This is a genomic window from Desulfoluna butyratoxydans (assembly GCF_900699765.1).
Taxonomy (GTDB): domain Bacteria; phylum Desulfobacterota; class Desulfobacteria; order Desulfobacterales; family Desulfolunaceae; genus Desulfoluna; species Desulfoluna butyratoxydans.
In genome coordinates this window covers 1-57,671 of the sequence record NZ_CAADHO010000010.1, presented here as the reverse complement: position 1 = coordinate 57,671, position 57,671 = coordinate 1, and the positions used below count along the sequence as shown (strand labels likewise).

46 protein-coding genes and 1 tRNA gene (1 of these 47 running past the window's edge) are annotated in these 57,671 nt (G+C 50.9%); 12 read left to right on the top strand and 35 right to left on the bottom strand.

Going from position 1 to position 57,671, the window contains the following annotated elements; translation table 11 throughout:
- The 3 genes from MSL71_RS21405 to MSL71_RS21395 all read right to left on the bottom strand — a co-directional run.
- Positions 1–324, bottom strand: partial view of an MATE family efflux transporter gene (locus MSL71_RS21405; protein ID WP_180144657.1) — the beginning only. Its footprint begins 1,116 nt before the window's first position; the window shows 324 of its 1,440 coding nt (coding positions 1–324); the start codon lies at positions 322–324; its stop codon lies beyond the left edge, outside the window.
- A 119-nt stretch (positions 325–443) separates the two neighbouring features.
- Positions 444–635: a hypothetical protein gene (locus MSL71_RS21400; protein ID WP_180144655.1), complete on the bottom strand. Its 192-nt coding sequence runs from the start codon at positions 633–635 to the stop codon at positions 444–446.
- Positions 636–727: 92 nt separating this feature from the next.
- Positions 728–1,144 (bottom strand): DUF2721 domain-containing protein, encoded by a 417-nt coding sequence (locus MSL71_RS21395; protein ID WP_180144653.1) that lies wholly within the window; start codon positions 1,142–1,144, stop codon positions 728–730.
- Positions 1,145–1,664: 520 nt separating this feature from the next.
- Here MSL71_RS21395 and MSL71_RS21390 point away from each other — a divergent pair.
- From MSL71_RS21390 to MSL71_RS21375, 4 genes are all read left to right on the top strand, one after another.
- Entirely contained in the window at positions 1,665–1,865 is a 201-nt protein-coding gene (locus MSL71_RS21390; RefSeq protein ID WP_180144650.1) for a cold-shock protein, read from the top strand.
- A gap of 254 nt (positions 1,866–2,119) precedes the next feature.
- On the top strand, positions 2,120–2,872 hold the full coding sequence (locus tag MSL71_RS21385) for a (Fe-S)-binding protein (protein WP_180144646.1): 753 nt from the start codon (positions 2,120–2,122) through the stop codon (positions 2,870–2,872).
- On the top strand, positions 2,865–4,295 hold the full coding sequence (locus tag MSL71_RS21380) for a LutB/LldF family L-lactate oxidation iron-sulfur protein (RefSeq protein ID WP_180144643.1): 1,431 nt from the start codon (positions 2,865–2,867) through the stop codon (positions 4,293–4,295). The genes MSL71_RS21385 and MSL71_RS21380 overlap by 8 nt, the downstream gene beginning before the upstream one ends.
- A complete protein-coding gene (locus MSL71_RS21375; RefSeq protein WP_180144640.1) occupies positions 4,288–4,947 on the top strand; it encodes a LutC/YkgG family protein in 660 nt (219 codons plus the stop codon). The genes MSL71_RS21380 and MSL71_RS21375 overlap by 8 nt, the downstream gene beginning before the upstream one ends.
- 145 nt (positions 4,948–5,092) lie before the next feature.
- Here MSL71_RS21375 and MSL71_RS21370 read toward each other — a convergent pair whose 3' ends face one another.
- Positions 5,093–5,653: an outer membrane beta-barrel protein gene (locus tag MSL71_RS21370; RefSeq protein WP_180144638.1), complete on the bottom strand. Its 561-nt coding sequence runs from the start codon at positions 5,651–5,653 to the stop codon at positions 5,093–5,095.
- A gap of 388 nt (positions 5,654–6,041) precedes the next feature.
- On the bottom strand, positions 6,042–7,040 hold the full coding sequence (locus MSL71_RS21365; RefSeq protein WP_180144635.1) for a 4Fe-4S dicluster domain-containing protein: 999 nt from the start codon (positions 7,038–7,040) through the stop codon (positions 6,042–6,044).
- Positions 7,041–7,360: 320 nt separating this feature from the next.
- Between MSL71_RS21365 and MSL71_RS21360 the strand changes: the two genes are divergently transcribed.
- Complete coding sequence (locus MSL71_RS21360; protein WP_180144633.1) at positions 7,361–7,762, top strand: Rieske (2Fe-2S) protein; 402 nt, start codon at positions 7,361–7,363, stop codon at positions 7,760–7,762.
- 388 nt (positions 7,763–8,150) lie between these two features.
- On the opposite strand, the gene MSL71_RS21355 is transcribed toward MSL71_RS21360, so the two are convergent.
- The 7 genes from MSL71_RS21355 to MSL71_RS21325 form a co-directional block, all read right to left on the bottom strand.
- A complete protein-coding gene (locus MSL71_RS21355) occupies positions 8,151–8,432 on the bottom strand; it encodes a PilZ domain-containing protein (RefSeq protein ID WP_180144630.1) in 282 nt (93 codons plus the stop codon).
- A 123-nt stretch (positions 8,433–8,555) separates the two neighbouring features.
- Positions 8,556–9,443, bottom strand: coding sequence for a methylenetetrahydrofolate reductase (locus MSL71_RS21350; RefSeq protein ID WP_180144626.1), 888 nt, complete (start codon positions 9,441–9,443; stop codon positions 8,556–8,558).
- A 135-nt stretch (positions 9,444–9,578) separates the two neighbouring features.
- Positions 9,579–10,232 carry a methylenetetrahydrofolate reductase C-terminal domain-containing protein gene (locus tag MSL71_RS21345; RefSeq protein WP_180144623.1) on the bottom strand — a complete coding sequence of 218 codons (654 nt, stop codon included), beginning with the start codon at positions 10,230–10,232 and terminating at the stop codon, positions 9,579–9,581.
- Between the two features lies 1 nt (position 10,233).
- Positions 10,234–13,359: an FAD-dependent oxidoreductase gene (locus tag MSL71_RS21340; RefSeq protein WP_180144620.1), complete on the bottom strand. Its 3,126-nt coding sequence runs from the start codon at positions 13,357–13,359 to the stop codon at positions 10,234–10,236.
- Positions 13,360–13,537: 178 nt separating this feature from the next.
- On the bottom strand, positions 13,538–14,026 hold the full coding sequence (locus MSL71_RS21335; RefSeq protein WP_180144617.1) for an NADH-quinone oxidoreductase subunit NuoE family protein: 489 nt from the start codon (positions 14,024–14,026) through the stop codon (positions 13,538–13,540).
- Positions 14,027–14,152: 126 nt separating this feature from the next.
- Positions 14,153–16,675: a molybdopterin-dependent oxidoreductase gene (locus MSL71_RS21330; protein WP_180144614.1), complete on the bottom strand. Its 2,523-nt coding sequence runs from the start codon at positions 16,673–16,675 to the stop codon at positions 14,153–14,155.
- Positions 16,676–16,911: 236 nt separating this feature from the next.
- A complete protein-coding gene (locus MSL71_RS21325; protein WP_180144611.1) occupies positions 16,912–17,151 on the bottom strand; it encodes a hypothetical protein in 240 nt (79 codons plus the stop codon).
- A gap of 838 nt (positions 17,152–17,989) precedes the next feature.
- Between MSL71_RS21325 and speA the strand changes: the two genes are divergently transcribed.
- The 7 genes from speA (at position 17,990) to MSL71_RS21290 (ending at position 27,978) form a co-directional block, all read left to right on the top strand.
- Positions 17,990–19,924, top strand: coding sequence for a biosynthetic arginine decarboxylase (gene speA / locus MSL71_RS21320; protein ID WP_180144608.1), 1,935 nt, complete (start codon positions 17,990–17,992; stop codon positions 19,922–19,924).
- Between the two features lie 50 nt (positions 19,925–19,974).
- On the top strand, positions 19,975–21,153 hold the full coding sequence (locus tag MSL71_RS21315; protein WP_180144604.1) for a saccharopine dehydrogenase family protein: 1,179 nt from the start codon (positions 19,975–19,977) through the stop codon (positions 21,151–21,153).
- Entirely contained in the window at positions 21,150–22,295 is a 1,146-nt protein-coding gene (gene nspC, locus MSL71_RS21310; RefSeq protein ID WP_246317862.1) for a carboxynorspermidine decarboxylase, read from the top strand. Before MSL71_RS21315 ends, nspC begins: the two co-directional genes overlap by 4 nt.
- An 11-nt stretch (positions 22,296–22,306) precedes the next feature.
- On the top strand, positions 22,307–23,185 hold the full coding sequence (gene speB, locus MSL71_RS21305) for an agmatinase (protein ID WP_180144599.1): 879 nt from the start codon (positions 22,307–22,309) through the stop codon (positions 23,183–23,185).
- Between the two features lie 184 nt (positions 23,186–23,369).
- Entirely contained in the window at positions 23,370–25,526 is a 2,157-nt protein-coding gene (locus tag MSL71_RS21300) for an ATP-grasp domain-containing protein (RefSeq protein WP_180144596.1), read from the top strand.
- A complete protein-coding gene (locus MSL71_RS21295) occupies positions 25,523–27,145 on the top strand; it encodes a gamma-glutamyltransferase family protein (RefSeq protein WP_180144593.1) in 1,623 nt (540 codons plus the stop codon). The genes MSL71_RS21300 and MSL71_RS21295 overlap by 4 nt, the downstream gene beginning before the upstream one ends.
- A 128-nt stretch (positions 27,146–27,273) precedes the next feature.
- Positions 27,274–27,978, top strand: a complete 705-nt coding sequence (locus MSL71_RS21290; RefSeq protein WP_180144590.1) for an N-formylglutamate amidohydrolase — start codon at positions 27,274–27,276, stop codon at positions 27,976–27,978.
- Between the two features lie 215 nt (positions 27,979–28,193).
- On the opposite strand, the gene MSL71_RS21285 is transcribed toward MSL71_RS21290, so the two are convergent.
- From MSL71_RS21285 to MSL71_RS21175, 23 genes are all read right to left on the bottom strand, one after another.
- Positions 28,194–28,278, bottom strand: a tRNA-Leu gene (locus tag MSL71_RS21285).
- A 403-nt stretch (positions 28,279–28,681) separates the two neighbouring features.
- Entirely contained in the window at positions 28,682–30,874 is a 2,193-nt protein-coding gene (locus MSL71_RS21280; RefSeq protein ID WP_180144587.1) for a GumC family protein, read from the bottom strand.
- Position 30,875: 1 nt separating this feature from the next.
- Positions 30,876–31,412, bottom strand: a complete 537-nt coding sequence (locus MSL71_RS21275; protein WP_281374540.1) for a polysaccharide biosynthesis/export family protein — start codon at positions 31,410–31,412, stop codon at positions 30,876–30,878.
- Positions 31,413–31,556: 144 nt separating this feature from the next.
- Positions 31,557–32,741: an outer membrane beta-barrel protein gene (locus tag MSL71_RS21270; RefSeq protein WP_180144582.1), complete on the bottom strand. Its 1,185-nt coding sequence runs from the start codon at positions 32,739–32,741 to the stop codon at positions 31,557–31,559.
- 256 nt (positions 32,742–32,997) lie between these two features.
- Positions 32,998–33,939: a hypothetical protein gene (locus tag MSL71_RS21265; RefSeq protein ID WP_180144579.1), complete on the bottom strand. Its 942-nt coding sequence runs from the start codon at positions 33,937–33,939 to the stop codon at positions 32,998–33,000.
- Positions 33,940–34,722: 783 nt separating this feature from the next.
- Positions 34,723–35,109: a hypothetical protein gene (locus MSL71_RS21260; protein WP_180144576.1), complete on the bottom strand. Its 387-nt coding sequence runs from the start codon at positions 35,107–35,109 to the stop codon at positions 34,723–34,725.
- Positions 35,110–35,257: 148 nt separating this feature from the next.
- Entirely contained in the window at positions 35,258–36,700 is a 1,443-nt protein-coding gene (locus MSL71_RS21255; RefSeq protein ID WP_180144573.1) for a sugar transferase, read from the bottom strand.
- A 114-nt stretch (positions 36,701–36,814) separates the two neighbouring features.
- Entirely contained in the window at positions 36,815–39,160 is a 2,346-nt protein-coding gene (locus MSL71_RS21250; protein ID WP_180144570.1) for an O-antigen ligase family protein, read from the bottom strand.
- Positions 39,161–39,187: 27 nt separating this feature from the next.
- The gene (wecB, locus tag MSL71_RS21245; RefSeq protein ID WP_180144567.1) at positions 39,188–40,294 is read right to left on the bottom strand and encodes a non-hydrolyzing UDP-N-acetylglucosamine 2-epimerase; all 1,107 of its coding nucleotides are present in this window, start codon (positions 40,292–40,294) and stop codon (positions 39,188–39,190) included.
- A gap of 137 nt (positions 40,295–40,431) precedes the next feature.
- On the bottom strand, positions 40,432–41,538 hold the full coding sequence (locus MSL71_RS21240) for a glycosyltransferase family 4 protein (RefSeq protein ID WP_180144564.1): 1,107 nt from the start codon (positions 41,536–41,538) through the stop codon (positions 40,432–40,434).
- 14 nt (positions 41,539–41,552) lie between these two features.
- Positions 41,553–42,563, bottom strand: coding sequence for a radical SAM protein (locus MSL71_RS21235; RefSeq protein WP_180144561.1), 1,011 nt, complete (start codon positions 42,561–42,563; stop codon positions 41,553–41,555).
- 127 nt (positions 42,564–42,690) lie between these two features.
- Positions 42,691–43,905, bottom strand: a complete 1,215-nt coding sequence (locus MSL71_RS21230) for a glycosyltransferase family 4 protein (RefSeq protein ID WP_180144558.1) — start codon at positions 43,903–43,905, stop codon at positions 42,691–42,693.
- Positions 43,906–44,031: 126 nt separating this feature from the next.
- Entirely contained in the window at positions 44,032–45,306 is a 1,275-nt protein-coding gene (locus tag MSL71_RS21225; protein WP_180144555.1) for a hypothetical protein, read from the bottom strand.
- 375 nt (positions 45,307–45,681) lie between these two features.
- Positions 45,682–46,812: a polysaccharide pyruvyl transferase family protein gene (locus MSL71_RS21220; protein WP_180144552.1), complete on the bottom strand. Its 1,131-nt coding sequence runs from the start codon at positions 46,810–46,812 to the stop codon at positions 45,682–45,684.
- Positions 46,809–47,999, bottom strand: coding sequence for a Coenzyme F420 hydrogenase/dehydrogenase, beta subunit C-terminal domain (locus MSL71_RS21215; RefSeq protein ID WP_180144549.1), 1,191 nt, complete (start codon positions 47,997–47,999; stop codon positions 46,809–46,811). The genes MSL71_RS21220 and MSL71_RS21215 overlap by 4 nt, the downstream gene beginning before the upstream one ends.
- 9 nt (positions 48,000–48,008) lie before the next feature.
- Positions 48,009–48,440, bottom strand: a complete 432-nt coding sequence (locus tag MSL71_RS21210; protein ID WP_180144546.1) for a serine O-acetyltransferase — start codon at positions 48,438–48,440, stop codon at positions 48,009–48,011.
- Between the two features lie 212 nt (positions 48,441–48,652).
- Positions 48,653–49,111, bottom strand: a complete 459-nt coding sequence (gene tnpA, locus MSL71_RS21205; protein WP_180144543.1) for an IS200/IS605 family transposase — start codon at positions 49,109–49,111, stop codon at positions 48,653–48,655.
- Positions 49,112–49,231: 120 nt separating this feature from the next.
- On the bottom strand, positions 49,232–50,770 hold the full coding sequence (locus MSL71_RS21200; protein WP_180144540.1) for an MATE family efflux transporter: 1,539 nt from the start codon (positions 50,768–50,770) through the stop codon (positions 49,232–49,234).
- Positions 50,771–50,776: 6 nt separating this feature from the next.
- Positions 50,777–51,955, bottom strand: coding sequence for a glycosyltransferase (locus MSL71_RS21195; protein ID WP_180144537.1), 1,179 nt, complete (start codon positions 51,953–51,955; stop codon positions 50,777–50,779).
- Positions 51,943–53,160 carry a Coenzyme F420 hydrogenase/dehydrogenase, beta subunit C-terminal domain gene (locus MSL71_RS21190; protein WP_180144534.1) on the bottom strand — a complete coding sequence of 406 codons (1,218 nt, stop codon included), beginning with the start codon at positions 53,158–53,160 and terminating at the stop codon, positions 51,943–51,945. Before MSL71_RS21190 ends, MSL71_RS21195 begins: the two co-directional genes overlap by 13 nt.
- Positions 53,157–54,344: a polysaccharide pyruvyl transferase family protein gene (locus tag MSL71_RS21185; protein ID WP_180144531.1), complete on the bottom strand. Its 1,188-nt coding sequence runs from the start codon at positions 54,342–54,344 to the stop codon at positions 53,157–53,159. Before MSL71_RS21185 ends, MSL71_RS21190 begins: the two co-directional genes overlap by 4 nt.
- Before the next feature lie 204 nt (positions 54,345–54,548).
- Positions 54,549–55,838 carry a nucleotide sugar dehydrogenase gene (locus MSL71_RS21180; protein ID WP_180144528.1) on the bottom strand — a complete coding sequence of 430 codons (1,290 nt, stop codon included), beginning with the start codon at positions 55,836–55,838 and terminating at the stop codon, positions 54,549–54,551.
- Positions 55,839–56,172: 334 nt separating this feature from the next.
- Entirely contained in the window at positions 56,173–57,522 is a 1,350-nt protein-coding gene (locus MSL71_RS21175) for an MBL fold metallo-hydrolase RNA specificity domain-containing protein (protein WP_180144517.1), read from the bottom strand.
- Positions 57,523–57,671 lie beyond the last annotated feature (149 nt).

Below are 57,671 nucleotides of genomic sequence, written 5' to 3'. Positions count from 1 at the left end.
AGCCAGCCACAGCGCCTGGCGAACCACCCGGCCGGACTCCCCTTTCCGGCCCGCGCCGGTCAGCTGAGCCGTGATGGGGGTTACAGCCATCATCAACCCGTTCATGGCGATGATAAAGGGAAAGCACAGGCTGCCGCCCACCGCAGCCCCTGCAAGGGCATTGCTGCTGTAATGCCCTGCCATCATGGTATCAATAAAACCCGCTGCCGCTACGGAAAGCTGGGAGAGGATAATGGGGAGGGCGAGCCTTGCAATGGAGAAGGCTTCCGCCTTCCGGCTTCTTGGGGCTCCATGGGAGTTTGAGGTACGTGCGGGGAGTGTCATAAACATCACAACTAAAATAATGAAGGTTACAGCATGCAACATGCAAAAGGACAAAAACAAAAACACCTTCCGATGCGGAAGGTGCTTTTCATCTGAAACCGGCGGACAAGGCCGACGGGTTATTCAAAGGCAACCAGCGTGACAGCCAATTTCTCCTCAAGGGCTTTGATCTTCATGAGTTCGGCATCGCTGAGGGTGGTTGGCTCGGGATTGGAGCAGGAGTATGCCACCAGGGTTTTGCCGAGATCCCTTTCCAGCGCCTTGATGGCGTCAAGTTTTTTGTCATCCAGTTTTGATGCGCTACAAAACATAACCCCTCCCTATGGATAAAATGTTGGTGTATACCAAAGAATACATAACGGTTAGGCGGATGTAAACCGCCAAAATCCGTCACCCGCTGCCCTTACCTTTTATCAGCCGCCTCGTCTTTGGGGTGGTGCATGGCCAGGTCTTCGAGTTCGATCTGTATGGCCCGTGTGCTGATGGCTATCTCATAAAGAGACACCACAAGTGAAAAAACAAGAAGCAGCAAACTGAGGCCGAAGCTCACCTCCGCCACCAGATCCATCTTAACAAACAGGCAAAACATGGCCACGGCGCAGAGAATAAAGGCAAACACGCCAAGCCCCTGCATCCAGCGAATCAAGGCAATGCGTTTCTTGAGGTTGTTGATCTGCCGGTACACCATCTCCCTCACCTGATCCCCTTCCCGGTCGTGGAGCTGGCGGATCAGCTGCGCAAGGACAAGGAACCTGTTGGTATAGGCGAGAAACAGAAGGGAAATAGCGGGAAACAGCAAAGCTGGCGTGGTCAGGTTCATTGGCACTCCGTGGTATAAGGGGGCATGGCTGTGTCGATGAAACACAACGGCGTTGAGGCAGCATCCCGAAGGGAGATCCACCGACCCTGCCCCTGGAGCCCTCTCCCGGAGCGGCCGGATCATCCGTCCCTCCATATCCCTTTGTGCCAATGGAATCAAGAAGAATCCCCCTTTTCGGGCTCCGCCGTGCGCCGCCCCGGCCTGTGAGGCCCCTGTCTGCCGGGCGTTTTTTACCCCAACGCGTATTTGGTTTAATATCAGACGGGTTACCCTGAAAAGAACCAGATCGGCAAAGCAGGCCAGGGCCACAACAGACAACGCCACCCACCCCTAATGGACCCAATATTTTGAATAATCGTAAAAAAATCATTGACCTTTTCTTTGAGATCGATAAAAATGTCCGCCAGTGTCTCAAAAGGGACGAAGGGTTTCGTTATTTAGGAAGATCCATGTAATGCTTGGCGATACCTGAACATCGAACCAACTTTAAATCATCAAAGTTAAGTAAGGAAAAGTCACTATGGCTAATGGAATCGTAAAATGGTTTAATGACTCAAAAGGTTTTGGTTTCATTGAGCAGGAAGACGGACCCGATGTTTTCGTACATCACTCAGGTATCAACGGCACCGGCTTCAAATCCCTTGAAGAAGGTGCGCGAGTTACATTTGACATCGAGCAGGGCCAGAAAGGTCCCGCCGCAGTTAACGTAACTGTCGTATAGATTTAGCTTATCCAGGGGCGCCCGGCTTTCGAGCCGAGGCGCCCTTTTTTTTTGCTCAAATTTCTCTTCTCCGTCTCCCCCCTGCTCAATTCCCCTGGTTACACGCCACCCAACGGCACCGCATTGACACCCACCCCTCAATTCGGCATAATAAGCCATTGATTTTTCTTTGATCCTGACCGACACCCCCTGTCATCTCACCCTCACAGGATCCTTCCAACTTTCCCCATCCATCCCGGATACAGGACGATACCATGACCGAATTTCCACAAAACCCCTCCACGGTGTTTTACTTTGGAACCTGCCTGTCGGACATGATCTACCCAAAGGCCGGCCTGGCGGGCATCCGCCTTCTTCAACGCGAAGGGGTGGAAGTCATCTACCCCAAAAAACAATCCTGCTGCGGACAGCCTGCCTACAACTCCGGTTTTCCGGATGAGGCACGGGCCGTGGCCCTGGCACAGGTAAAGGCCTTCTCCGGAAGCAACGCCCCCATTGTGGTCCCCTCGGGATCCTGCGCAGGCATGATGCACATCCACTATCCCCTTCTTTTTGAGAACGAACCCGAGTACTTCGAGGTCAAACGTTTTTCCGAACGTATTTTCGAACTCACCTCCTTTTTACGCCACAGCCTCAAGGTCGTCTACACGGACAAGGGCCCTCCCGTCACCCTCACCTGGCACGGCTCCTGCCACGCCAGGAGTGAAATGGCCTGCACCGAAGACAGCAAAGCCCTCATCCGGCAACTGACCAACGTCACCCTGGTGGAGCTGACCAATGAACACGAGTGCTGCGGATTCGGCGGAACGTTTTCCGTAAAACGACCGGAAATCTCGGCTGCCATGGTCAAAGACAAGGTCCGCGACATCCAGGACACAGGCGCCACCGCCTACCTTACCGGAGACTGCGGCTGCATGATGAACATCAGCGGCCACATGGGGACTGTGAAAAAACCGGTCTCCGGGTATCACATTGCAGAATTCATACTGGAGCGAATCCATGGATAAAACCAGAAAATCCACCTTTGCCCAGAAAGCGGCCGGAGCCCTTGCCGATACCCAGTTGCGGGACAACCTGCGGTTTGCCACCCAGAGCCTGAGGCAAAAGCGCATGGCCGTTTTTGACGACCCGGAGGCCACCGAAGCCCTCCGGGATACGGGAAGCCTCCTCAAGGCGGGGACCCTTACCCGGCTGCCCGAGCTCCTGGAACAACTGGAGGCTCGCTGCACGGAAAACGGCATGACCGTGCACTGGGCGGAGACCACGGACGAAGCCAACCGCATCGTCTTGTCCATCATGGAAAAACACGGTGCCCGAAAGGTGGTGAAGGGCAAATCCATGGTCTCCGAAGAGATGCACTTCAACGCTTTTATGAAAGCCCACGGCAAAGAGGCCCTTGAGACCGATCTGGGGGAGTTCATCATCCAGCTGAACAACGAGCCCCCCTCCCACATCATTGTGCCGGCCATCCACAAAAACAGGAAACAGATCGGAAAAATCTTTGCCGACAACATCCCCGGCACCACCTACACCGAAGACACGGACATCCTTTTGGCCACGGCCAGAAGGGTGCTTCGGGAACACTACCGCACGGCGGACATGGGCCTTTCCGGGGTGAACTTTGCCGTGGCCGAAACAGGCACCCTCTGCCTGGTGGAAAACGAAGGCAACGGGCGCATGTGCACCACGGTGCCCCCTGTGCATGTGGCCCTCATGGGTCTTGAAAAGGTGGTGGAGAAACTGGAAGATGTCCCGCCCCTGTACCGCCTCCTCTGTGGTTCGGCCACCGGCCAGCGCATCACCACTTACTTCAACATGATCAAGGGCCCGCGCCGGAAAGGGGAAAAAGACGGCCCCACAGAAGTGCACCTGGTGATCCTGGACAACGGCCGCTCCCGGATGCTTGGGGATCCACAGCTCCGCCGGACCCTGCAGTGCATCCGCTGCGGCACCTGCCTCAACCACTGCCCGGTGTACACACGCATCGGGGGCCATGCCTACGACGCCACCTACCCCGGCCCCATCGGGTCCATCCTCATGCCGCAACTGGCAGGGCTCAAGGCCAAGGGGGATCTGGCCTTTGCCTCTTCCCTCTGCAACGCCTGCAGCGACGTCTGCCCTGTCAAAATCCCCATCCCCGAGCTTTTGCGGCGCATGCGAAACGAGAGCTACCTGAAAAAAGGCACCGGAGTGGTCCCAGGGCATGGAACAAAACGCAACTACCTGGAGTGGGCAGTCTGGAAGGGGTGGCGGTATGCCCACACCGTTCCCCTGCTTCACTGGGCCATGCTGAAAACCCTGGCGATCACCGGGCGCATCCTCCCGAAGGTGGGCCCCCTGAAAACCTGGTCCCGTGTCCGGACAAAGCCCGTCTTTGCCAAAGAGAGCCTCAAAGAGCTGATTCGACAGGAGGGAATACGCCATGAGTAGATCGTCTGCCAGATCCCGGATCCTCTCACGCCTCTACAAAAATGCCGAAGCGGCAGCTTACACCCCCGAGGCGCCGACCTGGAGCCCCCCTGCCCTCAGCCCGGCCAAGCGTATCAACCGCTTTGTGGAGCTCATGGAAGCTGTGCGATCGGAAGTCTACCGCGTCAAAGGGGACGAGTGGGCTCCTGCCCTGCGGAAAATACTGCGCACCCGGGAGATTGCCACCCTGGCCTACGGTCAGGGAACATGGTGCGGGGATATCCTTGAAAAAAGCTGGGAAGAGAAAGCCCACCCCACGGATCTCATCCCCTGGACCCAGGACGTGGAAGAATTTCGCGACGAGCTGTTCGATATCAACGCCGGAATCACCACGACCATGGGGGGCATCGCCGAGGCCGCCGCCCTGATCCTCTGGCCCACGCCCCAGGAACCACGCCTTCTCTCCCTGGTTCCTCCGGTTCATATCGCCCTGGTCAAGGCCAAAGAGATTTTCACCTCGTTTCCCGAGGCCATCAAAAAACTGAACTGGTCCAAAAAGGCCCCCACCAACAGCCTGCTTATCTCCGGACCTTCCAAGACGGCGGACATCGAGCTCATCCTCCAGTTCGGTGTGCACGGGCCCACGGACCTCATTGTCTTTGTCATTGATTAGCCCTCTAAGAACCCGGTATTCCAAAAACAAAAGGCCGCAGCATCCACGGATGCTGCGGCCCGTTTTTTATCCATAACCCCTGTTTAAAAAATCGCGTGGTGACATGACAACCCTGCTGCCATTCACCGTCCCTCAATGGGTTTTCTTAAAAGGTATACACAAGACCGGTGGATATCATGGTCGCACCGTCCATCCTGCCGCTGACATCAAAATACTCCACCTCAGCCCGTATACCGAAGCTGCCAAGGTTAATGGCCGCTCCAATCCCACCGGCCGCATCAAACCCATCGTCACCGCCGTGGAGGAGATCGCCGCCGGAAAAATCGGCATCCCAGACAAAACCACCCAGCTTGGCGAAGACGTCAACGGGCCCCAGCCCAAAAATCAGCATCCCGAACAGGTCAAAGCCATCCAGCTCGACATCGCCATTCCTGCCCTGGGTATCGCCATCGGGGTTGCCGAAGTTGACATACCCCCCTTCAACACCCAGGAGGCCCCACTTCAGCCCACCAAAAATCTTGTACCCCAGATCGCTCTCTTCAAACTCGCCCTTTGTGGCATCATCAAAATCAAAATCCGCCCCCACCTCGGCGTAGGCGAGACTTGCGCCGATGAAAAAGCCGTCGTCTCCGGCGACAGCGGCCTGGGGCAAGGCAAAAAGAGCAAGACATACCATAACCACGAGTGCACTGATTCGCTGTTTCATCGTTCTTTTCTCCTTTGATATTTTCTGTTTAAGATCTGATATGGTGACGCATGACGATGCACATCGGCCCTTCCCCCGGTTAGAAACCAAAGAACCACCTTGCCGCCCTTTCAGAGCCATATGACCCCACATATCGCACAACGATTCGACGTCGCGTTGCACGCTCTCTGTTTCACGTTCGTAATCGGTAAGGTAAGAATGATATGGAGAGAGGCGAGATCACCCCGTGTGGCGACGGTACCCCATGCACCACAGGAAATCCCGGGAATTGACCCGAACAGAATATTATCACCATCAACCTGTCATTTAAAGCACTTATCTTATTTTCGCAGATAATTCGCCACCACATCCACAGGATGAACGCCCTTCATGCTATGGGAACCCGCGGTTAACCGGGGATAAATGACGGTTCCTTGACCTCTTTCATGCAGACAGCCCCTTCCGGGCACCCCATGGCGCACTGCCCGCACCCCATGCATTTTTCCTGATCTACCATGGCATGCTCCCCTTCTGTAATAACGATCGCATTGAAGCAGCATCGGTCCACGCAGGTTCCGCAGGCCGTGCACAGCGCCCCATCAACCTGGGCCTGATACCGGCTGGGATCACAAAGGGAGACATCGTCTGAGATCATCATGGAAAAGGACTGACAGCAGCAACCACAGCAATTGCAGATAAAATGTCCCACATCCGAGGTGTTCATTGCCACATGGACCAGTCCTGCCCGGGCACACTCATCGATGATCCGGCGGGCTTCTTCTTTATCGATTTCACGGCCCGATCCCCTCTCCAACGCATACGCCGCACTCCGGCCAATCTGGAGGCAGACCTCAATGGGGGCGTCACACTTCTGCATGGTCAGGCGACAGGTGCATTTGGTGACGGCAATCTGTTCTGCGCTGTCCACGATTTCCAACAGATTTTCCGATGTCAACACGGTGCTTTCAACCGGAGAAAGGGCTTCATTGACGGGAATCACCCGGGTATACGGCTTGGGCAGAAACCCTGCGAGCTGGGGCGCAAGGACGGGCCACTCGGTTTCCATATAGGCTTGCCAGCATCGGAGAAAGGCCTCTGTGGCTTCGGGCCAGACAATGCTCGCATCATGGAACTGGGCAATGTGCATGGGGGCACGCCAGCGTGTCGGCTGCCCCGGCTTCTCCCTCTTAAAGGCAAGCCCTTTGCGGAACATGTCTTTCAAATCGTCTTCAATGTCTGCTTCCGGACGCCCCGTTTCCGCAGACAGCTCCGCCGTCGTGCCCGGAAGGGCCACCAGGAGGTCGGCCTGCAGATCAGTAATCATGCTTTTTAAAATCTGTGGAATATAGACAGAGTCCGGGTGCAGCATGTTGGCGGCAAAGCGTTGATACGATGTGGTTTCGGTCATGTGCTATGCTCCTTTTGGGATTTTTCCTGCCCACCTTCAGGGATTTTTCGCATCATATCACCGAACAGAAGCATTTGAAACATCATGTAAATTTGGAGATATGCCGTTACTCTCCGGGCCATCAATGCGGATCCGAGCCAACCTGGGATTTCGTGCCCGAAGCCAGCCCCTTCAGTATTAAAATTGACGTCCGCGCACCGCAGAGGATAAGCTGAGGCTTCACGGAGGCAGGCACGCAGCACCATGTGACGAATCATGAGATAAAGCAGAAAACCCGAGCAACACACATGAAACCCCTTACACAGCAAAGGATGGACACAGTGGGCTTGATCAAAAAAATACTGGGCATTTGCGAAACAGGCTTACCGGCAGACCCCGAAGCATGGACACAAAGCGGCTCCCTGCTGACCCTGGACCTGTTGAAGCTTCCTGAACTGCAGGAACACGGAGGGGCAATTCGGCTGGAGGGAAAGGGCCTTGATAAACGGGTCTTTGTGATCCGCGGAGAAGGAGATGCCTACCACGCCATGGAGAACAAATGCACCCACATGGGACGACGGCTCGACCCTGGAAGCAGTCCGGGAACCGTGACGTGTTGCAGTGTTTCAGGCTCGACCTTCGACTGCTCCGGCAGCCCGGTGGCAGGGGCCGCCAAACGCCCGGTTCATCATTTTGCCGTCGAAACCAGGGACCATTTCCTGGTGATAGACATGGCCTCTTAGCCCCGATATTTCATAAACGTAACTATTCAGATCAATAAAGCCTCCGGCGGCCCTGCCGGGGGCCAAACTTTTAAAACGTTTGATAAACAGGTCTCAAGGAATCATTCACAGGCTCCGCCGAAACAATTCCGACATTTTCGCACCCGTGCTTCGTTTTGATCGCCCTTCGGGAGAGCCGAGTTGGGTCGCCGTCCCCCTTTCCGGCCAGGCCAGGCCGTACCACGCAAAAAAACCACAGCATCCCCCATGCTGTGGTTTTTGCATTTTCCGAGACAGAAGCGGCAGCCTGGTCTCCTGATCAGACCGGAACTTACCCTTCCGACAGAACAAAACCACCGCCTGTTTTCTCAACCCCGCACGAACGATATCACGGTTCCCTGATGGTCAATCAGATCTCACATTTGAGACCGATATCGTACTTTTCGTCATCCCCGGATCCGATTTTATGGCACCATGCCACCGTGCATTTGTTGGTGGAAGGAAAGTTCACCGTTTTGATGAACACTTCGGTTCCGGGCTCCATGGGCGTGTCGGACTCAAAGCACATGCCGTCTTCACTGAAGTTGCACATCATGGCATCATGGTAGTGATCGGCAGCCCCATCGGTGAACACAACCTGGGTATCAAACTCATTGCGTTCTTCGTGTCGTTTCTCCTTTGATTCGTTCATGGTCTCCCCCTTTCCCCTAACGAGGGTAAAGCATTCATGCCCTTTTAAATGGACGGTACCCTGTGTCCCCGTCCCAGGGCCCGGAAGCGTCACGGGCCGGAAAAGGGCCTGCCCTGCCGGTGATCATCGGATATCTGCCGCCGCCATGATCTCCGGCACAAGCTCTTCCTTACCGATCGCCATGATATGCACACCGTCACACACCTTCTCGTCACGGACCTGCCTGATCATGCGACCGGCAATCTCTATCCCCTTTTTCAGCGCCCCGCCCTTGGGGGCTGAGGCCATCTCGTCAACCAGCTCCGGCGGAACGTACACCCCTGCAATGTTGGCGTTCATAAACCGGGCCATGGGAGCCGATGTCAGCAGGATGATCCCTGCCAGCACCTTGACCGGAAACTGCCTTGCGTAACCCATAAACGAGGCGAACTTCTCCATGTCGAACACGGCCTGGGTCTGGATGAATTCCGCCCCGGCCTCAATCTTCTTCTCAAACTTAATCAGCTGTGGTTCAAGGGGATTTGCCTCAGGAGTCACGATTGCACCGGCACAAAAGGAGATGCCGCCTTCCAGTTCGCTTCCCCCTAAATCTTTCCCGCTTTCCAGCATCCTCACCGCCATGACAAGCTGGCTCGAATCAAGATCAAACACCCCCTTTGCCTCCTTGTGATCGCCCAGCATCACCGAATCGCCGGTGAGGCAGAGGACGTTGTTGATGCCCCTGCTGTGGGCGAACAACAGATCGGCCTGGAGCGCAAGACGGTTGCGGTCCCGGCACGTCATCTGCAGGATCGGCTCCCCCCCCATCTCCTTGACGAGCAGGGCCGCCCCCAGGGACGGAAAGCGCATCACCGAGCTTTGATGATCGGTGAGGTTCATGGCATCCACCTTATCCTTCAAGAGCTCCACATGGTGAGCCATCGCCTCCAGGTTTGTCCCCTTGGGCGGTGCCACCTCGCAGGTAACGACAAATTTTCCCGAATCGAGTGCTTGTTTGAATAAGGAAGCCATAATGCGTCTTTCCCCATTGAAATGTTACGGGTTCGCGAATGTTCCATGGGCTCGTTCCTCGCCCATTGCGCATTCGCAATAGGATTTCCAGGTGCCCCCACCTGGCTTTTTGACTTTTTCTCTGAGCCCTCAACCTTACTCAAAAGGCAGCCTGGATTTGCCGGGGGACGGCTCCCCGAGGCAGTTCCTGGGTTGCTGCAGCTTTCTCATCAGATCAAGCCTTCCAAGCTCTTTCAGCCGGTTGTAGATAAGTGTCCAGGCGCATGCCTTCTCCTTGTCGATCTCGCATTTACCGTTATCGGTCCCGCCACACGGTCCGTTGACCAGCCCCTTGTGACAGGCCGTCACCGGGCAGATCCCACCGGTCTCGCCGATGATGCAGGTCCCGCACTGGGTGCAGATTTCGTTGTATTCTCCGGGGGTCGTCTCTTTCCCCATAAAGAGGGTATCCAGCGCCGGGACCACCATGGCCTTGAGCTGCCTTGCGATGGTTTGGACCCCGAAGGCACAGGACATGACAAGGAGGGCATCGGCCTGAGAAATGCTTTTGCCATGGTCGGCAAGGATCTCCCCTGTCAGGTGGTCACAGGCCACGGGCACCACCGTATGGCCGGTGATCAGTTTGCCTGCTCCGGACAACCGCTCCTCCATGGCACGAACCTCGGGCTCGCCGCCGGTGCGGGTAAGGGTGGTGCAGGTGCCGCAGCCGATGATAAAGACCCTGGCACACCCCTCCAGAAGCCGGTCAATCTCCTCTTCGGTTTTTTGTCGTGTAATGGCCCGGATCATATTATTTCTTCTCCTTTTCAAGGTCGCACCGGAGGCATCTCACGGCCTCTCGAACGGCCTCCTCTTCCGTAAACCCCTTCTCCACTTCACGAAAATCCCGGATGCGATCGCACGGATCCTCATGCCTTGTGCACACCCTCGGGGTGTCCCCCTCTTTGTCACTTTCCAAGGCCAGACCGGCCTCCACCGCCATGTCCGTCTTTTCGTCTTCTATCTCGATGCGGCCTTCCTGCCCTTTCAGGTACCTGTCCATGGCGATGGCAGCCCTGCGCCCCGATGCCACGGCCCGGATCACAAAGGTGGGGCCTGAGGTAAAATCCCCCCCGGCAAACACCCCGGGGATATTGGTGGAAAGACTGTTCTCGTCCACCACAAGGCTTCCCCAGAGCTCCCTTTCAAGTTGACTGTCCTCTGAAATAAAGGAGGTGTCCGGGGCCTGGCCGATGGAAATGACCACATGGTCCGCATCGATGACCTGCCGATCCGACTCATCGCTTTTCGGGTTAAAGCGCCCCTCTTGATCAAAGACCGAAACACACCGGACAAATTCGATCCCGGTCACCTTTTCGTTGTCGTGGATGATCCGTTTGGGCACCCACCTCGAGTTGATCACAACCCCCTCCTCCAGGGCCTCGGCCACCTCCTTTTCCCAGGCGGGCATCATGTCCCGGTCTTCCATGCAGAAGAGATGAACATGGGCGGCGCCTGTCCGCAGGGCCGTCCTGGCAACATCCACGGCAACATTCCCGCCGCCGATGACCACGGTCTTGCCGTCAAAACCCCTCACCTTTCCCTGCCGCACATCACACAGATACCCGAGGCCGTAATGGAGCCCAGCCAGATCCTTCTCCTCGCCCGGAATTCCCATGCGCTTGCTGGTCTGGGCTCCGGCGGCGATAAAAACGGCGTCGTACCCCTCAGCCATTAAATCATCCACGGTGTGCCGCGAGTCCACCGGCGTGTTGTACCGGATCTCAACGCCACAGGCTTCGATATACCGGACTTCCGCGTCGATGACTTCAGGCGGCAGCCTGAACTCCGGAAGGGCAATGCTGAGCATTCCCCCGGCCTTTGGCTGGGCTTCAAAGACCGTGACCCCGTATCCGGCCTTTCGGAGAAAATAGGCGCAGGAGAGGCCGGACGGGCCAGCCCCCACCACGGCGACCTTTTGGGTCTGGGTAAGGGGAAAGGGGCTTGCCGGAAGCCCGATGTTCTTAAAATACCAGTCTGAGGCAAACCGCTTGAGGGAGCGGATCGCCACCGGATCGTCGAGCTCTCCCCGCCTGCACTTGGTCTCGCAGGGGTGGATGCACACCCTGCCGCACACCGCCGGGAAGGGGTTTCGCTCCCGAATAATGTCCACGGCCTTCTGGTACTCCCCTTTGGCGATGGCAGCCACGTAGTTCGGAACGTCGATACCCGCCGGGCAGGCGTGCTGGCACGGAGAGATCACGATCTCATCGCAGGTGGCACCGGCGCACCGGTGCTCCAGAATATGGTCCCTGTACTCCGCCTCGAAATACTTCAGGGTGGAGAGCGCCGGTTTTGCACAGGCCTGCCCCAGGCCGCACAGGGAGGTCTCCGTCACGGTGGCGCCGATCTCCCGGATGGTGTCCAGGTCTCGAAGCTGCCCCTTTTTCCGGGTGATCCGCGTCAGTATGTTAAGAAGCTGGGTGGTCCCCAGGCGGCAGGGCGCACACTTCCCGCACGACTCGGACTGGGTGAACCCAAGGAAAAACCGGGCGATTTCCACCATGCAGTTGTTCTCGTCCATCACCACCATGCCGCCGGATCCCATGATGGCGCCCAGCCGTGAAATCGTCTCGTAATCGACGGGTGTGTTGATGAGCTGCGCGGGGATGCACCCCCCTGCCGGACCGCCCATCTGGACCGCCTTGAAAGACCTCCCCTTGGGAATCCCGCCGCCGATACCGAAAACGATGTCATGGATGCTGGTGCCGAAGGGGACCTCTACCAGCCCGGTGTTGTTGACCTTCCCTGCCAGGGAGAAGATTTTGGTGCCCCCGCTTTCTTCCGTCCCCACCTCGGTGTACCAGGCCGCCCCGTTGTTGATGATCAACGGGACGTTGGCCAGGGTCTCCACGTTGTTGATATTGGACGGTTTCCTGTCCAGCCCCTCCTGGGCCGGGAACGGAGGCCTGGGGTTGGGCATGCCCCGCCTCCCCTCGATGGAGGCCATGAGGGCGGTCTCTTCCCCGCACACAAAGGCGCCGGCCCCCTTCTTCAGTGAGAGGTCAAAACAAAAACCTGTTCCGAGAATGTTTTCCCCGACAAGCCCCAAAGCCTCCAACTGACGGATGGCAATGGAGAGGTGCTCCACGGCAATGGGGTACTCTTCCCGTACATAGATCACCCCGTGCTCGGCTCCCATGGAATAGGCACCGATCATGAGACCTTCAATGACAGAGTGCGGATCCCCCTCAAGCATGGCCCTGTCCATAAAGGCCCCGGGGTCGCCCTCGTCCGCATTGCAGATGACGTACTTGGGCGATCCCGCGGCTTTTCTTGTATACGCCCACTTAAGGCCCGTGGAGTAACCGGCCCCGCCACGCCCCTTAAGCCTGGCTGCCGTCACCTCGTCGATGACCTCGTCCGGGGACATGGTGCCGAGCACCTTGGCCAGGGCACGATACCCGCCGGAGGCGATATAGTGCTCCACCTTTGTGGGGTCGATCTTCCCGCAGTTTGCCAGGACGCGCCGCACCTGCTTTTTGTAAAAAGGAATCCTGTCCTTATAGAATATCGGCTGATTGGTTGTGATGTCCCGGTAGGCGAGCCTGTCCACCAGCCTGTTTGACTTGATCGTCTCCGATACGATATCTGACGCGTCTTCGGGTGTGACCTCCTGGTACTGAATCCCCATGGGTTCGATGGCAACCACAGGCGCCTTGGCGCAAAAGCCGTGGCAGCCTGTGGAGCGAACCTCCACACGCCCCGAAAGGCCCTGCCTCTCCACCTCGTCACCGATGGACGCGAGAACCTCCTTTGCCCCGTAAGCCCTGCACCCTGTCATGCAGACCAACACCGTGGTTTTCTCATCACCACTGCCCACACGGAGCGTGTTCCTGAGCCATTCAAGCTGCCCTATAGAAAAGAGTTTTTTCATATGACGTCCACTCCAAGGCTCGCACATGCTCTGAGCCCTCGTTCCTCGGGCACTTCACATGTGCTAACGGGCTGGGCCCGTGGTTCAACAGCACGACAGGTTATCCCAGCCTAACGGTGTCGGTTCTCGATCGGTGGCTTCACCACCGGTATCGAAACCCATTCTTTTCACCGAACAATCACGGTTTCTCTTCCTTGCTTTCGGTAAAGTGCGCCAAAACAGATTCGATCTTCCTGGGGGACAGCCTGCCCATGTACTCCTTGTTCACCATCATGGTCGGGGCGAGGAAACAGGCCCCGAGACAGGCGACGGTTTCAAGGGAATATTTGTAGTCAGGGCTTGTCTCCCCTTCATCGATGCCGAGTTCCTTTTTCATGATGGCCAGGATGCTCCGGCTCCCCTTGACGTGGCATGCGGTGCCGCGACAGACCTTGAAGACATGTTTTCCCTTGGGTTTCAGGCTCAGACCGGCATAAAATTCGATCACCCCCTGCACCTCACTGGGATAGAGCTTCAACGCCGACGCGATGGGTGCAATGGCCTCCGGTGGAATGTAACCCAGGGATTCCTGAACCTCCTGCAGAAGCGGGATAAGCCCCCACTTTTCCCCCCGGTGCTTCCCGATAATCGCCGAAAGCATGTCCCAGTCTATCTTCCTTGGTTCCATCGGCACCTCCGCCCCTCATTTCTTGATCAAATCGCCTAATTCTCTACAACGTCCCCCACGTCCATACTCCCCCTGACCTATTCACCACTACCTACTCACCATTCACTACTCACCATTTACCACTCACTATTCACTATTCACCCTTTCAATTCTCACCCCGCACGACATCCCCCACATGTCCCCCGCTTGCGAAAGGGGAAAAAGATTCATGACGTCGTTGCCCAAAAAACCCCTGGGGATAAGCACCGCGCCCTTTGCCATGTCCGACGTGATAGTGACGCATCTTTCTATGGCCCCATGGCGGGATTCAATCCGTACCGGGTCTCCCTCCCGAAGGCCGAGCATCCCGGCATCCGCTTCGGAGATCTCCATGGCCCCGCCCTCTCCTGCCGCCCTGGTCCGTTCCGAGTGAGACGTCCGTGTACCGCTGCCTGCGTGAAGCCTTCGGGACCCTGCAATCATCATGAAGGGATAAGCCGGATCGTCCGTGCCTTCCGCACATGCGATGGGCTGAAAAGAGATCCTGGCATCGTCTCCATGGTTCTCTGCGGGACTCTCGTCACGTGTCCACGATGGGACAAGACGTTTGATCTCGGCCCGAACCGCCTCCAACCCCAGGTCATCTCCACGGTATCCCAGCCCTTTTGCAACCAGGCCCAGGATATCGAGATCGGCCTTGGCCTCCCCCGGAGGAGGCACCGCAGGGGTAAAGGACTGCACCCTTCCCTCCATGTTCGTGAACGATCCGGCTTTTTCAGCCGGGGCCGCTCCGGGAAGCACCACATCCGCGATGTTCACGGTTTCGGTTTCAAGGATATCCTGCACCACCACAAGCTCGAGGTTTTCAAGGGCCGCCTTCACCCTCTGCTGCTGGGGCATGGCCCGAAGGGGGTTCTCCCCCATGATGTAGAGCACCTTTAAGTCGCCCTTTTCTGCGGCCTCAATCATGCCGACCATGCTCAGCCCCGCGTCAGGAGAAAAATCCGTGCCCATCGCCCATGCACCCAACAGGTTGTTCTCCCGTATTGAGAACCATACCCCGGCAGGTGAGCGTCCCGGGTCTCCTGAGACAAGGGCAAGATTGATCAGGGCATTCAGCGCCGAGCCCCCGTCATCGGCCTCCAACACCTCGCACCCGGCAACCAACACAACCCGGCGGCCTGCGATGATTCCTGCGGCCTCCTTGAGCATTTCAACGTCCAGGCCTGCTGTGCGGCACATCGTTTCCATGTCAAGGCGGCTAACATCCCGTTCGAAATCACCCAAATTATCGGTCGACCCGGCGATGCCGTCTCGATGGGTGTTGCTGTGGCTGAGCACCAGGCCAGAAAGGGCATGCATCACCTGCCCCAGATGCCCGCTACCGGGTAATGGCCTCAACCAGAGTGTCGAAAGGGATGTAAAATCTGAGGCCAGGCTGTCCACCACGATGAGCGGGACCCCGTTTCGTGCGGCCCTTTTCACGTGGTAACTCGCCACCGGAATCGTTTCCCCCTGATCGGCCCCGGCCATAACGATAACGTCAGCCGTTTCCATGTCGAAAAACCGGGCAGGCCCAATGATGCCACGGGTTTTCCTGAAAAAATCATCCAACCGGTTTCGCCCGCAGAAAACGCCCCCGTTGTCGATGTTGTGTGTTCCGAGTATCCCCCTTGCCATTTTCTGGAAAAGGTAATTCTCCTCATTCGTGCATGTTGAAGACCCCAAAAAACCAATGGCCGAAGCACCGTGCTTATCCCTGATCTCAAGGAGCTTTTCAGATACTGCCGACACAGCCTCATCCCATGGGACGGAAGCCTGTTCTCCGCCCTTCCGCAACCTCGGGCGAAGGAGCCGGTGCGTTGAGTTCAGGTAGTCATGGGCAAAATGCCCCCTGACGCACAGGGTAACGCCGTTGACGCTCTCCCTTGAACGGGCAGGGCTCACCTCCACAACCCTGCTGCCGAAAACGCCCAGGGAAAGGGAACACCCCACACCGCAAAACCCGCAGATCGTGTCATGCTCGCGCTCCGGAGTTCCGGAAAACGCGCTCTTTTTCTGAGACAGGGCCCCGGTGGGGCACAGGGAAACGCAGGTCCCGCAGAATGTGCAGGACGACTCGGTTAACGGGTGATCATGGAGCGTGGCCGGACGTGAATCAACCCCCCGCAAGCTGTAGTCGATGGTGCCCTGGGCAACGAGCTCCTTGCAGCCCCTGATGCACCGTCCGCACAGGATGCACTTGGAAAGGTCCCGAACGATAAAGGGGTTCGACTGATCCAGCGCATTGACATGGGGCATGGGGTACAACTCCGGCTCTCCCACGCCGAGTTCAGCCGCAACACGTCGGAGCTGGCACCTGTTGCCTTTGCTGCAGACCACACAGGACTCGGGGTGCTCGGAGATCATCAGCCGCACGATATTGCGCCTGTGCCGCAAAACCGCCTTTGAGTCCGTCTGCACGCTCATCCCGCCCGAGACCGGGGTGACGCACGAGGCCAGAAGCCTTCCGCTTTTCTCATCCTCAACAAGACACATGCGGCAGGCCCCATGGGGTTTCAATTCCGGGTGATAACAAAGCCTCGGAATATGGATCCCCGCCGAGTCCGCAGCTTCAAGGACAGATGTCCCGACCGGGCAACCGATTTTCTTTCCGTTTATTGAGATCACCGTTGATTCCAAAAGCCACCCACCTTTGTTTCCTGCTTATCGCGGCAGTCTCTTGGCCTGCGAACAGGTAAACAGACAAAAAGGTTGAGCCCTTATGGGGACCGATCTCAGGGGCTGCGGGGTCATTGAAGGCCTGTATCAGGACGTCAAAGCTGACATGGGAGAGTATGGATGAAGAGAATGGGTCATACGAAAGAGATAAAACAGAGAAGATCAATCCAAACCGATCGGCAGCGTCATGGCCGGTTTTTGGGCACCGTCGCTACCGCACGTGTGTCCGCAGACAGGTTACCTGCCGTTGTTTCAATGGCGTGGGTGCCTGGCCCAACCGGGTCTCTGGATTCGAAGTAGAGTCCGTCTTCACTGAAATTGTGCATCATGGCGATGTGGTGCGTTGTGGCGTGGCCTGACGTGCGGGTAGCAGGAATAGTCAATGCATCCCACGACGTATATCTCATGTCATTAAACGTTGCCATGAGCGCCTCCTCCCCCTTGCGAGGCATAACCGGTCCGGCAATGGGTCGGGGTGGGGCCGGACGGTCAAACAGCTTACACGGTAAAAAACTAATTTCTAAACCATCAATACTATTTTTATGCCCATTATATCATCAGGCACAAAAGATTCCATACCTATTGCATCGATTTATTGTGAAATTAATGTATTTTGGTTTCAACAAACCTAATATCAGCAATATCGCCACAGATCACAATATTTGTTTCAACGCCAATACCAAGTGGCCGTCAGTCCCGTATCGAAGCTTTGACGTCACGCACCATGCCGGGCCGGTATGTTATGTGAAGAAACAATCCGGCCCCACGACGTCAACGACACGCCTGCCAAAGCGATCCATTTCCCTCGAAATATCAAACCACTACAGACATCAATCATAGAGTTTTCTCCCTGGCCGCCCCTTCCCTTCACATCCACCAAAACAGCCCCAGGCTTTTTTTGCTTGTGTTTTGCATATGCAAAATGGTATTTGCGCTTGCCTTTTCGATGAAACCAGGCCCACGCCATGCCAGAAGGTGATGGAGGGATCAACGTCGTTCCGGTGCTGCCGGCGCCGGAAACCGGGGATCTTGCAAAACCCAAGCATGTGATAAATAAGCCGGTTTCTTCGCCTATTTGTTCTATACAGTTTTGGTCCCCTGAATTATATTTAAAGCCTCACATTCCATCATGTTGGGCGGGTAGTACGATTTAAGAAATATAATATATCAGCGGCCCCGCTTACCGCCCATCTTCCGGCGTGTTGATGCGGGCCGAATGCTTTGTGTGTGCCGCCCTTACGGGCCCTTGAGAAAACCGACAGCATGAAGGATTCGACATTGTTCGGTAAAGACAAACTTGAACGCTGGACCATTGAGGATTCAGCCGATGTGTACGGCATCCGAAACTGGGGAAGCGGGTACTTCGATATTTCCGAAGACGGTCAGGTGGAGGTGATCCCCGATCCCAATGCCCCTGACAAAAAAATCCGGGTTCTGGACGTCATCTCCGGCATCCGTGCCCGGGGCCGGGAAATGCCGGTTCTCCTGCGCATCGAAAACATACTTGATTCCCAGATCGCCCATCTTCACACAAGCTTCCAGAAAGCCATTGACGATTTCCGGTACCAGGGGGCATTCCGGGGCGTTTACCCCATCAAGGTGAACCAGCAGATGGAAGTGGTGGAGGAGGTGACCCAATTCGGCCGCCAGTACCATCACGGTCTGGAGGCAGGCTCCAAGGCCGAGCTCATTGCGGCCCTCTCCTTTCTCACCGATCCCGAGGCCTGCCTGATCTGCAACGGCTACAAGGACGAAGAGTTTGTGGACCTGGCCCTCTGGGCCACCAAAATGGGCCTGAACTGTTTCCTTGTGGTGGAGATGCCCGAAGAACTGGAGCTTATCATGCGCCGCGCCGAGGCCCTGGACACCCGGCCCAATCTCGGGGTGCGCATCAAGCTGGCCAGCCGCGCAGGGGGGCACTGGACCGAATCCGGTGGAGACCGAAGCATCTTCGGCCTCAACACCACCCAGGTGGTGGCGCTGGTGGACCGCCTCAAAGAGACGGAGATGCTCGATTGCCTGAAACTCCTCCACTACCACCTGGGCTCCCAGATTCCCAACATCCGGGACATCCGGAGCGCCGTGCTGGAGGCGTGCCGTATCTACGCCGGTCTCTCCGAAGAGGGCGCGGCCATGGGGTACCTCGACTTGGGGGGCGGTCTGGCCGTGGATTACGACGGGTCCCATACCAATTTTGCGAGCTCGCGTAACTACAGCATCGACGAATACTGCGCCGACATCATCGAAACCGTCATGGGGGTGATGGACGACCAGGAGCTGGCTCACCCCACCATCGTCACCGAGTCCGGGCGCGCCACCGTGGCCTACTACTCCATGCTGCTCTTCAACATCCTCGATGTGGGGCGCCTGGAACCGCAGCCCTTCCTCGACGAAGTGAGTGAAGAGACCCCCGATGTGATTATAAGCCTCATGGAGGTGCTCCAGGGGCTGACCCTCAAAAACATCCAGGAGTGCTTCAACGACGCCATCTACTATCGCGATGAGGTGCGCCAGCGGTTCAAGCACGGAGAGCTCAACCTGCGGGAACGTTCCATGGCCGAGAATATCTTCTGGCATATCATCCATACCATTGCCCGGAAGGTCAAACACCTGAAGCGCGTGCCCAAGGAGCTTGAAGGCATCGAAGAAGCCCTTGCCGACATCTACTACGCCAACTTCAGCGTGTTTCAGAGCCTGCCGGATGCCTGGGCCATCGGTCATTTGTTCCCCACCATGCCCATGCACCGGCTCAACGAAATGCCCACACGGCACGGCGTCATTGCGGACATCACCTGTGACTGCGACGGCAAACTCGACCGGTTCATCGATCCCCACGGCGTAAGGAACACCCTGCCCCTGCATGAGCTGAGGGAAAACGAAGAGTACTACCTCGGCGTCTTTCTGGTGGGGGCCTATCAAGAGACCCTGGGCGATCTCCACAACCTCTTCGGAGACACCAACGTGGTGAGCATCAGAATGCAGCCCGACGGCACCGTGGATTACGTCAAGGAGGTTTCCGGGGACTCCGTGGCTGATGTCCTTGAATACGTGGAGTACAACCCCCGCGGCATGCTCAACCGCTTTCGCAGAACCGCGGAAGCGGCCATCCGCAACGGACAGATCACCGTCGAAGAGCGATACCGGATTATGCAGGCCTACGAAAACGGCCTGCAAGGGTACACATACTTCGAACGGTAAGAAACAACGCGTTACCCGTTTTACCCCTTACAAAATAAAGGAGAAACACCATGAGCCGTGTACTGATTGTCGGAGCCGGCGGCGTCGGCCAGGTGGTTGCCCACAAATGCGCCCAGGTTCCCGAAGTATTTTCTGAGATCATGCTGGCAAGCCGCACCAAAGAAAAGTGCGACAGGATTGCCGCCCAGCTTCCCCGTGCCATCCAAACCGCAAAACTCGATGCGGACAATGTGGCCGAAACCGTGGCCCTGATCAAAGAGTTCAAGCCCGACCTCCTGCTCAACGTGGCCCTGCCCTACCAGGACCTGCACCTCATGGATGCCTGCCTGGAGACCGGGGTACACTACATGGACACCGCCAACTACGAGCCCCTTGATGAGGCAAAATTCGAGTACAAGTGGCAGTGGGCCTATCAGGACCGGTTCAAGGAGAAGGGGCTCATGGCCCTTATGGGAAGCGGGTTCGACCCCGGCGTGACCAACGTCTTCTGCGCCTATGCCGCCAAGCACCACTTCGATGAAATTCACGAGCTGGACATCATCGACTGCAACGCCGGCGACCACGGCCAGGCCTTTGCAACCAACTTCAACCCGGAGATCAATATCCGGGAGATTACCCAGCGCGGACGGTACTGGGAGCGCGGCGAATGGGTGGAGACCGATCCCCTCTCCTGGTCCATGACCTACGACTTTCCCGAAGGCATCGGGCCGAAGAAGTGCTACCTCCTCTACCACGAAGAGCTGGAGTCTTTGGTGCTGCACCTGAAGGGACTCAAGCGCGCCCGGTTCTGGATGACCTTCTCCGACCAGTACCTCACCCACCTGAAGGTGCTGGAAAACATCGGCATGACCCGCATCGACGAAATCGATTACAACGGCCAGAAGATCGCCCCCATCCAGTTCCTCAAGGCGGTGCTGCCCGACCCGGGAAGCCTGGGCCCCCTGACCAAGGGCCGCACCTGCATCGGCTGCCTCATGAAGGGCGTCAAAGACGGCAAGGAGAAGACTGTCTACGTCTACAACATCTGCGACCATGAAGCCTGCTACAAAGAGGTGGGCTCCCAGGCTGTGAGCTACACCACCGGCGTGCCCGCCATGATCGGTGCCATGATGATGCTCACCGGCAAATGGATGGAAGCCGGCGTCAAGCACATGGAGCAGTTCGATCCCGATCCCTTCATGGACGCCCTGAACCGTCACGGACTCCCCTGGAAGGAAGTGGTGAAGTGATCGATTTCGATGCTGCGGCCGTCACCACCCCGTGTTTTGTGGTGGACGAACGGTTGATCGCCGAAAATCTTAAGGTCCTTGCCCGGGTGAAGCAGGAGACCGGCTGCCGGATCCTGCTCGCCCTGAAGGGGTACGCCATGTCCAGCACCTTTCCCCTGATCCGGAAGGAGCTGGACGGCACCTGTGCCAGCTCCGTCCACGAGGCGATTCTGGGCCACGAGCGGTTCGGGGGCGAGGTGCATGCCTTTGCAGCTGCCTTTAGCGCAAAGGACGTTGAGACACTCATGCCGATCTGCGATCACCTTGTCTTCAACTCCTTTTCCCAGTGGGAACGGTTCCGAAAGACAGTGGCTGCCCATCCGAAACCGGTGAGCTGCGGCATGCGGGTCAACCCGGAAAAAAGCATGGGGGCCACCCCCATCTATGACCCCTGCGCGCCGGGTTCGCGCTTAGGGGTCCGGCGGGAAGCCTTTCGAGAGGATCTGCTTCACGGCATCGAGGGCCTTCATTTCCACGCCCTGTGCGAGCAGGACAGCACCGACCTGAAAGAGGTCCTCGAAGCCTTTGAAACAACATTCGGTAAGTTCCTCCCGCAGATGACATGGGTAAACTTCGGCGGCGGGCACCATATCACCCGAAAAGACTACGATGTGGGCCTGCTCATTCGCCTGATCAACGACTTTCAGGCCCGGCACCCCCACCTCACCGTCTACCTGGAACCGGGGGAAGCCATTGCCTTGAACGCCGGCTTCCTCGTTTCCGAGGTGCTGGACATTACCCGGGCGTCGGACATGGCAATCGCCATCCTGGACACCTCCGCGTCCTGCCACATGCCCGATGTCCTGGAGATGCCCTACCGCCCCTTTATCATCGGCAGCGGGAAAAAAGATGAAAAGGCACACACCTACCGCCTGGGTGGCCTCACCTGCCTGGCAGGCGACATCATCGGGGAATACAGCTTTGATGAGCCCCTCAAGGTGGGAGACCGCCTTGTCTTCACCGACATGGCCATCTACTCCATGGTGAAAACCAACACCTTCAACGGCATCGGGTTGCCTTCCATCTACCGCATCGATGGCACGGGCACCCTTCACCTGGAGCGTACCTTCGGCTATGACGATTTTGTCAACAGGCTGGCTTAGGGAGTCAATCCATGCACGACACCTACCCCCGGTTCCTTGAAGAGGAGCTGGACGAAATAACCCCGGAAGAGGCCCTGTTTCATGTCATCCCGGTGCCGTTGGAGCAGACAGTGAGCTACGGCGGAGGAACGGGAAAAGGGCCTTCGGCCATTTTGCGGGCCTCAAGCCAACTGGAACTGTATGACGGGGTATCCAACCCCAGTGAACATGGGATCTGGACGGCACCTCCCGTGGAGACGGAAGGCCCCCTCAGTGACGTGGTTGGACGCATCAAAGGAGTGGTGGAACGCTCTTTTGCGTTGGGGAAACTCCCCGTCCTGCTGGGAGGAGAGCATACCGTAACCGTGGGGGCCCTTGAGGCGTGCCGGGCGGCATTCGGAGAGATCGGCATTGTCCAGATAGACGCCCATGCCGACCTTCGGGACACCTACGAGGGGACGCCTTACAGCCACGCCTGCGTCATGCGGCGGGCCTGCGACATGGGGCATACCGTGTTCCAGGCGGGCATCCGAAGCCTCTCCCTACCCGAGGTGGCTTTCAGGAAAAGCCATCCCGTCCATTACCTGGACGCACGGGACATCGCCAAACACGGCATCCCCGAGCAGATGCTCCCCGACGGGTTCCCGGAGCGAATCTGGCTCACCATCGACGTGGACGGGCTCGACGCCTCCGTCATGCCGGCCACAGGCACCCCGGAACCCGGGGGGATCACCTGGTACCAGTGCCACGAGATCATCGAAAAGGCCGTATCAGGCCGCAGGGTGGCTGGCTTTGATGTGGTGGAACTGGCCCCGGTCAAGGGGCTTCATTTCCCCGATTTTACGGCCGCGAGACTCGTTTACGACACCATGGGATTCGTCAGCCGAAGTGCAATAAAAGAATCGCTTTAACAAGAAAAAAACAGCCTTGCATTAACCGGGCCAACGATTGATAATTCCATTGAATCTTCAATTTATTAGCTCGGCTCATTTTTTTATTGCCAGCGTCAAAAAGGTAGTGTAATTCAGCTCAGCTTTTCACATCTTCATCACAGAGCCATCGTCAACTTTACCTAAAACATGTGGAGACCTGCCGGTGAAAATCGCCGTCATTTACAACAGGGAGTCCCAGAAGGTCATCAACCTTTTTGGCGTCTCCAACCGGGAGAAGTACGGCCTCGCGGCCATTCAACGTATTGTCAACGCCCTGAAGCGTAACGGCCATCAGGTCGTCGCCCTCGAAGGGGACAAAGACCTAATCGACAATCTGGAAGAGTTTATGCCCCGGGCCCTCAAAGGGGAGCGACCGGGCATGGCCTTTAACCTCTCCTACGGAATCCAGGGACAGGCCCGCTACACCCATGTACCCGGTATTCTGGAGATGGTGGGCGTACCCTATGTGGGCTCCGGGCCCCTTGCACACTCCCTGGCGCTGGACAAGGTGGTGGCCAAAATGATCTTTGTGCAAAACGGCCTTCCCACCCCGAAATTTGCCGTGCTCAAAGGGCCGGGGTTTGCCATGCCCGACCTCGATTTTCCCATCATCGTCAAGCCCAAAAACGAGGCGGTCTCCTTCGGTATCAAAATCGTCAATACCGAAGAGGAACTCAGGGACGCGGCCCAGGCCATCTTTGATGAATTCGGCCAGGATGTCCTTGCCGAAAGCTATATCGAAGGGCGGGAGATAAACGTTGGACTGCTCGGAAACGGTGCCCAGGTGGAAGCATTCCGACCGGCTGAGCTGGTCTTTCCCTCCCAGGGCCCCAAAATCTACACCATGGAGGACAAAAAGCAGCAGTCCGGCCGAAAAATCGACGTGGTGTGCCCTGCCCCCATTGATGACGCCACGGAACAGAAAGCCATTGCCATCGCCAAAGGCGCTTTTGAGGCCCTGGGGTGTTACGACTGCGCCCGTGTGGACATGCGCATGGACGCTGAGGGGAACCTGTATATCCTGGAAATAAACTCGTTGCCGAGCCTTGGAGAACACGGTTCTTACGTGGCGGCAGCAGAAGCCATGGGCATGAGCTTTCCCGTCCTGACCAATCGGTTGGTGGAAGTGGCGTCGGCCCGTTACTTCGGTACGCCCCACCCTCCCCAGTTGACCAAGCGTATCAAAGACCCTGCCGAAGGCATCTTCGCTTACCTTACCGAGCGACGGGACCAGCTTGAAAAACGTGTGGAAAGCTGGACGGATGTGTCCTCACGCAGTGATGACGCGGTGGGCATCCGCGTGGCTGCCGACCGGCTTGATGAAACCCTGACCGATATCGGCCTGCGCCAGGTCCGTGAATTCACAGACCACCGCGATGTCTGGACCTGGGAGGGTTCTCGGGGTACCCATGGGGGCACCGTGCTCATTACGCACCTTGATGTCCCGGTCAACCCGGGCCTTGGGGCAGAACGCTTTCGCAGGGACCCGGAATGGCTGTACGGTGAAGGGATCGGGACATCACGGGCACCCCTTGCTCAGCTTGAGTTCTCCTTACGGGCCCTCAAACACGTCCGGAAACTTGCCAGGTCCCGCATCGGCGTCATCTGTTACACCGATGAAGGCAGAGACTGCGAAGAGAGCGCCGAGATCATCTCCAAGGCCTGTGCAGGAGCTTCCCGTGCCATCCTTCTCAATCCCGGGATTTCGGGGGACTGCGTCATCCACTCCAGGCGCGGGCAGAGACGATACCGCCTTGTGGTGGAAGGAAAATCCCTTCGCCTTGGGGAGGCAACACGATCTCCCGAGGTTATGCGCGTCCTTTACAAAAAGCTTGATGCGGCCACTGCTTTGTCCAACCGCAGAAACCGCATCGGGATCTCGGCAGTGGACATCAAGACAGAGGCATTTCCCCGGCGCCTGCCCCACCGGGTCCAGGTCGTGCTCCAGGTCTCCTACCCCACCATCGGGGATGCTGAAGAGACGGAGCGAAAATTAAAGGCCCTTTTTAAAGGCAGCGGCGTGAAGTGGAATCTGCTGCGGCTCTCAGACCGACCGCCCATGGTCTCGGACCAGCTCAACACAGCCCTGTACAACGACGTAAAAATGACGGCCGATGCCTGGGATATCCCGCTGTCCACAGATTCCTCTCTGTGGCCATCGGCTGCAGGCCTCGTTTTACCCCCCACGCCGGTACTCTGCGGCATGGGACCCGTGGCGCGGAGTCTTCACACCAGCCAGGAATCGGTCTCCCGAATCAGCCTGGTTCAGCGTTCACTGCTTTTGGCCCAGTTTCTACTCAACATCACGGAGACCTCATGATTCAGCAGCACACACGCCGATTTCTGGATACAGACCTGGTGGACCCCAGCGACAAGCGAATTCACTATCCACAGCGTGTCGGGGTTTCGGCAAAAGGAATGGTGGCATCCCAGCACCACCTGGCCACCGAAGCCGGCCGTACCATGCTTGCGGCCGGGGGCAATGCCGTGGATGCTGCCGTGGCTGTCGCCTTTGCATTGGGGGTGGTAGAGCCCGCCGCCTCAGGTCTGGGTGGACAGACCATGCTCACCCTGCATCTCACGGAGACCGAACGCACCTTTTGCCTGGACGGAGGCAGCCGAGCTCCTAACCGAACACCTCCGGGGGAGCTCGAGCGAGCCGAGCAGCTTCGCGGACATCGTGCCACCACGGTACCCAGCACCCCGGCCGTGCTTTTTCACGCGCTGAAGCATTACGGAACCAAAAGCCTTGACGAGGTGCTGGCCCCATCCATTGAACTGGCAGAAAAAGGGTACCGAATCTCTCCGCTCCAGCACCATCTGACACGCCGAGAGCTCAAACACCTGAAATCCCACAGTGGAGCCCCCTTTTTCCTGAAAGGGGGCAAAACCCCGTACCCCATCGGGGCCATCTTTCAACAACCCGTCTTGGCCGGAACCCTGAAACATTTAGCCAAAGAGGGTATCGAAGACTTCTACCAGGGAGAGATCGCCCAGCTCATTCACGATGACATGGAATCGAACAACGGGCTGTTGAGAGACGACGACCTGGCCCAGATCCCCTGGCCCGTGGAACGTCAGCCCCTGATTACCCCGTTCGGAGATGCCGAGGTCTTCACCTTCGGCCCCCCGGGAGCAGGACGCACCCTCATCGAGGCCATCAATCTTCTGGAGCACTTTCCCGAGCTTCCTGAAATCATCGACACACCAAGGGGGGTGCTCCTGCTGGCTCATATCATCCGAAAGGCCAACATAGACCGATCGGACCGCCCTGCAGACCCCACTCTTTTCGCCCAGGAGCTGGAACTCGACGAAGATATCACCCACAAGGACTATGCGGCTCGAGCGGCCAAACGCATCCACCGACGCATCAAATCCTCGGGGGAGACCACCCATCTTTCCACCATCGATGCCCATGGCAACATGGTGGCACTTACCCAATCCATCGAACGGGTTTACGGCTCCTTTTCCGCCTCGCCAAAGTTAGGCTTTCTCTACAACAACTACATGAGCGCCTTTGAATACCGAGACATCACCCACCCCTACTACCTGAGGCCCAACGCCGTGCCATGGGCTTCTGTTGCTCCCACCATCCTGTTGAAAACCGGGGAACCCTGGCTTTCCATCGGTTCACCGGGTTCGGAGCGCATCGTCTCGGCCGTACTCCAGGTCCTTCTTCGCCTTTTCCGGGGAGACACGCCTTACACGGCCGTGGAAGCACCCCGCATGCACGTATCCATCAAAGGTAAAGTCTCACTGGAAGGCACCCGCATGCGAAGCGATATCGGGCCGATGCTTTCCCGACATGGATTCGATCTTCAAGTCCGGGACCCCTACTCTTTTTTCCTGGGAAGTATTCAGCTGGTGATGTCTGAAGGGGGGACATACCTTGGTGTTGCAGACCCACGGCGTGACGGTTCCGCCCAAGGCCCTGATTAGAAACGATTCTGTGCGCTTTTCAACTCATTACCTGAGATATCGCTGGGGATATCACGCTTATTGGCTCGATACCGCATACATGATCACGAAATGGACTGCGGTGTTCAGAAAAAATCAGGAGCGTTACCATGAAACGCCTTCCCATCGCTCTTTCGCTGCCCCATGGAGGCCTTGACGTCCCTGCGGAGGTCCGTCACCTGTGCCAGCTCTCCCCAAAGGAGATTCAGCAGGACGGAGATGAAGGGGCCCGGGATATTGCCATGCCCCTCCGGCCCTTTATGGCATCATATACGGAGACGCACATCGCTCGGGCCTTTGTGGACCTGAACAGAAAAGAAAAGGATATCTCGCGCGACGGCGTTGTCAAAACCCATACCTGCTGGGATATCCCCATTTATTCGGAGCCGCTTCCTCCACGCCTTATCAAGGAGCTCATTCGGAGGTACCACAGGCCCTATCACGCATCTCTCAGTGAACTTGCCAATACACCGGCCATCGCCCTGGGTCTCGATCTCCACACCATGGCAGAACACGCGCCACCCATTGCATCGGATCCCGGCTCCAGACGCCCGCGCATCTGCCTCGGGAACAACAACCACTCGGCCGCTCCACGCCCTTGGGTTGAATCCATGGCTGAAATCGCAGCGCGCCATATTGACCCCGACGTTACCATCAACACGCCATTTTCCGGTGGCTGGATTACCCAATGCCACGGCCGGGAAATGCCCTGGATTCAGCTTGAAATATCACGGGAGCCGTGGATACCCCACACGGAAAAAGGAGAAGCTGTCTTAGAGATGTTGCAACGATTTATTGAAATCACTCGCTTTTAATCACAAATATTGTCCCGCTCGCTCTCGCACCATCCACGGTCGCCCGTTCCCATCTTTGACAAGGCAGCCTCAATTTTGAGGTAATCGAAACTACACACCAAGGTTAAAGGACCATGTAGACCGACTGTGCGGGTGCCGCAAACATGTCTCACGCGGCCTTAAAAACAAAAAAAGGGGTTACGACCGAATAGTCGTAACCCCTTCTTTTTATTATTTGGTACCGAAGAGGAGACTTGAACTCCTACGCCTTGCGGCACTAGATCCTAAATCTAGCGTGTCTACCAATTCCACCACTTCGGCATGCTGTTCATGTTGTTACTTTATACAGGACCTCATTTCCATTTGCAACGACCAATGAGGGTCTGAAAAACCACGTTTTTATACAGTCCCGGCAGCATGCTGTCAACCCGTTTTTTACCCTTTCACGTCATTCCGTACCAGGGTGGGCCAATCCCTGAAAAGTGCGCCAGTCTTGAATTTAACGTTGACCCCTCCCCCATTTTACGGTAGTGTATAAACAGGTGTGACTGATGGTGGCAGCCATACGGTCCCCTGCAAGCCGTTCAGCGAGGGTCTACTGCCATAGCTCACCTCCGAACGGCTTGGCCTTAAAAGCAAAGCGGAATGCATGAAACATGCATTCCGCTTTTTTTTTATGGAATCACCGGAAGGTCACCCGGCACCCGTATAAGCAATTGATCGTTTACCCACAGGCCTTCTGCCTGTCATCCCCTCCGTAGGCATAGCCCCCGTAATAAGCGCCATAACCATAATAGTAGTAACCGCCGTTTTTCTTCCCTGCCCCGTTAATCACCAGGCCCTTTACGTCAGCCCCCACATGCTCCATGGCCTTGAGACCGCGGTCCAGCATGTCGTAGGTGGTCCTGCCGGCGCGTACCACCACCACCGTGGTATCCACAAGGCGGCTCAGGATCAGGCTGTCCGACACAGGCATGACGGGAGGCGAGTCAATCACCACCATATCGTAAACCTTCGACATTGAGTCCAGAAAGGCCTTGAGACGCTCAGAGCTGAGGAGTTCCGAAGGCAAGGGCGGCACCGGTCCGGCCAGGGCCGCATGGAGGTTCTCGACATCTGTCTTCACAACAACGGATTCATCGCTGTTGCCGCTCAGGTAGGTGCTGAGGCCCACTTCGCTGGTGAGGCCCAGCAGATTTCCAAGGTTGGGCTTTCTCAGGTCCCCGTCAATAATCAGTACCTTTTTCCCGCTGTTGGCAAGGGCCGTAGCCAGGTTCACAGCGGTGGTGGTCTTTCCGTCCGCAGGGGCCATACTGGTAAAGAGAATCCTCTGGGGCGGGGTGTCTTTACTCGTGAGCATCAGGGCCACCCTCAGGGACTTGTAGCTCTCTGAAACACTGGACAAAGGAGCCTCTTTCAGAACCGTCTCGATACGCCCTTCCTTGGCATCCATTTGGGACACCACGCTGAGCACAGGCAACTCAAAACGCTCTTCGACTTCCTCAACAGACTTAACGGTGTTGTCCAGATACTCCACAAAAAAGGCGAGCCCGACACCGCCAAACAACCCGAGCAGCACCCCGAGCAGGAGATTGCGGGCACGATGCGTATCTACCGGCTCCACAGGGGGGACAGCCGCTTCCACGGTCCAGACACTGACTGTCTGAACCTCTTCGGAAAGGGTCTGCTCTTTGATTTTAGCGATAAGGGCGTTGTACAGATGGCGATAGGTCTCCACATCCCGCTTGAGAATCTTGTACTGCACATATTTCTCACTCAGGGTAATGGCCTCACTCTTGGCAGCCAGGAGCTGTGCCTTGAGGTTTTTCACATTTTCACGGGCCATCTCATAGTTGTTCTGGATGGATTGGATCACCCGCTTGGTTTCCGTGGCGAGTTTGTCTTGAAGGAGGGCAAGTTCATTGGTGCTGCGAATCATCACCGGATGACGTCGCCCGTACTTTTTGGAATGCTCCAGGATGGTCTGTTCTGCTTTGACCAGGTCACGGCGGATATCCTGAATGGCCTCATCATCCGATACAGCCGGAACGGTAAGGGCCTCTTCGGTTGTGACAGTACGCAGCCTCTCGCTAATGGCCCGAAGCTCTTCTTTGCGGGTCTCCTCCACGGTCATTTTAGCCGAGAGTTCGTTAACACGCTGGGGCCCGATGTTGATATTGTTTTCGATGGCCACGATGTCCTGTTGGCGCATGTAGGCGTTCAGGGCCTTTTCCGCGGCTTCAAGTTGCTTTCGCTGTTCTTCGGCCTTCTTACTCATCCACTCCACGGTATACCCGGTGGCTTTCATACGCATTTCAAGGAGTTCATCCATGTAGGCACGGGTAAAGGCGTTCACCACCATGGATGCAATAACCGGGTTGTCGAACTCATAGCTGATGTTGACGATCTTGCTGTCTTTGGTTGGCTTGATCTTCAGCTCTTCGATCAAGGCGTTGGCGATGATATCCTCATTGGTGATGGATGCCCCTTCCAGCCCCTCGTCCTGCTCTTCCGTGGCGGAAAATGATTTCATCACGTCCCTGCCCCACGAAACGGCGTCTTCCCACAACGAGCCCTTTTCTTCATCGGTTTCCAGAAACCAGGAACCATAGCGCGTGGCAAGCCCCAACCTCTCCACCACCTTAACGGCAACAGGCTTGCTTCGAATGATCTGAAACTGGGTTTCAAGGAACTGGGGATCCCAGCGCACATAGCCCTGGGACTCAATGATGGGTGAAGAGCTTTCGTTTTTTTCGATCAAAAGCCGGGTCGTGGCTTCCCAGGTGGGTTCCAGATTGGAGGTAAACACCCCGATGATCGTCAGGACCAGAGTTAAAATAAAAAAAGTCAGGACAGTCAGCCGTCGCTTTTGAATCACCCGCCAGTAATCGCGTAAATGGATCTCTCTTTCTTCCATATCAGAAAAAACTCTCCTGTATCACAATGATGTCTCCGGGGATTACCTTCTCACCCATATCAACGTCTTCGAGAATCTGCTTTTCCCCGTCGACCCGGCGGATGACCTGAGCCGTTTTCTTGTACGCCCTGCGCGTGAACCCCGATGCCATGGTGACAAGGACCATGATGGAGGTGTCTTCGTCGATCTCATACCGCCCCGGTTCAGTCACCTGCCCAAGGATATTGGCTTTCCGGCTGCGGTACTCATCGATAAAGACATTGATCTGAGGGTTCACCAGATACTCTTCATCCACGTACAGCCGCATCAGGTGCTCGGAAATCTCTTCCCCGGTCAGTCCACTCACCTTTACGCTGCCGATAAAAGGCATCTTGATGGTGCCGTCGGCACTCACCCGCACATTCATGCTCAGATCTTCGTGCTCATACACCTTGATAGACAACAAATCCCCTTTGCCGACCCGGAAATTCTGTGCAGAAGCCGTGCAAAGAGGACTCAAGAACAAGACGAAAATCAAAAGTACTGCTGTATTTCTCATAAGACCCTTCGATAGTAAAAATGTCATCAACCTGCAAAGGGCAAAGGCTAAGGGGAAAACCAAACCAGGCGGCACCGGCAGGCAAGGTCTTGACCGAACCGACCGACACCGCATCCCTTTGTTCCCCTCAGCCCTGCAGTCCCCTTACATCGAAGCCGTTATGGTCAGCATCACGCTGTTTTCCGTATAATCGCTCTGGGCGCTCGTATCCTGACCGGAGGCATCCCGATCGGTATACATATAAGCCAGGCTTCCGAAAATCCTATTATTGAACTGGTATTTAACGGACGGCGAGATCTTATAGGTGCTATCGTCCCTGTCGATCTTCTTGTACTCCTCCTCCATGGCAGCAAGGTAAAGCGTTGAACTGATGCGCGAAGTCAGGCTGTAGGTGCCGGACACGCTGAACACGCTTTCCGTAACAAAACGGCTTGTGGTGGTTTCCTGGTTTCCCCTTTTCGCATTGGCGCTCAGATCGATACGATCACTTAAATCGTAACTGATGAATGCTTCGAGGCCGAGGGTATCGTCTGTTTCGTCAAGTTCGTCAAGGTCCTTCTCCACGTAGCCGATCTTGCCCATGGCATTGATGCGGTCGCTGGCATCATATTTAACCCCTGCAAACACCTTGAATTCCGTACTGTCCACATTTGCCGTATCGTAGTCAATATCCGTGTGGGACATTTCACCGAAAATGGTTGTCTTGGGCCGGATATCAAACAGAACAAACCCTGATACGCTTATATCTTTACGATCCTTTTCCGGAGCGTCCGAGTTGTAGTTCACATCGTAGTACCCAAGATCCACACGCGCTTTCAGTTTATCGGTGATGGCATAGGAGGTGGTGAGGGCCAACAGGTTGTTGTTAAACTCGGCGCTGTCCGTCTCTTCCTCAACATCGTCCCGGGAGTCCTGATACTGGTCCATCAATTCAAAGGAGAGACCTCCGGCAAGGTTCAGGGCCGCGTAGGCATCCAGTCTATGGTAGATAAAATCCCTATCGTCTATATCCAGATAGTTTTCAAAGGTGGGAGCATACCTGAAAAAGCCCTGGTACCTGCCCATCTCTTCGTTCTGGAAACGGGTCTGGGCCATGCCGCCCGGTACGGAGCTGGAAGCAGCAATGTTGATCACCTCAGCATCGGCTCCGGGAAGGGCCAGCCAAACCCCTGGGGTGATGTAGCTGATCAGGTCATCTTCTTCATCATCATTGGTGGCAAACACGTTGTCCGTGTACTCCCCGGAAAAGGAGAGAAAGGGATGAATCGTATCCGACTCAAGCCCGAACATATCCTGGGAGAAAAGATCACACCACCCTGAAGTGGTCATTAGCAGAAACACCACAATCCCAAATGCGCACCCTATCCACGTCGTTCGTTTCACTTTTTCACCTATGTTTTATGGTAAAGGCTGAGAACCAGTCACCGAAAAATCATTTTCGCAATATACAAGATGGTAAGCAGCACGCCCTTGGCAATATGCCTTTTTCCCGTGACTCTTCAGAAGAGGAGAGATTTGAGACCAATGGGAATCCATGCCCCCCGAAAGAGCCTCTGACTTCCCTCCCCGCCATCTGTTCCCTGCATCAGTTGGGGCTGGCATCCTCGGAAGGCGGATCATCAATGGCAACGGGCGGTTGGCTTACCGGAGTGTTGTCTTCTTCGGCATCGTCCGCTTCGGTGGTAAAGGTCTGAGCCTCATTGGCCGTATCCATGGCTACCTGCGCCGCGTCAGCCGTCAGGCCAGCTGCGACGGCCCCGTTCGTAATCTGCTCTGAAGTCGCCCCGGCATCCATGGCGCTTCCCACAACCTCCAGCACATTTTCACCTGCATCAATGGCTGCTGCCACCACCGAACTCGCGGTGGACGGATCCGCCGTGACGGCAGACGAAACAACCTCATCCGCCTGTGCACCTGCATCAAGGGCGGAGGTAACCGCGGTGCTTGCCGTTGTGGGGTCTGCTTTGACTGAGGCAGCGACAACGTCACCGGCCGGAGCCCCGGCCCCCACCGCAGCTGCGACCGCGTCACCCGCAGTGGTAGGATCGGCTGCCACGGCTGCTGAAACAACCTCGGTGGCCGATGCGTTGGCTGCAATGGCAGCGCCAACGGCCTTTCCTGCAGACGAAGGATCCGCCTTCACTGTTTCCGTAACAATCTCGCCGGCAGGAACGTCGGCGGCAATGGCTGCTGTCACCACGGTCCCGACATCGGCATTGATACCGGAAGCAGCGGCGATAACAGCACCCTTATCGTCAACCACCTTAAAACTTGCGGTCAATGCCACCTCAACGGCTGCGGGGCTGATCGTGTTGACCTCGGAAAGAAACTCCGGCAACGCAATGTTATTGGTCATTGCGAACTGCAGTGCTTCCTGCATCATGGTAGAATCTGAGACGCCACCGAACTTAATGGCATCGTTCAAGACAGTCTTCCAAACCGGTCCTTCTTCCGGCTCCCCAAAACTTAGCGAAACCGCGCCAAAAACCAAACATACCGACATAATGACAACAACCCACTTTTTCATGGTGCCCCCTTGACGCATGAGTTAAACAAGTCGACCGCCCCTAACCCGGATATTTCATGAGAAAACGGCCCGATCGCAACAATAGAATTTTATTACGGGTGGTTATTGTGAAAAATCAGACATTTCAAAATACAAAATGTAATTCACGGTTTTGTGCTCGATTTTCTCACCCTTCGGGCGAGCCGAGTGCACCCATCTTCTGCGTCATCAGAGTGTTGAACATGAGTGCACTCGATTCGTGAAATATCCGGGCTAAACACAAAGCGTTCAACCGAAGTTAAATGGCTTTGTCGCCAATAGACCAAGCGACATATTTCGCACTGTCTGCAAATATGGCCCATGTTAAAAATGATGCATACACAGCATGGCAAATCAGGTGCCTGGACCGCATACTCTAACGTTAACCTTTCAAAACGGCGGAGCAATAAGGTGTGTTCAACACAATCGACGATCTGGCGGCTATAACCCATAGAAAAATGGTGACATAGCGCAAAATCAGGGTACAGCACACCCCACGTTCACAGCACCCCAGCAAGGCCCGAAACCGTCGATACAAAGGCGTCGTTCTTCATTTTGTTTTGATATTTTTCACTACAGAGTATTCTCACCAGGCAGACAGCAGGCCCGGTTGACAGCAGGGGGGATAATTCATAGACACTTAAGCATAACACGCGAAAACGCACAAGTATTTTCGACCTTATTTACAGAGTAAAGCCTAAAACCAAACAAGGCCCATTTTACTCATAACAATGAGGCCTTAGCCAAAGGCGATTCAAAACTCAACTAACTTTCCCTGAAACAAAATCGAGATATTTGCAGAACAAGAAATTCTTTCAGAAACTCAATGTGCTTTTGGATGGAAACTGCCGAATGGGTACTCTTATCCCTTTCAAAAAGAATTTCCACCTTGCTGCCGTTCTCAAGGGGCACCACAAAACCCGCCAGGAACCCCGTTTCGTTCTCTCTCCTCATAAACGGCGTAACATTGCCTGCACACCACCGCCACTCAAAAAGAACGGTTTCGGTGATCGCTTCAACGACTTTCACATGCAGACCGTCCAGCTCCAAACCTTCCGCCATACTCACGGCAATGATCCAGACATCCTCCCAGGTAAAAGGATCAGCCGTTGCATATGGCTCCTGGTCCAAATGTCCCGCCAGTTTTCCCACGCCAGAGTCAGGCCTTAGTTTTTTGGGGCCACCCAGACATCGGATACCCCAGCATTAATCAGTCATAAAAACTCATCGGTAACCCAGCCCGGATATTTCACGAGTCGAGTGCACCCAGCACACCAACGGGCAGTGCAAAGTTTAACGACTAACGCCCACTCCCCGTTAAAACAGCCCTGATGGTGGACAGAAAAATCTTTGCGTCCAATCCTAAGGACCAGTTGTCTATGTACTCCAAGTCCATCTTCATCCACCCCTCAAAGCTGACATCATTGCGGTTGGGGGTCACCTGCCAGATACAGGTCATTCCTGGTTTCATGGAGAGCCTTCGGCGTTGCCACAGCTCGTACTCACTCACCTCGCTCGGAATGGGCGGCCGGGGCCCGATGAGGCTCATTTCCCCACGCACCACGTTGATCAACTGGGGGAGCTCATCCATGCTTGTTTTCCTTAAAAAAGTTCCCACATACGGAATTACCCGGGGATCTTTTCTTATTTTAAAAGCCGGGCCGTCGGCCTCGTTGGCATCCTTAAGATCATCCAGCATTTTATCCGCCCCCACGACCATGGTGCGAAATTTATAGATATCGAAAAGCCGTCCGTTGACGCCCATACGTTTTTGCTTATAAAAAACCGGCCCGGGAGAGATTATTTTTATAGCCACAGCAACCACAAGAAAAAAAGGCAGCGAAGCGATCAGCATCACGCAGGAAAAAACATAGTCATACACGTTTTTCAGCATCAGCCCCACACTGTCCGAAGAGATCATATGCATCTTCATGGTGGGAATCTGAAGAAAAGTCTCAAAGGATACTGACGCGTTTCCAGGTTTGTATACCAGGTTGTGAATCTGCCAGTCCGGTACGATACGGACGCTCACGCCCATTTTTTCGGCAAGGGTCAAATAAGCTGACGCCCTGGGAATCAACTTCAGCGGCATGGCAAAGATCAGCTCATCCACCACAGTTTCTTTGAGGATATCGGAAAGCCGTTCCACATTATTGAGAACCTTTACACCGGGAATAACCTCCTGACCGATGCGATGGGAATCGACATCCAGGCACCCCTGAATGGTGTACCCTGCGCCCTTCTGTTTTTCAATTTTCCTCAGGATATCCCTGGCTCGCTCAAGGCTCCCCACAACCAGGATATTTCGCGTATTGTACCCACGCTTCCGGATCCTAACCAGCACCAGATAGATTATGGCCTTGCTGACACAAAGCATCACCATGTTGAGGCCGCCGAAAAGAAGAATCATACCGCGACTTACGTCATGGTTTTTCAAGGCATATAAAACGGCCCCAAATACCAGCAGGCTAAAGCAAACGGCCTGTGTGGCGTTAACCAGAACCTGCATGAGGCTTCGTTTTCGATAGGGCTCATACAAATTGAAGGCCTGAAACGTCAGCCCCCAGATAACCGTCACCATAAAAAGAAGGGTGTAATAGTTAGGAGCCGTGGACAGCCCCCCTGCCCCACCGGGAAGCAGGTATTTTTTGGTAAAGTAGGCCCCCACAAAGGCCAGCATCGTTATCAACACATCGATAAAGAGATGAAACCGGACAATAACCCTGTTCTTTTCTTTAAGCATGAGAATCCCTCGGTTTTCTGATACAAACGCACCAAAAAAGGCACCTTTTGTGCCGATACCATAAACGCTAAGGGGGGGAGAATGCTTCGGTTCATCAACAACTCAATCACCAAATCAAAGGTAGGACGACAGCCGCTTTAGCCCTGCCGTTGCTCTTCGGTTGTCCGGGTCAACAATCAACACCCGCTCGTACTCCTCGACAGCACGGTACGGGATCCCCATCTTCACATAGGTATCTCCGATGAGAAGACGAATTTTCGCATGATCCGGAAAGTACTGAGACGCTTTCTGCAGGACAGAGAGCGCCATATCATAGTCTTTTTCTTTCATATAGACCCAGTATACCCTGGTGAAAAACCAAGGCCTTAGAGAGTCTTCGGTATCAAGATAATCCAGTGCCCGAACAGTCACTTCACGCGCCAGGTCATGATCCCCAAAGGCTCTCATCGTGTCGGCAAACACAAAGCGGGGATAGATTCGCTCAGGAAGCATCGCGTAAACGGCCTCTTTGCTCACGCCGTGGTACAAAAGCAGAGAAACGCACCCTTTGATGTTCTGCCTTGACGTATTCAGAAGCATGGCTTGCTTCATATGCGCGACAGCTTCTTCTGTTTCCCCACGGCCAAGCAACCAACCGGCGAACATCTTGCGCCTTTCCGGGTTTGCCGTGTCATGGGCAATCGCCATCTCAAAATAGTGCCGCCCAAGGGCCACTTGATTCTTCCGGCACAGGTATCGGGCGGTGTATTGGAGGACAGAGCTGGTTACCGGGCACAACCACAAAGCACGTTTTAATTGCTCTTCAAAGGCCTTATCCTGGCCGTAAAATGCAAAAGTTCGTGCAAGGGCAAAGGGATAAAGGGATTCCATGGGAGCAAGCAGTGTTGCACGTCCCAGAGCGACTATCACACCTTCAACCTCTTCATCCGAGGTATCCTCTTCTATGACCGTGCCCTCCACACGGTTGAACAAAGAGGATGCCCTGAGCAAACCACCCTGATACACACTGACAAGCCCCAGAAAAATCACGGCCGTAAACCACACAGCCCGCTTCTGAACCAGCGGTGACTCTGTAAGAAACGTTTCCTGTCTGCCGCGAATACGCGTATGGGAGGCTGCAACGGCAAGACTGCACATAAAGAAAAAAAACAAACCGTTTGCGTTGTTGTAAAAATTAAAATCCACCACACTGTGGAAAAAAATCGCCAGAAGCCCTGCAAAGGCTCCCAGGTAAAGACAATGGGCATAGGGATCACGACGGCTGCGATACATGATCCACGTCGCGCGAAACAACGCCACAACAAAGCATGCAACCAAAAGAGAGCCAATGACCCCACCGCATGCCAGCAGCTCGACATAGTCATTATGGGCATGGCTCACGAATTTATGACCACCCAGACTCCGATAACTCGGATAGATGGCCCCGAAGCTCCCCAGGCCGGTGCCCGCAAGGAAAAAATCGTTCACCATGCCATGGGTGTCGTCCCAGATGCTAAAACGAGTATTAACCAACTCTCCCTCTTCGTTAAAGGCTCTGCCAAACCGTTCAACAACGGGCTCCCAGCCAAACCAGGAAACAGAAAGAAACATCAAAAGAACTGCCAATGATACAAACCTCTTTCGCCGGGAGCCCCCTTTGCGAAGAGAGAAAAAACCGATCAAACAAATCATGGAAAGACACAGAGAAATGATTCCCCCACGGGACAGGCTGAGGAACACTGAAGTGCCCATAAGAACAGCCGTAAAACCCAGCAGCAGGTGAAGGTGACCTGCCGCTCCGTTCCAGAACTCCACAACCCTTTCTCTCCAGGATCCATACCTTACCTGGGGCCTGTAGTAGAGATAAAGCCCCAACACCATGGGCAAGACCATCCCCATAAATCCAGAGTAATGGTTATGGTACACATACGGCCCCACATGTGTGTTGTTAGCAGGCCCGGCATAAAAACCGTATATTTTCCCATTGGTAAAAAGGGTTTCCACAATGGCATAGACGGCCATGCATCCGGCGAGCCCGGCAACGACCAGAACCGTTTTTTTGAGTTTTGTCCGGTCCGCAAGAAGCTGCACGGCCCACCAATAGAACAGGAGATAGGCAGAGAAGCGAAAGCTCTCAGCCAAGGTTTTCCCTGGGTCAACAGAGAGAGGAATCCACCGGACCTCGTATAGTGGCCCAAGGCTCTCCCGATAAATGGCATGGGTGGCCGGTGAAAGCCATTTAACAAGAGCAACAGGAAGAGGCACGGCCTGAAACAGGAGCCAGCCCGCAAACAACCCCAGAGGCAACAGTCCCGGGACCCGGTACAATTTCTTCTTACCTTTGGTTACACCAAGATAGAGTAGCGCACCCAGGGCGCAGCCCCACTCTATAACCGAAAGTGCCCATGGATCACGGGCCCCGAAGGCAAGGGGTGAGAAAATAAGAAGAAAAAGAAATATTAGGTAAGAAAAGGAGAGCATGAATGAAAGCTGAAAAACTGGGGATTATCAGGAAATGACGTCGTCAATTAAAATATCAACAATACGCTGCGCTGCCTTGCCGTCCCATAACTCAGGCATTGAACCCGTCTTGACATGCCCCTTCTTAAGGCCGCCATAGGCCGCGAGAATATTAGAACCGGTCGTACCGATGAGGGTATTGGTCCCCTCTTCCACGGTCACGGGCCGTTCTGTATTGTCTCGAATGGTAAAGCAGGGAACCCCCAGGCCCGTGGTCTCCTCCTGCAGCCCACCGCTGTCGGTAAAGACGCACAAGGCGTCCTTCCATAAATAAAGAGCTTCCTGGTAGCCAAGGGGGTCAAGCTGAACAATTCGCTCGGACATCCTGATGCCAAAAGAATCCAACATTTTTCTGGTTCTGGGATGCACGGGAAACAGAATGGGAGTCTCTTCGGCCACCTGATTCAAGGCTTCCACAATATCAAGGAGCCTCGCCTCATTGTCCACGTTCGACGGCCTGTGGAGAGTCAAAAACAGATAATTCCCCAAGCTCTTCTTGAGGTCGTGGTTGGAAAAGGAGGTGGCTTCGGTGTTGAGGACCTTTGCGTGCTGAAAAAGAAGATTATCGATCATCACATGACCCACATAATGAATGGAGCCATCGGATTTCCCTTCCCTCAGCAGGTTCTCATTGCCGTGTTTCTCTGTGGTAAAAAAGTAATCCGTGATGGCATCGGTGACCATCCGGTTGATCTCCTCGGGCATGGTCAGATCAAAACTCCGAAGCCCCGCTTCCACATGGGCAACCTTGATCAACAACTTTTTGGCAACAATGCTGCACGCCAGGGTGGAATTGACATCTCCCACAACAAGAACCACATCAGGAGCTTCATCAAGACAGACCTTTTCGAACGCCACCATGATCTTTGCAGTCTGCTCCGAATGGGAGCCACCACCAGCGTTGAGGTGATAATCCGGCGCAGGAATACCGAGATCATCAAAAAAGCTTTCGGACATATTCGCATCATAGTGCTGCCCCGTATGGACAAGCCGGTACTCAATGGCCGTGTTGTTTTGACGGGTTTTTATGGCTCGGATGATGGGGGCGACTTTCATAAAGTTGGGGCGGGCGCCAGCAACAAGTATTATTTTCATGTGAAGTTCCGTTTCAAAACTTAAATCAAAAACAAAATAATGAGGCACACGTAAACATGGAGTCCATGCACCCACAAAATACACAGCTTTAAAAAAACTGCATTACCAAACTTTTAAACGCTTTTAAATTAGCAGATTTAGGATGCAAGAGCTTTTTCGTAAACAGCCATCGTCTTTTCGGCAATCCTAAGCCAATTGTACTTTTGGGCAACCTGAATTTTTAAATCACGAGATTGAGAGGTGGTTAGAGGGATATCAATCAGCAAATCCAACTTTTTTACCAAATCGTTTACATCACCGCACTTAAAATACCTTTCAGCAGGAAGGTCGACTTCTATGTTAGCAGGAATGTCAGAAACCAAAACCGGCAGGCCATAACTCATAGCTTCAAGAAGCGCTATTGGAAGTCCTTCATGAAAAGATGGCAATACAAATAACCTTGCATGTGAAAAAACCTGATTTAGTTCGTTACCAGTTATATATCCAGTATGGATAATTCTATCATCTGCTTCAATCATGCGCCTCAATTTCAGACTATAAGTACTTTCATGATCTGAATCTCCAGCGATCACAAGTTTCAAGTTTGTATCGAGACGCTGAAAAGCATCGACGAGAAGCGCCAAGCCTTTTTCAGGGGCAAATCGCGCTACCGCAAGAATGTAGCCGACTGATTCCAAGCCCATTTTTCTTATATAATCATCGGCTTTTGAAACATTAGGCAGTTCGACACCATTTGGTATAAACGTAGCATTATCAGAGTTGACTTTTTTTAATTGATTTTGTGATACTGTAATTACTTCATCTGACAGTTTTCTGACAAAAAACTCGCCCACCCTAAGAGTTTTCTTGGCAACCATCCCCCACTTATCATGATTATAGTTGTCACTATGGTAAGTTACTACTGTCCTGATATTTAACAACTTTAAAAATGGCAATACCAAAGCCGGTCCAATATTATGCACGTGTACAATATCAGGTCTGTGAACCGCACAACAAAAAGTCGCTATTAAGGAGTGTAAAATTGTTTCACAGTATTTATTTTTCTTAGCCCAGAGGTCAACAAATTTGATATTTGAGTATTTATTTTCAGCACTTATTTCTTGGACATAGGGTCTTCGTCTGTAGACAACAATCTGTGAGCAAGGATGAATCCCCCCTATTACAGAGTAAAGTGATTCACAGTGTTTCTCAACCCCACCTTGAACCCCTGGAAAACCTCTAGTACCAATTACTGCTATCTGCATCGGACCACCGTTGGCTATTTAAAATCTGTCGGAATATTGAAGGCTAATTTAAATTTATTCTGGGCTATCCAATAGATAGGCTTCCATGGTTTACGTACCATATCATGCCTCTCGGTGACGATAAAACAACAATCTTTTTTGCAGGATCTTACTCTATTCATAGCCTCTTTTGCTCTATTTGACCCCATAATATCCTCAAACGATGAGTCCTTCAAATTTCCCATAACCCATTTCTCATCTGATCCGTTACATGGTGTAACATTCCCCCAAGGATCTACGAAAAAAAAGTCCTCACCGGCTCCACACAAAGGTCGGTAATTTGATTCCTCACCGGAAAACCTCTTCAGAATACTTTTATTAAAATAAGCTCTCCCATAATCCTTAAACTTACCTTTGATATTTGTACGCGGAGACTGAAGAAGTGATGCTATGAACTGTCTTTCCATGTTGACAGCCTTGAGCTTGTCTTCATCAACATTATCAAATTTATGAAAATACCATGAGTTATGCATAACTGAGTTACCAAGCTCAATATCTAAGTATGAGCACAGTTCATGCAATTTTACCAAATCGTCAGCATTTTTATCGCATATGACAACGGAAAAACCAATGTTGGTACATTTGGTTTTTTTCAACTCTAAAATCGTTCGCAAAGCCCGGTCAAACCCGTCAGGCAGCCCTCTTAAGCTATCATTTATTTTAGGTAAGCCTTCAATACTTACTCGAATTAGAATACGAGGGTATTTTTCAGCAATTTCTATAATTTTATCGGTATTATAACCATTTGTACTCAACTCAAGTAAATGTGATTTTGGATAAAGTATCTCGAAAAAATCATTAATATCTTTTCTCAGTGTAGGTTCACCACCGGTAATATTTATCCGAAGCCCATCGGGTAACTTCTCCAATATATCAGGTTTAATTTCTTCTGACGGAGAAGTCGGATGCTCCCATATATTACACATGTGACATTTTGCATTACATCTGAAAGTCGTTATGATACTTCCTTGAATTATATTTTTCATAATTACCCTTGAGAATTAAGCAATAAGTATACAAAGACAGATGTAAAAATATTCCAGATTAACCTGTCGATAGAACAATTAAAAAATAGAGCGCAGGCAGAATGAAAACTTGCACGCTGCATCAGTACTACATGACACTCTGGTATATATTAACCAACTGCCTGTAAAATACATCTTCATTCAACTCCTTCTCGACAAAAAGCCTCGCGTTTTGGCCCATTTCAAAAAGCTTTTCTTCATTACGTACCAGCAATTGAATTTTATTTCTCAAATCAACCACATCCCCCGATGTAAAAGTCAAACCAGTAGCCCAATCTTTGACCAGCTCGGGGATCCCCCCGATTCGGGCACCTAAAACTGGCTTTCCCAAAGCAAAAGCCTCAATTACAGTCAATGGATTATTTTCATACCATTCCGAGGGAATCACCAAAAACATAGCCTTCTGTATTTCATTATGAAGAGCTTGCCCAGAAATATACCCCAGAAACTCTATATTGCTTATTGAATGAGCCTCCACCTTGTCTTGGAGCTTAGCCCGCAATGGCCCATCACCGATAATCGTTAACTGGAGGTTGCTATCGCAAACCGCATCAATTAGGGTCTCCACCCCTTTCTCTTGAGATAATCGTCCTACATAAACTATTCGTCTTTCTGAAAACCCGAAGCTCGGCTTAAACAAGGATAAATCAACAAAATTGGGGAGATGGACAATCTTCCCCTTCAGACCCATCTCTGTCACTTTGCTTTTTAGAAACTCACTTGGAGATATATAAAGATCAATTTTGCCATAAATGTTAAGTAGCGCATGGTGCAAATACATTTCAACCACATTAACAAGGCTTTTGAAAAAAGAACCTTTCGTACAACGTTTTATCCCACAGTGATAAAACTGTCCATTTTGACATTTTTCACAAACATTTCCACCACAAAGCATGCTATAGGTGGGGCACACCATTTTATAATCATGCATGGTCATAACAATGGGAATATCATGTGATTTTATTACGCTCAGAATAGACGGGCTAATTTGGTGGGCAAAATTATTTAAATGAACAATATCCGGTTTATTAACTTTTAGTAATGCAGATAAATTACGAGCGGCTTCCAAAGAATACAACACATTCATTGCAGCCTTAGACTTGTGAAAAAATCCAGAATCGCTATCATAACTTACGTTAGAAACAAAATACTCTTCGTATTGATACTTTGGATTATCAGGATGCTCCATTCCCCAATAAAAAACTTCATGCTTTTTCTGCGAAAGAACTTCGCCGGTTGTAAGGGTGCTGATAGCATCACCACCTTTAGGATATAGAAACTTGTTTATTAGAAGTATTTTCATTTAATTATACCGAACTCTATTTTCAGATTTATATCAGCGATTATCAATTAAGTTCTTATCTCGGTTTAACTATGAAATTGGTAACTATCATTATTTAAGAGGTTTTGAGCTATGCGTAGGTATGTCCTATGTTGATAGAGACGTCCGTTCTACGACAGATATCATCAACACTAAAGTTGAAAGATAAAGAGGAATATACAACACTCCAATAAACGGAAGACATAGCATGTGCAATAAAAGGAATCGAGACTTAGGGCAAAAACAAAAATACTTTATGAATGGTGATAAATATATCAAAACCCCAAGAAATCCGACTTGAACAAGTAGAATGAAATAAAAAGCTTCAATCCCTGAACGTTTTCCAATTAGCCATGAAGAATTAATAGATATTTCATCGTATATAGTACTACCAACCGAGTTAATTGTCCCAAAACTACCAAAACCATAGCCCAAAGGATTCTTTGAAAACAAATCGATAGAATCTTGAATGCCTATCATTTTTATAGAATATATCGAATACCCTTTCCATAATACATTACATATGTAGTAAATTTTTGCCCAATTACACACAACAACGATGACGAAAATTAAACTACACAAGTTAAACACGTATTTAGTAGTCTTATCCTTTGATTCAAACTGCATAATAAAAACAGAAATATAAGCCAGGAACAATGCCCACCTAGAAAAGCTCAACAAAATGCCTATTCCCGAAATTAATGAGAAAAAGTATTTCTTCCTCCACAAAAAGAAGACAGACCACAGAGAACACAGATACCCAAACCATAGGGGGTGACCAAAAATACTTGGAACTCTACGTAACGAAATATTTCTTCCAAAAAACTCCTCTACCCCCATAACTGTTTTAATTGAAAGCATGGGAAGATCTACTCTATATAAAAACCAAAAAGAAAATTGAGACAGACCATAAAAAACGCTAATAATAAATAGCAATGAAAAAAATTCTAGAAATAAATCAACTGAGTCTGAATGGGCTAAATTTAAAAAGCAATAAAGCCCCCAAAAAAGTAAAATTGGCTTGAAAATATAGATAAAGTCGTTTATGCACCCGTATGATGATCCGTGCTTATTGAATATAAAAACCAGCAAAAAACCTATAAAACCAAGCACCAAAAAATTTACAAAAACAATACGATTCGCCTTGAAAGCGAATAGCCCAACAAAAGCTATAAACATTTCATCGAGAAAACAAAATTTCTTAGAAAACATAAAAACAAATGAATTCTGAAAAAATAGTGCTGTTAAAATTATAGCTATAAGTGCTATTGCTAAAGATTGAATTTGTAAAGTTTGAAAACCATGTTTAGAAGTAGATGAAATATCGCTATTGACAGGAACCTCATCAATTCTATGATTTACAAAAAAAAAACTCTGATTCAATTTGATCCTCGATTCAATAAATAGGAGACTGTCAATTAGGGCTATGACAAAAATAAAATATACACGCATTGGCACATGCAACATCACGTAGTGTGCGTTACCGATCGGTGGATCCCCATCACCAATCAAACGGCCAACATAAGATGTGATGTATGATTAATTTCCGGCCGGACCCTTAAACTGCGCACATGTATTTGAGTCAAAGAGAAAGTCTCGATAGGTGACAACGACCCTGACACTGGAAGTTACTTGATATAACCCAGATCAGTTGCACTAAATTCTGGGCGGTGTTAGCCCTGAAACCTTTGAGAGCCCAACACTCAGACTTGTTGCCTATTCCTGACACCCGTTTTTTGTTGACCGCTACATTGAGGATTAACCGTTATGCAAAAAAATATGAGACATCGTATGCTTGATATTTTTAGAGAATCGCTCTTCAATAGCAACAATCTTTGTTTTCAAATTTCGAAAATCCAGAAAGGAAAATGAAAAATCCTCACAAATATCATTTAAATTAAGCAACAACTCCCCTAAGTCAGCATCCTCAAAAATACCTACAATTTTCTGTTGATTTAATTTATCGATAAACCCAATAGGCACAGAATTATACTTACATGCAAGAAGAAGTGTATGTAAACGGTTACTGAATACAAGTTGCGCGTTGCCATAAAAACTTAGCGCATTATCAAGTGTAATTAATTCACTTTTAAATTCAACTCTATCATGCCGAGATGATAATAATTTATAAATTTCATGCGCAAAGGGATAATCTGATTGAACTTGGTAGGTGACCTGTATTGAACAGTGATATTGACTCATCAATGCATCTGATAGCATTAAAATTGCATTTTTCAGCTTATCTACTTTAAGCATATCATTTTTGTATAAAGATGACCGAAACGAAAATAGACACGTTGTAACCTCGCAATCCAGGTTGTATTTATTTACACCTGAAATCTCATATGCCCACGAAAGATCAGGCGCAATATCAACGCATTGAATTCCAGAATCAGCACACATTTTTTGAGATAGGGAATCACGCACATAGTAGTGATCTACAAACATAGAGAGCAGCCTCTCTGAAAACTTCGGCATAAACCCTGATAAATATATCGACATTCCAATTCTAACAACTTTCCCTCGAAACAACTTTACTAAAGCTAAATAGCAAGCAGACAAGAGTATTTTTACTGATGCTTTTACACCTGTATATCTATGTTCGCCCACTCCGGTAACAAACACAACGTCTGTCGATGTGCACATATGTTTAATACAGGAAAAAATAAGAAATAAAACAAATGGAAATCGTGAATACGAACTCAACCTTTCACTATGCTCGATACCAATTTTGTCGAGAAATAGAGCGGATTTCTTATTTCTATCGTTTACAATAACTTGACCATAAGGACGGAGCTGTTCCAGAAGGCTTTTATATATAAGCACTTCCCCAGTGTTATCAAATGCCGCAGTTGTTTTGTAAAAAATAATTCTTTTTTGATTGATCATTTCAGATACTTCCACAGAACAGCGAGTTTAATCCAATTTCGAATCTGTCTTTTGACCATTGCTTTTGAGCCGAATGATAAATTCACCTTTGAAAAGGAGTCATAATCATCTTCATATGCACGGTCATAGACCCCATCTCTTGCTTCGGGACGACTGACGGGCTTAGATAAATGAGCTTGTGTTTTGAGAGCAGTCTGTATGTTAGAAATACGAACTTCTATGCGCTTCAATTCGGAGATAACATCCAATCCCCTTTGAGAGTTTACAAGCAGCATAGAGACACCACTTCCCGTTCGCCTGATTTTTTTTACATGCTTTTTCACACCCCAAAAATCACCAAGGGTAATATCACCTTGCCGATTAATTGAGGCAAATTTGCAAGAATAGCATGCCGGCCGGAGTGTTGAATTATTCCAAAACCCTACAAAGTAGGGACTTTTCCCCGTATCAAAATATTGTGTCTTGCCATCATTCCATGTGATCTTCCAATCATATCCCCACCCAAATCGATCTTTACTTCTGTATGAAGTGGTATCAATACTTCTGGGTTCATGTTCTTCTTTCCACATAATTTCACGCATAAAAAGCTTATTACTCGGTGTGCCGTGGCAAATAATATCTGATGTTAGCAAATTAGAATAATCTTTCCTTAGAAAACTCCTTAACCCTGCTATCTGGCATGGTGTCCCGGTATAATACACAAAAATACCTGACTCGAGAAATTTCTGCGCCTCTTTAAAAGTGTTCCGTGTATCACTTTGTGCATACTTAGATCCACGAAACTTTAAGCAATCCTCGATTGTCCTCGCCATCGAATGATATAAGTTCCAGCTCTTATCGTAAGCAACACCAAAAACTACGCCGCCTCTACTTATTACCTCCGTAGCAATAGCCAGAAATAGTCCACCCGAAGTAGCTTCACTTCTGTCTTTCTTCTCTTTAGCCCAAGCTGCTAAAACTTTAAGAGGGTAGGTCTTATGTCTTTTCGTAGGTGTTATTAAATTTGGACAAACTCGATCACATAGACCACATTGAATACACATTGACTCATTAAATACGGGATAGAGGAACCCCTCATGATCGAGCATCATTGTAATAGCATCAGACTCGCATATCTGCTCACACGCTCTGCATCCATAGCAACTATCTGGTGATTTGGACATTTTTTGAAAAATTATAGGATTCATGAGCAATAATTACGCCTGAGAAATTTTCGTGGCAGGAATCCCAGCCCAAACAGACCGTTTTTCCGTAGAGTTAAGTAATACTGAATTTGCACCTACCACACTGTACTGCCCGACAATCAACTCATCACCTGCACAAAGTATTTTTGCACCAGCGCAAAGTATGGCACCATCTTGAATTTCTATTCTAATTTTTCGATGTCTATTTCTATTCACATCGGCCCTTCCAATTGTTACTCCTTGATATATCGTAACATTATTGCCAATAATAGTTGAGCCATGAATAACAAGCCCTGTTGCCCAATGCGCAAGCACAACATCACGACCGATTTGAACGGTAAGAGGAATCTCGACGCCAATCATTTTCAGAATCAAATATGATATTTTTCGCAGCCCATAAATTTTCCGCATCCATAAACATACTATTATAAATTTATCCCCCATAAAATTTACCCCAGCCTGATTGCAATATGAAGGCTCTGTTATAAAGATAACCAATGCAAAAGCATTATATTTAAGAGTTGACAACTTCAGTAATGATCTATAATTTTCGTTTTCGACAACTTATTAATATTTTAAAGAATAGTATATATAATCACAGTCAATCTCCTCCCGCAGAGCGGGAGGCCTCAGGCCCCCCCCCTCAAAGAGGGCGTTCACTTAGGGAAAGCCCCTACGGGGCTTAATGAACGTTGCTGAAAATCAAATTCTAATTGTTTGTCGTGTTTTTCCTGCTCTCTGATATATTTACGTATTGTCGCTTCATCTAACCCAACTGTGCTGACACAGTAGCCTCTCGGCCAGAAGTAGAACCCCAAAAGCCGTTGTGTCTTCAACACCTTACAATGAATAAAGACTACACTCTTTCCCTTCAAGAAACCAATGATAAAGGCTATGCTGAACTTCGGAGGGACACTCAAACGCATATGGATATGGTCCGGCATTAGATGCCCTTCGAGTAACTCAACACCTTTTTGACGGCACAACTCCTTTAGTATCTCTCCAACTTGCCTTCGAAATTTGCCATACAGCTTCTTTTGACGGTACTTCGGTACGATTACAATATGATATTTACAATCCCATCGGGTATGGGATAGGTTTCGACAATCGTGCATTGGTTCTCCCTCCAGTCATTCCCAGCAGGGGCTTTCCCGAGGAAGAACCTATTTCTTTTCTCGCCGGATGGGTAGAACCTATCCGGGTCCTCCACCAGAGGTGGAGGATTTATATCTGTTTTAAAAATCTACTCTTAAATTAATTTTGCAAAAAAGACGACTGATAGCGGATAAGACAAATCGCTTTTCCTGGTCTGAAAACAGAACGATCCATGAAGATAGAGCTATTATCGTTACCCCAATCATAGTCGTTAAAAAAATCCTAAAAGGATATAGTTGAAATTGTGTAAACGCCCAATAGGTCGTCCCAAAGCTCAAACCAAAAACCAGTATTGAAGGGAACAGTACCTGAACAGAAAATACTCGCACATTAACTCCACATTGTTTGTTTGCATGGTATAGTCGCCCCGCGCCAAGTATAATCTCGGCAAAAACGATCGTAAGTAGTGTCATATACGCGTCAACTTTGATCCACAATAGAAAAGCACCAACTGGTAAAACAAGTAACTGGACCAATGTCAAAAGTTTCTGATAATCGGCTATATTGCCTGATGCATGAATTAATGGTTGAAAAGGATATGTCATCGATCTCAATACAGGTGTAACAAGAATAATTCGACAGAACCAAACAGAGTATTCTGGTGGATCGTTTAGCCAAAATTTGAAAACACTTTCCATTTCTAACCATAAGGGAATTGCTATTATTAACACCAAGAGATACCCTGCCTTCGATATGCTAAAAGCCAAACGAATTGCATCATCAGAACGGCCTTCGCCCACACGGCTTATCGTCTGAGGACTAGCTACTTTATTTAAAACGGCACTCATATACTTTGTCTGACCACTTACTTGCCGTGCAATACCATACGCAGCATTGACCCTGACCCCTAAAAAATAATTAAAAACAATCGCCAGGCCCTGCCCTTGAAGTACCTCACTAAATGCTGTCATTGTAGTCCACCCGGTAAACGCAAGCATTTTTTTAAATTCTACTAATCGAACAGAAGATAAACACAATGTAGTTTCATTAAAATTAAGACGACAATACAGCCATTTTACAAACAACACACACAGCATTAACAGTGAAATAAAGAGACCGTACATTTTCAAACGATCAAAAGGAAGAAACAACAAAGCAACTGCGATAACAACTTTAAAAGCAGATTCAATGACCCCGACAATTGCGATGAACCCCATCCTTTCATGCGCCGTAATTCCTGCTTCATATGGAACAGAAGCAATCGAAAATAAGGTCGTAATTGCCATTGACTGGTATATGAATTTTGCCGAAGAAATACGTTGTGATGGGATATTTAGTACACCATTAAATAATGGCACCGCTGAAACTTGCAAAATGAAATAAACTACTATCCCTATAATAATATGCATGACAACACTGGTACTGAAGACCCTGTTCAAAGACATCATATCTCTTCGGCCAATCTCGAAAGACAGATGCCTCTGCACAGAAGCGGCCATTGCCATGTTCATAAACGAGAGAATTCCTATTGTACCAGCGATTAAATTAAAAATACCGAAGTCAGAAACGCCTAAAGCCTGCAGTACAATGCGTGTGGAAAATAGAGCAAGCCCAATAGAGAAAACCATTTTAAGAGATAAGACAAATGTATTAAATGCAATTCGATTTTTTGAATCCATTGAGTATTACCCTATCTTATTCCCTTTTATAAAACCTATCAGACCAATTCTTTCTATGAATACCTTTCCAAGCTCATACCATTGAAATGAGTTTTTTATATAATCTACTCTTCGAGCTCGTAATTGGGGATCATATTGTTCCACGTCAAGCATAGTTTTAATTGTTTGAACCCACTTGCTAACTTTTAGATCAACACAATAACCGTATTCCTGACTCACTAAAATATCCAAAGGACCACCTTCTGGTGTTGAAATAACGGGGCAGCCTCTATACAGAGCTTCCATTACAACCATTCCATATATTTCATAATTTGTCGGCAATAAAAAAATGTCAGAGTGTTTATACAAAATATGAACTTCTGAATTATCTACACGCTCAATGTGCAATACACAATTATCAAGCGACATTTCATGAATCCAGTTTTGAAATTCTCTGTATTGAGGCCCTTGCCCTACAGCAAGTAGGCCTATTGACAGACCATCATCTCTCAATGCTGCTAAAACCTGAAGCAAAAATTTTGGATTCCGTCTTGGTTCAATTTTTCCAATATATAACAAAAGTGTGTCGAATTTTGCTTTGAATTCAGACGTTAGTCTTAAAAGATCCTGATTATCTAATTCTCTAACAATATCCAAACCAATAGGAAAAAGATTTACATCTGTATACTTTTTACTCAAAAGATAACTCTTTGCCATGGTCGTCTTTGCAAAAACAAAATCAGAATTAGCAACTATCATTTGTTTGAAAATTCGATCAAAAAACAACTGAAATATGTATTTATAACCTTTATAGTTTTTATACATTCCTTGAATAAAAACTGTCATTATTCCTGAGCGCCGAGCTGCTCGAAGGATAAGCGGGGTCATTAGCTGAGAGTCACCTCCTACTTGAATGAAACAATAATCCATGCTTGTGACTCGTTTAATCAATCCTGGAAAATAGACAATCTCCCTGAATATTTTAACTTTTTTCACAGGGACAACACGTAACTTACGATTCTTGAACTTGTAAATAACCGTGGGGCGACTTATATTTTTAAAATTCGCGTAAAAATCAACACTTAAGCCCAACTTAACCATGCCTTTAGCCTGCCCAATTGCTTGAACATTATAGGATAAAGGGTCTACTATCCCGGATCCAGTCTGTACTATTGCGGCAACTCGATTTGAACTCACTTTATCCATCGGCCTATCCATCGCTGAAAAGTATAACTAAGCCAGTAACGGGCTCCTTTCAACCATCGTACCTCAGATAGTTTTAAGTCGTATATTGGAACTTTTCGGCCCAAAAATCGTTCAAATTTGAAATAAAATGGCGCCGAAATTTTTTGATTCTTGAGCATCATTTGCTGAGAGCGGTTTACTTCAGTACTTTTTACAGCGTTTAGGAGTATACTTTCAGCTCTCTGTGCCTGGACTAAATAATCATGAAATGCCGGACTCCGAACGACCACAGAATTGACTCCTATTTCATTAAAATAGGGATCAATATGAATATCCCCAAATGAAACATCAGCCAACATTCCATAGTGGTCTACACAAAAAGAACAACGCCTTGGCTTAAAATAACTTCGAAGGCTCTCATAGTACTCTATGAATGGAACAGATATTACTTTTTTGTCAGTTAAAATCTTCATGAAGCCAAGACATCCGTTATCCCTGTAGGTAAATTTTTTCACGTCACCTGGCTTAATATTTTGTTTTTTACATAAATACTTCTGAGCGTCGAAATTTCGATTTGAGCTACAATAAATCGAGAAATATCCTGCAACATTGGCACGAAATTTTTCATTCAGCTCTTCCGTTTTTCTCATGCCTTGAATATGACAAGGAAGGCCTACGATAATAACTTTACCATGAAATGACATCACTTCATTGACCACCCCATTCAATGACACAGGACAGTACTTCGAGCTCATGCTGTCAATAATTTCCTCTCGCGTTTTAGCTATAAAGGTTTGGGTCCTCATGGGATTTGATTCGGAAAAACGCGTAACAACAGCACCGTCAATCACATTTGATTCAAGTAAAAAAATCAAAAACTGGCTCAAAAGCCCACCGGATGCTGCATGGTATCGAACTCCATGGTCTTGACTCCACCCTGTGTAGCAACCAACATATGGCCCAATGTAGGGGTCGACCATAACCCCGCCTGCACCGAAGTATTTCTGCGACTTGTTTTCAATATCAATCCCGTGTCCCGGGCATACTTTAAAGCAGTGATTGCACCCTTTATCATGCGCGCATTTAGCTGAATCAATATGCGGAACATTGATAGCTTTCGTCTCAACAATATGAATCGCATTCATTGGGCATGCATCTTCGCAAACACCGCAACCTAAACACAGCCCGTTATCCACGACCCAGCGAATATTATGCCCAGAATTCATGCGCATTTTGATTCCAAAACACGTTCAATTTCGTTGCAAAGATCATAGATATCTTCGTAAATACCAGGCATTATTTCGTTAAGTTTTGCCCTGACTATTTGGCGATCACGCCATAATGCACTTGTCCTCCGTGTAAGGTCCTCAAAGTCTTTATTAATATCCCACACATATTCCGGCATTCTAAGAAAACGCATCATGCCTTCAGACTTATGACTATACTGCATAACAAGCGAAGGAACAGACAAAGATATTGCAGCTATAACTGAATGCATACGGCTACCAATAAACAATTCACTTTTACCTATAACACCTTTAACCTCTTGAGGCGTCACTTCCTGTTCTAAAGCAAAAAGACGATCTGTTTTATTTATTTTTGATAGAATAAGCTCGATGGGAAAACGGTCGTCGCCATCTTTTGACTGATACTCATCTATAGTATAACTCATCTTCTTTGGATAAAGCTGATGGGGAATTAAAACAATTGGTATTTCGAAATTATTCAATATCCACTCAATATATTCTATCATCAATGAAATATAATCTTGCCCCCTTTCCTTGTAGAGATTATACATAAGGACCGAAACATTAAGACCTATGAACTTTTCACCTCCCTCTAAACCCGATTGTCTCAACAATTCATCACGGCGATAATCCGAGCAAGGTTCTAAAACAAAAGCAGTATCATGCACCAATCGCAACCGATTCAAACCATGCGGTTTCAGGTATTCAAAAGTATTCTGATCTCTTACTGTAATCGCATCAAATTTTTTTAACCCCAATAGAGCAAGTTTATCTTTAAAACCACCATTAAAAGGCCCAATAGAGGAAGTAAATAAAATTAGAGGCACTCCTTGTCGTTTTAAAAAAATTGTCTTTCGTAGTAATTTATATGGTGGAACAGTAATATACCCATCTCCCCATGCTGATACAACAACATCGACTTGAGAAACGATTCTACGAATTTGAAGCATTGCAACTATTTGTGATTTTGATCGTTGAATATATGAAATTTTATAAGGTAAATACCCGAACTGTAACTTATCTACCTCGGGGTCAGATGAAAACAATACAATTTCACATTTTGGATACTTCTCATTCAACAATTCTATATCACTAATAATGAATGCATTTGTCCCAATACTTATACATGAGCTTGAAGCCAAACAGTCCAAAAAAATCTTCATCGTCTCCCCCTGGGTATAATTTATTACAGATACCCTAAAAAAAGATATCTACAGGATTAGAAATACGGAACTGTTAATCCATAATATTATTTCGTGAGAACTGCACACAACCAATCCTGGCAACGGTCAAGAGTTTATGACTGATTTAAACCCTAAATGGTTAACTTAAAGAGATCTTAGGATCGCCATGACGTATCAATATTTCTACAACCGCCAAAAATCCCCACCCCAATCCCTCATCTCATCCGGATCCAGAACACTTTTGACATCAATGAGAGACCCATTGGTTTTGATTTTGTCTGTGAACGCTTCAAGGGGCATCGCTTTGTATTCGCGATGGGCGGTGGCGATGACGACGGCGTCGACGTCTTGGATTTCGTCGAAGGGGGTCAGCTCGATGCCGTAATGGCGCTTGGCCTCGAGGGGGTCGACCTGAGAGTCGTGGACGTGGACATGGATGCCGTAGGATTGGAACTCTTCGACGATGTCCACAACGCGGGTATTACGCAGATCCGGGCAGTCTTCTTTGAAAGTAAGGCCGAGGACGGCCACGGAAGAGCCGTTGTTCAGGCATCCGTTTTTCATGAGGCGCTTTACGGTGGTCTGGGCGATGTACTTGCCCATGGAATCGTTACGCTTGCGGCCGGAGAGGATCACTTCGGGGTGATAGCCTTCCACCTGGGCTTTGTAGGTGAGATAGTAAGGGTCAACGCCGATGCAGTGGCCGCCCACAAGGCCGGGTCTGAAGGGGAGAAAATTCCACTTGGTTCCCGCGGCTTCAAGAACATTGAGGGTATCGATGTTCAGGGTGTCGAAGATGATGGCCAGCTCATTGATGAGGGCGATGTTGAGGTCCCTTTGCGTGTTTTCAATGACTTTAGCGGCTTCGGCTTCCTTTATGGTTGCCGTGGGATGGACTCCTGCGGTGATGATGGAGCCGTAGAGGGATTTTACTTTTTCAAGGGTATCCGGGGTGTCGCCTGAGACAACCTTCGTGATGGTAGTAAGGGTTCGTACTTTGTCCCCCGGGTTGATGCGCTCTGGGGAGTAGCCCACATGGAAATCCGTTTTCCACGTCATGCCCGATTCCTTCTCAAGGATGGGCACACAGATATCTTCCGTTGCTCCCGGGAAAACCGTGGACTCGTACACCACGACGGTCCCTTTGCTCATGTGACGGCCCACGGTCTCGGAGGAAGACATAAGGGGTGAAAAATCTGGTTGATGGGCTTCATTGATGGGCGTCGGCACAGCCACGATAATAAAATCGGCTTTTCCGATCATTGTGGGGTCGCTGGTTGCCGAAAATTTTACCGCTGCTTTGAAGGCCCCTGCATCCACTTCCCCGGTGTTGTCCACGCCCCTGCGGCAATTTTCAACCAGGGACTCTTTGATATCAAAACCGATGGTCTCGTATTGTTTTCCAAATTCCAGGGCCAGGGGAAGCCCAACGTATCCCAAACCGACAACGGCGATGACTGGATTATGTATCATGATGGTTGGCTCCGTTATTCTCCCGATATTTCCTGAGAAAACGATCAGATCAGAGCAACAAGGAATTGTTGCCGCTGGACCTCACGATTGTCTGATCGAGCGTCTCACCCGTCGGGCGAGCCAAGGGCTCCATCCTGCATGTTATCAGAGCTTTGGGATACACAACCCAATTTGAGGCCCTGATGCATTGAATATGGCAGCGCTCAGCTCATGAAATATTCGGTTTCGATGTGTTCTTGGTTTGCCGACTCCGATTCTTCTGCCAGAGAATGTGTATAGCTCAGTCAGAATATAATGGCGGAACGAAGAACCAGACACCTTTCACCTGAATGTCTTATAACCGATAACCACGATCTTCCAGCACCTTCTGTAAGGCCGTCCTTGCCTCCTTTTCTCCATGTACCAAAGTGATCTTACCCGGCTTCTCGGGCATCTCTTCCACCCAACGCACCAGCTCGCTCTGGTCGGCGTGGGCTGAATACCCCCCGAGTTCGTGAAGCCTTGCGTTGACCTGGACTTTCTCCCCGTTGATCCGAACGTAACCGTTCTTTCGGGAGCCGTATGTGATGATATCGCGACCGAGCGTGCCTTTGGCCTGGTATCCCACAAAAAAGAGATCGTTCTTTGCGTCTTCCAGGCCAGCTTCCAGATGGTCGATGATCCGGCCTCCGGTGCACATGCCACTGCCCGCGATAATAACCGCCGGCCCGGAAACCGTGAGAGATTTTTGGTGATCTCTGTAGGACTTTACCGCAAAAAGCGTCGCAAAGTCGATGGGATGATCGCCCTCTTTAAGCAGGCGTTTTGATTCTTTATCCCAGAATTCGCTCAAAGAGCCGTATATATGGGTGACATTGAGCCCCAGGGGAGAATCCACAAAAACCGGAATGTTTTTCAGGTCACTCCCCTGCCCTGCCGCTTCACCTTGTTTCTGAGACGAAAGGATCCGGTCAATCTCATAAATCAACTCCTGGGTACGCCCCAGGGAAAAGGCGGGGATGAACACCTTGCCGCCGTCGGCCAAGGCCCTTTTCAACACCTTCTCCAGTCGTTGGGTTCGGTCGCCCCTTGCCTCATGGTTCCGATCCCCGTAGGTAGATTCCATGATGAGAAGGTCGCAGGCATCGGGTGGATCCGGGTCGCATAGAATTGGCGACCCTTTGCAGCCCAGGTCCCCTGAAAAAAGAATCCGGTAGGGTGCCGGGTCTCCTGGAATTGTGAAATGGATAAAACAAGACCCCAGAATATGCCCTGCGTGCCCAAACTTGAACCGAACCCCTTTGTTCAGGCGAAAGGACTGCTGATACTCGAATCCCCAAGAGAGCTCGTCGATTGCAGCCTCAAGCCGCTTAACCTCCTCTTTGGAACGATTTGAAAACCCCATGGCGTCATGGAGCATGGGGATGAGAAGCGCCTTGGTGGGATGCGTGCAGAGGATCTCCCCTGAGAACCCCGCATCAATAAGGTCCGGCACCCGGCCGATGTGATCGATATGGGCATGGGTCAAGAACAGATAATCGATGTCCGCAGGCTCCACAGGCCACTCGGAGAACGGCACAAGGGAATCCTCTCCCATGGCCAGTCCGCAATCGATCAACATGGTCGGACCATGGGTGATTGTGAGGAGGTGGCAAGAGCCGGTGACGGATGTGTGAGCGCCGAGATGGGTCAGGGAATAGGGCATAAAATAGGGGCTTAAGGGCTAAGGGCTAAGGGCAGCCCTTTCAATGTAGTACTTTTATTTTTTGCGTTTCGAAATCAGCTTGGCGGTTGAAACATGTGAGCTTTTCGAGCAATGACCCTTCTTGTCCTTTGGCTTTTTAGGGCCTCTCT

Coding starts and splice junctions, on each gene's coding strand:
- MSL71_RS21400 (WP_180144655.1), bottom strand. CDS start 635: ATGTTTTGTAGCGCATCAAAACTGGATGACAAAAAACTTGACGCCATC.
- MSL71_RS21395 (WP_180144653.1), bottom strand. CDS start 1,144: ATGAACCTGACCACGCCAGCTTTGCTGTTTCCCGCTATTTCCCTTCTG.
- MSL71_RS21390 (WP_180144650.1), top strand. CDS start 1,665: ATGGCTAATGGAATCGTAAAATGGTTTAATGACTCAAAAGGTTTTGGT.
- MSL71_RS21385 (WP_180144646.1), top strand. CDS start 2,120: ATGACCGAATTTCCACAAAACCCCTCCACGGTGTTTTACTTTGGAACC.
- MSL71_RS21380 (WP_180144643.1), top strand. CDS start 2,865: ATGGATAAAACCAGAAAATCCACCTTTGCCCAGAAAGCGGCCGGAGCC.
- MSL71_RS21375 (WP_180144640.1), top strand. CDS start 4,288: ATGAGTAGATCGTCTGCCAGATCCCGGATCCTCTCACGCCTCTACAAA.
- MSL71_RS21370 (WP_180144638.1), bottom strand. CDS start 5,653: ATGAAACAGCGAATCAGTGCACTCGTGGTTATGGTATGTCTTGCTCTT.
- MSL71_RS21365 (WP_180144635.1), bottom strand. CDS start 7,040: ATGACCGAAACCACATCGTATCAACGCTTTGCCGCCAACATGCTGCAC.
- MSL71_RS21355 (WP_180144630.1), bottom strand. CDS start 8,432: ATGAACGAATCAAAGGAGAAACGACACGAAGAACGCAATGAGTTTGAT.
- MSL71_RS21350 (WP_180144626.1), bottom strand. CDS start 9,443: ATGGCTTCCTTATTCAAACAAGCACTCGATTCGGGAAAATTTGTCGTT.
- MSL71_RS21345 (WP_180144623.1), bottom strand. CDS start 10,232: ATGATCCGGGCCATTACACGACAAAAAACCGAAGAGGAGATTGACCGG.
- MSL71_RS21340 (WP_180144620.1), bottom strand. CDS start 13,359: ATGAAAAAACTCTTTTCTATAGGGCAGCTTGAATGGCTCAGGAACACG.
- MSL71_RS21335 (WP_180144617.1), bottom strand. CDS start 14,026: ATGGAACCAAGGAAGATAGACTGGGACATGCTTTCGGCGATTATCGGG.
- MSL71_RS21325 (WP_180144611.1), bottom strand. CDS start 17,151: ATGGCAACGTTTAATGACATGAGATATACGTCGTGGGATGCATTGACT.
- speA (WP_180144608.1), top strand. CDS start 17,990: ATGAAGGATTCGACATTGTTCGGTAAAGACAAACTTGAACGCTGGACC.
- MSL71_RS21315 (WP_180144604.1), top strand. CDS start 19,975: ATGAGCCGTGTACTGATTGTCGGAGCCGGCGGCGTCGGCCAGGTGGTT.
- speB (WP_180144599.1), top strand. CDS start 22,307: ATGCACGACACCTACCCCCGGTTCCTTGAAGAGGAGCTGGACGAAATA.
- MSL71_RS21295 (WP_180144593.1), top strand. CDS start 25,523: ATGATTCAGCAGCACACACGCCGATTTCTGGATACAGACCTGGTGGAC.
- MSL71_RS21290 (WP_180144590.1), top strand. CDS start 27,274: ATGAAACGCCTTCCCATCGCTCTTTCGCTGCCCCATGGAGGCCTTGAC.
- MSL71_RS21280 (WP_180144587.1), bottom strand. CDS start 30,874: ATGGAAGAAAGAGAGATCCATTTACGCGATTACTGGCGGGTGATTCAA.
- MSL71_RS21275 (WP_281374540.1), bottom strand. CDS start 31,412: ATGAGAAATACAGCAGTACTTTTGATTTTCGTCTTGTTCTTGAGTCCT.
- MSL71_RS21270 (WP_180144582.1), bottom strand. CDS start 32,741: ATGACCACTTCAGGGTGGTGTGATCTTTTCTCCCAGGATATGTTCGGG.
- MSL71_RS21265 (WP_180144579.1), bottom strand. CDS start 33,939: ATGAAAAAGTGGGTTGTTGTCATTATGTCGGTATGTTTGGTTTTTGGC.
- MSL71_RS21255 (WP_180144573.1), bottom strand. CDS start 36,700: ATGCTTAAAGAAAAGAACAGGGTTATTGTCCGGTTTCATCTCTTTATC.
- MSL71_RS21250 (WP_180144570.1), bottom strand. CDS start 39,160: ATGCTCTCCTTTTCTTACCTAATATTTCTTTTTCTTCTTATTTTCTCA.
- wecB (WP_180144567.1), bottom strand. CDS start 40,294: ATGAAAATAATACTTGTTGCTGGCGCCCGCCCCAACTTTATGAAAGTC.
- MSL71_RS21240 (WP_180144564.1), bottom strand. CDS start 41,538: ATGCAGATAGCAGTAATTGGTACTAGAGGTTTTCCAGGGGTTCAAGGT.
- MSL71_RS21235 (WP_180144561.1), bottom strand. CDS start 42,563: ATGAAAAATATAATTCAAGGAAGTATCATAACGACTTTCAGATGTAAT.
- MSL71_RS21230 (WP_180144558.1), bottom strand. CDS start 43,905: ATGAAAATACTTCTAATAAACAAGTTTCTATATCCTAAAGGTGGTGAT.
- MSL71_RS21220 (WP_180144552.1), bottom strand. CDS start 46,812: ATGATCAATCAAAAAAGAATTATTTTTTACAAAACAACTGCGGCATTT.
- MSL71_RS21215 (WP_180144549.1), bottom strand. CDS start 47,999: ATGAATCCTATAATTTTTCAAAAAATGTCCAAATCACCAGATAGTTGC.
- MSL71_RS21210 (WP_180144546.1), bottom strand. CDS start 48,440: ATGGGGGATAAATTTATAATAGTATGTTTATGGATGCGGAAAATTTAT.
- tnpA (WP_180144543.1), bottom strand. CDS start 49,111: ATGCACGATTGTCGAAACCTATCCCATACCCGATGGGATTGTAAATAT.
- MSL71_RS21200 (WP_180144540.1), bottom strand. CDS start 50,770: ATGGATTCAAAAAATCGAATTGCATTTAATACATTTGTCTTATCTCTT.
- MSL71_RS21195 (WP_180144537.1), bottom strand. CDS start 51,955: ATGGATAAAGTGAGTTCAAATCGAGTTGCCGCAATAGTACAGACTGGA.
- MSL71_RS21190 (WP_180144534.1), bottom strand. CDS start 53,160: ATGAATTCTGGGCATAATATTCGCTGGGTCGTGGATAACGGGCTGTGT.
- MSL71_RS21185 (WP_180144531.1), bottom strand. CDS start 54,344: ATGAAGATTTTTTTGGACTGTTTGGCTTCAAGCTCATGTATAAGTATT.
- MSL71_RS21180 (WP_180144528.1), bottom strand. CDS start 55,838: ATGATACATAATCCAGTCATCGCCGTTGTCGGTTTGGGATACGTTGGG.
- MSL71_RS21175 (WP_180144517.1), bottom strand. CDS start 57,522: ATGCCCTATTCCCTGACCCATCTCGGCGCTCACACATCCGTCACCGGC.